The following is a 57,363-nucleotide window of genomic DNA, read 5'->3' as shown; positions in this document are numbered from 1 at the left end:
CTGGGACGGTGATCGGCCGGTCGTCGAGCAACCGCGCGCCGGGAATCCATAACTTGTCCGGTCCCGCCCGCATCAAGGTCTGTGGAAGACCGAGATCCGGGAGAATTCATGAAACGACGCAGCACCTTCGCCTGTTTGGCCGGGACGGTCGCCCTGACCGCGGCGGCCTTCGTACCGACAGCTCACGCCGCGCCGCAGTCCGCGACCGAGGCCTGCACCGTGGGGCTCGGGGCGGTCGACGCCGCCGGGGCCCAGACCTCGACCGGCGTGACCGCCGGCACGCCGCCGACGATGAAAGGGCCGACAGCGGTCGACGAGCCCGTCTTCCCGCCCGGCGAGGTTCGGCTCAGCTCGACCTGGGAGACCGAACCCAACGTCGCCGGCTTCGACCGGTCCGGCTACGTCGTGCGGGGCGATGTGCTGTACCGCTACTTCTACAACTTCGGTTACGGCGACCCCATTGTCTCGCGGATCGGCGGCGGCTGGTCGAACTTCACCGCGTTCGAGGTCGCCCACTTCGAGGACCCGAAGACCAAGGTCTCGCACTTCATGGCGTACGGGCTGCGCAGCGACGGCACGCTGTTCCGCTGGAACGGCGGGTTCGGCAGGGCCGCCCAGTCGGCGCCCGGTTTCTCGTCGGTGAAGTCGATGGCGCTGATCAGCAAGACGGCGACGTACGACACCTTCCTCGCGAACACCCGCGGCGGTGCCCTCTACACGATCCGGATCCCGATCACGTCACCGCTGAAGCCGATCGTGACGCGGGTGCGGACGAGCACCTGGCAAGGTTTCGAGGCGCTGGTCGCGGACAAGTGCGGCAACTACGGAACGCTGCTGCTCGGCATCGACAAGGACACCAAGAGCGGCTACTTGTACGCCGTCGGCCACGCGAACGGCACGGCCACGGTGATCAACGCCCTCGGCAAGGTCAACGGGACCATGCCGGATTCCCCCTACTACCGCTGGGGTGTCGTCTTCTACCTCGACCCGCTCAACGGCGACTGAGATGAAGCGTCTGATCGCCGCAACGGCCGTGGCGGCCGTGGTTGCTGCGATGGTGACGGCGCCGGCCGCCCACGCGGCGCCGTCGGCGTCCTGCTCGTTGCAGCCGGGGTCCGTGCTCGCCAGTGGCGCGCAGAACAACGGTGGGATCACGGTCGGCTGGCCGCCGCAGAACGTCGGGCAGCCCGGTCCGATCTTCGGTGTCTTCAAGCCGGGACAGGTTCAGCTCAGTACGTCGTTCACGAGTGAGGCGTACAGCTGGGGCGCCACGAACCACGGCTGGGTGGTGCAAGGCGATTCGCTGTACTACCGCGAGTACACCATCGACATCATGAACGAGATCCTTCCCGACGGGCCGGCCGAGAATCAGCCGGTTGGCGCCGGCTGGTCGAACTACAAGGCGGTCGAGGTCTCCGAGTACGCCAACCGGACGACGATGTACGGGCTGCGCGCCGACGGCACGCTGTTCCGGTGGAGCGCCGACCGCTGGCTGTTCAAGAAGACCGGGTCCGCGCCAGGGTTCGCCGCGGTGCAGTCGATGGCGTTGATCAGCAAGACGTCGACGTACGACACCTTCCTGGCGAACACGCGGGGCGGTGCGCTCTACACGATCCGGATCCCGACCACGTCGCCGATGAAGCCGATCGTGAAACCGGTTCGGACGAGGACCTGGCAGGGCTTCGAGAAGCTGGTCGCGAGCAAGTGCGGCAACTACGGCACACTCCTGGTCGGCATCGACAAGGACACCCGGACGGCACACTGGTACGCCGTTGGTCATGCCAACGGCACTGCCACCGTGATCAACCACCTGAGCGCCTCCGGACCGAGCTTCGGCGACCCGGTCTACTTCCGCTGGGGCGGAAACCCCGGGATCGACCCCCTCAACGGCGACTGAGGATTTCGGTCAGGATCGTCAGGGCTCGGTGCAGGTCGGACGTCGACGGTGTCGCGTACCCGATCACGAGCCCTGGCGGTCCCGGCACGCTCCGGCGGTATTCGGACAGCGGCGCGACCACGACGCCGGCCTCGCGCGCCGCGGCCGCGATCCGTAGATCGTCGGCGTCGTCGGGCAGGAGCAGCGTGATGTGCAGCCCTGCGTCCTGGCCGACGACCTGACCGTACGGCGACAGCACCGCGCAGGTGTGGGTACGCCGGTCCGCGTACAGCCGGCGCCCGCGGCGTACGGCCTGGTCGAGGTACCCGTCGCGGAGCATGGCGAGCATCGCGGCCTGCATCGGCCAGCCGGGCCAGTCGCCCGAGTTCTCCCGGAACGTGGCGAGCCGATCGACCATCGCCTCGGACGCGACCAGCCAGCCGAGACGGAGCGCGGGGCTCAGCGTCTTCGACAGCGTCCCGAGGTGGACGACCCGCTCCAGGTCCAGCTGCGCGAGCGCGGGCAGCGGCGCGACGTCGTACCGGAACTCGCTGTCGTAGTCGTCCTCGATCAGCAGGCTCCCGGTGCGGCGTGCCCAGCGGACCAGTTCGTTGCGGCGGGCAACTGGCAGCCGGCCGCCGAGCGGGTACTGGTGCGACGGCGTCACGTAGACGGCGGCAGCGTCCGTCAGTGCGTCGACCCGCAGGCCGTCCTCGTCGACCGGGACGTCGACGATCTCGAGCCGGTGATCGCGGGCGGCGACGACCGCGTTCAGGTAGCCGGGGTCCTCGATGGCGATCCGGTCGCCGGGTTGCCGTGTGACCGTGAGCAGCAGCCGCAACCCGTGGACGGTGCCGTTCGTGACGAGCACGTTCTCCGGGCCGCAGGCGATGCCGCGGACCCGGGCGACGTGGTCCGCGAGGGCCGCCCGCAGCGCGGGAAGCCCGGCTGCGTCGTCGTACCCGCCCGGCGGTGACTGGGTGGACACCTCACGCCATGCCCTGCGCCAGCCCGGATCGGGTGTCGGGGCGATGTACGGGATGCCAGGACGCAACGTCAGGAGCTTCGCGTCGGCATCCGGCCGGTGCTGCGTACGGCGTCGTACGGCGGGTTGCAACGGGACGACGTCGGTGACGAAGGTGCCCGCGCCGGTCCGCCCCTCGATCCAGCCCTCGGCGTGCAGCTGGTCGTACGCCGCCTGCGTCACGGACCGCGAGACGCCGAGCTCCCGCGCCAGGTCGCGCGTCGACGGCAGCCGATGACCGGCCTGGAGCCGACCGTCCAGCACCGCCGCCCGGAACTGCTCCGCGAGCTGTAGGTGCAACGGCAGTCCGGCGTCCCGGTCGATCGTCAGCGGCAGCGAAGTCTGCACCTCATTAGGATCGCAGTATGACGATGACCGCGGAGGACGTGTCTCGGTTCGAGGGATCCAGGCGCCGGCTCGAGGCCATCGCGTACCGTCTGCTCGGCTCGGCGAGCGAGGCCGAGGACGCCGTCCAGGAGACGTTCCTGCGCTGGCAGGCCACGGACATCGCCCGGATCGAGGTCCCCGAGGCGTGGCTGACGAAGGTGCTCACCAACCTCTGCCTCAACCAGCTCGCCTCCGCCCGCGCGCGGCGCGAGACGTACGTCGGCCAGTGGCTGCCCGAGCCGCTGCTCGACGGCGACCCCATGCTCGGCCCGGCGGACACCGCGGAGCAGCGCGAGTCGGTGTCGTACGCCGTACTCACGCTGATGGAGCGCCTGTCGCCGAGCGAGCGGGCGGTCTACGTCCTGCGGGAGGCGTTCGACTACCCGCACCGGGAGATCGCCGAGATCCTCGAGATCAGCGAATCCTCCAGCCAGCAGGTCTTCCGCCGGGCCAAGCAGCACCTAGCGGACGGCCGGGCGCGGACCGAGGTCGACGAGGCCACGGCGCGGCGGATCGTGGACGAGTTCCTCGCCGCGGCGATCAGCGGCCAGACCGATTCGATCGTGCGGCTGCTGACCGCCGACGCCGTCTCGGTCGGCGACGGCGGCGGCAAGGTCCCGGCCCGGACCACCGCGGTCGAGGGCGCGCTCGCGGTCGCCCGCTTCCTGCGCGGCCTGTTCAAACCGTCCGAGGCGAAGCGCGTCTACGTCGGCGGTACGGCGGACATCTACGCCTGGCCGGCCAACAGCGAACCCGCGCTCGTGGTGGTCGCGAACGGCGAGGTCATCGGTGTCATGTGCCTCGAGGTCGGCGCCGACGGTGTGACCGCCGTACGCACCCAGGCGAACCCGGACAAGCTGGCCCGCGCGACCGAGCTGTTCGCCGCCTCCGATCACGGGGAACCGCTGACGACGATCCTGTGACCTGCTTCACATCGCTGACCTGTCATGAAACGCAGGCCTACCCGGTTCAAGGGTGGACACCGCATCAGACAGGAGTACGAAGATGAAGCACCGCATCGTAGTTCTCGGCGCCGGGTACTCCGGAGCCGTCGCCGCCGGCCGTCTCGCTGCCCGGCTGCACCGCGACGAGGTCAGCATCACGGTCGTGAACGCCGAGACCGACTTCGTCGAGCGGGTCCGGATGCACGAGGTGGCCACCGGCCGGGACCTCAAACTGCGTCCGTTCGAGCAGATCTACGCCGGGACCGGGATCGAAATGAAGTTCGCGAAGGTCACCGGGGTGGACGTCGACCGCAAGACGGTCGCGCTCGACTCGGCTGAGCTGGATTCGGAGGGGCTGGAGTACGACACCCTCGTGTACGCGCTCGGCAGCCGCTGGAACCCGCAGGGCGTTCCGGGTGTCGCGGAGCACGCCTACGAGATCGCGAGTCGTCCCGGTGCGCTTCGGCTGCGTGAGCGCCTGGCGACCTTGACCGCCGGACAGACCGTGACGGTTGTCGGCGGAGGCCTCACCGGCGTCGAGTTCGTGACCGAGCTGGCCGAGACGCGGCCGGATCTCGACGTCGCGTTCGCCGTCCGCGGTGAGCTGGGCGACTGGTTGTCGCCCAAGGGACGCCGGCACCTCCGGAAGGTCGTCGACCGGCTCGGCATCACCGTGCACGAGAAGGCCGCGGTGACGCGCGTCGACGCGGACCATCTGACGACGGCCGACGGCAGTGCGATCCCGGCCGCGGTGACGGTGTGGACGGCCGGGTTCGCCGTACACCCGATCGTCGAGGCGACCGCGCTGGAGGTCAGTGACACCGGGCGGATCGTGGTCGACGCGAACATGCGGTCGGTCTCGCACCCGGACGTCTACGCGATCGGCGACGCGGCGTACGCGATGGGCTCGAAGAACAAGCCGCTGCGGATGTCCTGCGCCTCGGGCCAGCCGATGGCGTGGCAAGCCGCCGACTCGATCGTGACCCGGTTGACCGGTGCCAAGTTCCAGGACGCGCCGCTGTTCTACTTCAACCAGTGCATCTCGCTGGGGCGCAAGGACGGGCTCGTCCAGTACGTCACCACCGACGACCGCGCCGTCAACGCCGCCCTGACCGGCCGGGTGGCGGCCATCTACAAGGAGCTGATCTGCAAGGGCGCCGCCTGGGGTGTGGAGAAGCCGACGATGGGCCTGCCGACCCGCAAGCACCACCTCATCGCCCAGGAGGTCCCATTGGTCCGAGTGGACTAGGTGATTCGTCGCGGAATGGCCCGTGCCGCCAGTCCACTCGCGGGTGAACCTAGTGACATGACCACTACGCCGTTGCAGCCGACCGCCCGGACCTCGTTGCGTCGCTCGAAGGAACGTGCCGCCACCGAGCGGCAGACGCTGTACGACGTACTGCTCGACGGCATGTTCTGTCACCTCGGCGTCGTGGTCGACGGCGATCCGCTCGTCCTGCCGACGGCGTACGGCGTGGATCTGGACCGTGGACCGGACGGGGAGCTGTACCTGCACGGCTCGGTCGCGGCCAGGAGCGTCGTCGCGGCCCCGCAACAGACCGTGTGCGTGACCGTCACGCACACCGACGGCCTGGTGCTGGCCCGGTCCGCGTTCCACCACTCGGTCAACTACCGGTCCGCGGTCATCTTCGGCGTACCGCGGCTGATCACCGATCCGGACGAGAAGCTGCACGCTCTGAACCGGATCGTCGACCACCTCGTCCCCGGCCGGTCGGCCGCCGTCCGCCCGCCGAACCGCAAGGAGCTGGCGAAGACGTCGGTCCTGGCACTCTCCCTCACCGAGGCCTCGGTGAAGACCCGCTCCGGACCCGCCAACGACGACGAGGAGGACCTCGACCTGCCCTACTGGACAGGCGTAGTCCCCCTCCAAGTCGTCGCCGGCGCCCCGGAGAACAACCCCGACTGCGACCTGCTGGTCCCCGCCCACGTCCGCACCCGCGCAAACATCCTGGGCGCACCGGCTTAGGCGACTGTGCCCTTGTTGTAGCTGGACTGGGCCCAGAAGTAGCCGACCACCGCGATCGCCAGGCACCATCCGCCGGCGAGCCAGCTGCTGCTGCTGTCCATCGGCGTACCCAGCAGGAGATGGCGCAGGCTGTCGATGATCGGGGTGAACGGCTGGTACTCGGCGAACCAGCGGATGCCGCTCGGCATCGCCTCCAGCGGGATGAACGTGTTGCTCAGGAACGGCAGCAGCAGGCTGATCGGCAGGACGACGTTGCTCGCGCCCTCCGGCGTCTTACTGGTCAGCCCCAGCGCGATCGCGAACCAGGTCAGGCCGATGGTCAGTCCGATCAGCAGCAGGGCCGCCAGCAGCCAGTCCCCCACCGACGCGTTCGGACGGAACCCGATCAGGACCGCGAAGCCGACCACCAGGGCCAGGCTGACGATCGTCACGATCACGTTGCCCAGCACGTGTCCGGTGAGCACGGCCGGCCGGAAGATCGCCATCGTCCGGAACCGGGAGACGATCCCCTCCGACATGTCCATGCAGACCGCGACCGCGGGCGACATCGTCCCGGACGCGATCGACATCAGCAGGATGCCCGGGGTCAGGAAGTCGATGTAGTCGAAGCCTCCCGCGCCGCCGCCGAGCCCAGCCGAGAAGGTGTCGCCGAAGACCAGACCGAACAGCAGGATCATGATCACCGGCATCCCGAGGGCACCGAGCGACAGGCCGGGATACCGCTGGGCGTGCCGCAGGTTCCGGCGCAGCATCGTGCCGATGTCGGCCATCGGACGGATCGTCGTGGTGGTCGTGGTGGTGGTACTCATGCGGACACCTCTTCGGACTTGGGCTGACCGGTGACGGCGAAGAACACGTCGTCGAGGTCGGGAGTGTGGACAGTCAGTTCGTCGACCTCGAGCGAGGCGTCGTCGATGGTGGCCAGCAGGTCGCGCAGCGCGTGCACGCTGCCGTCGTTCGGCACCTGCAGGACCAGTGCTTCGTGGTTCGGTACGGCGGTCGGCAGCACCCGGCCCGCGAGCGTGAACTCCTCGGGCGAGGTGAACCGCAGCCGGATGTGCCCGCCCGGGGCGAGCCGCTTGAGTTCTTCCGCCGTACCCTGGGCGACCAGGCGCCCGTGGTCGAGGACGGCGATCCGGTCGGCGAGCTGATCGGCCTCCTCCAGGTACTGCGTGGTGAGCAGGACCGTGACGCCGCCGGCGACCAGTTCGCGGATCAGCGTCCACATGCCGTGCCGGCTGCGCGGGTCGAGACCGGTGGTCGGCTCGTCCAGGAAGATGATCCGCGGCCGGCCGACCAGCGTCATGGCCAGGTCGAGCCGGCGCTTCATACCGCCCGAGTACGTCGACGCGAGCTTCTTGCCGGCCTCCGCCAGGTCGAACTGCTCGAGCAGTTCGTCCGCCCGGCGACGGGCCTCCTGCTTGCCGAGGTGGTGCAGATCGGCCATCAGGATGAGGTTCTCGCGGCCGGTCATCAGGCCGTCGACCGCGGAGAACTGACCGGTGACGCCGATCGCGGCACGCACCGCCTCGGGCGACTGGTGCAGGTCGTGGCCGGCCACCCGGATCTCGCCGGCGTCGGCGGCGACCAGCGTGGACAGGATGTGGACCGCGGTGGTCTTGCCGGCGCCGTTCGGGCCGAGCAGGGAGAAGATGGTGCCTTCGGCAACGTTCAGGTCGATGCCGTCGAGCACGAGTTTCTCGCCGTAGGACTTACGCAGTCCGCGGACGTCGATCGCTGCTGACATGAGGGATCCTTGGGGTTTTCGGGCAGGGTGAACCTGACCCGGGGTGGTTGACGGGTCTGCTGAGGAGGATGTGGGCGTGCCTCACCGGCCGAGCGGCCGGCTGCGGGCGCCCGGTCGTGGTGCGGGGTTCAGTTAGATGTCGAGGTCCTCGACCGCGGGCTGATCGGCGGCCTCCTCGACGAGTTGGTAGAGGTCGTCCGGGATCAGGGCGCGGAGTTCCTCGACCGTGTCCACGACGTGCAGGGTGGCTTCGCCCTGCGCCATGCTCCAGGACTGGTCGGTGCTCCAGTTGCCGACCCAGGAACGCCACCCGGTGAGGTAGCGCTCGTCGTCGGCGTTCTGCTTGATCTGGCTGCGGCGGTCCGCGTGCAGGACGAACTTCCCGGTCCGGCTGCGGTAGACCTTGAAGGCCTCGTACCCGGAACTGCTCGACCGGCCGCCTTCCGCGAGCAGTACGCCGGAGAACCGCTGCTTGCGGCCGGTGCCCCGGCCCACCCGCACGGTGATCTCCTCGTACCCCTCGAACCGGCCTTCCTCCATCTCGACGTACTTGCGCAGTGCGATCGAGATCGCCGAGGACAGGTTCCCGGCCAGCTCCTGGGCCCGCTTGTACAGCGGCAGGTCGTCGTCGGACACGTAGATCGTCTTGTTCGGCATCTCTTGTCTCCTCCTACGTAGAACTATACGCACATGTGTGCGCAGATGTCTACGTATAGCTCTACGTAGAAGTGGAGACGGCCGCGACGGAGTCCGTCGCGGCCGTCTCGGGGTGGCTGACTACCTGGGTGAGTACAGCCAGGGGTGCTCGAGGTCGAAGAACGCCGGCGGGCCGGAAGCGAGACTGTTCATCTCGTCCATCTCCGCCTGCAGTTCCGATGGCACCTCTTTCCGCTCGCCTTCGCGGGCCTCGGCCTCGGAGGTGAAGTACATCGCCATCGTGTACTCGCCGCCGCCGTACATGGCGACCTCACTCCCGAGGACATCGGGGCGGAACGCGGCCCATTCGTCCCGGTGCTGACCCATCAGCTCACGCGCGCGCTCCGGGTCGCTGCCGGCGCCCTGCATCACCTGGACGAAACCGGCGGCGTCCGGGTCGCCGTGCGTGTCGATCACCACGTCCTCCGTGTCGTGGAAGGTGGCTCCGTCGCTGAGCAGCGACGAGAACTCGTGCCACCACTTGTCCTGCGCCGGGCTGTCGCTGTTCCGCCGCGCCGCGTCGGCGGAGTCGAAACGAGCCAGCGCGATGAACTTGCCGTCCGAGGTGACTCCGGCCGTGGTCCCCAGCCAGCCGGACGCCTCGGGCGCCAGTTCCTCCATCCACCGATCCATCGCCGCATGCGCCTGCTCGGCGTCGGTGACCTGCCCCTGAATGACCTGAACGAACATGTGAGACCCTCCCCGTCTCTCAGGCCGCTAGTCGGCATTTCGAAAGTACGCCTGCCTGCCGCGCCCGGGCCAGCATCAGCAGACTCGCGAGCACACCGGTGGCCCCGAGCGTCACCAGGCGTACGTCGCCCTTCCACAGACCGAACACGAACCAGCAGGCCAGCTCCCCGAACACCAGCCGCCAGGTACCGACCGAGATCCCTGTGGGCCGATCGGTCCGGTACGCCGTCCACAACGACGGCGTCACCTGAACGATCGAGGCCGCGGCGAGCAGCGAACCCAGGCCGATCCGCCCGCCAACCACGGCGGCCAGCACCAGCAGAACGGTCCATCCCGCGATCCACCCGATGGCGCGGCGGTTCAGCACACCACGCCGTACCAGCAGGACCGAGACAGTGCCGGCCAGTACGGCTGCGGCCGTCGACGGGAGGCTCGCGGTCCAGTAGCCCGACGCCATGAAGTAGCCGAACCAGGCCGCGTTGTTGATGCTCGTCAGCGTCGCCCAGGACCAGGAGACGCCTGCCGTGTCACCGGTCCGGCGGAGCTTGAGGATCTGCGGGAGGTACTGCGGGATGCCGAAGCAGGCGGCGGCGATGGGCAGGAAGTCGAGCATGGCGCAAGATTACTGCTGAAACCGGGACGGATTCTTGCAACTTCATGCTCTGCGACGGGAGCTGCGGATAGGATTTTTGCCGTGGATGCCATTGATCGCAAAATCCTTGCTGTGCTCCAGGAAGACGGCCGGCTGACGGTCACCGAACTCGCGCAGCGGGTAGGGCTGAGTGCTGCGCCGTGTCATCGGCGGTTGCGGGAGCTCGAGCGGGCCGGGGTCATCCGTGGGTACCGCGCGGTGGTCGACGGGGCGGCGGTCGGGCACGGGTTCGAGGTACTGCTCTCGGTGACGATGGACCGGGAGGAATCGGTCGCCGGCTTCGAGGCCGGGCTGGCCGAGATCGCCGAGGTGGTGCAGGCGGAACGACTGTTCGGGGAGCCGGATTACTTCGTCAGGGTGGTCACCGCGGACATCGCCGCGTTCCAGAAACTGCGCGACGAGCGGCTGGCGCGACTCCCCGGCGTACAGCGCCTGACATCCACCATCGTCATGAAGAAGGTCGTGGACAACCGCCCGCTCCCGACTTGAACAGTGTGGAAACAGACCGCCTCAAACCTGACTTATCCACAGATTTGAGCGAGTTTCCGTCGCTTTCAGTGGAGAAGTGCACTTCCACCTGGGGATAACTTCGCCGAATCGGTGTGCACAACTGGGGATACGGATGTGGATAACTTGGTCAGACCCACTGGGTGGAGACGACGAAGCCGACTGCGATCAGGCCCATGCCGATCAGGAGGTTCCAGTTGTTGAGGTCCTTCATCACCGGGATGTCCTGGCCGGCCACGTAGAAGACGACCAGCCAGGCGAGTCCGAGCAGCCAGCAGGCCAGCATCAGCGGCGCGACCCACACGCGACTGCTGGTACGTGGCTTCTTCGGGGTCTTCTCGGCCTTGACCTTCTCGGTCTTCTTCTTGTTGCGACTGCTCGACTCGGGCACGACTGAACTCCTTGTAAGGACGCATAAGCTGACCGCAGCAGGACCATGTTTCGGGTCCGGTCCGGGTTAGCGTAGTGCAGAGAGCAATATGGAGATCACGGGTGCGTAGGTTGAGGCGGATTTCGCTGTGGCGCGCGGGTGCGCCGCTGGCGTTGCTGTGCGCCGGACTGCTGTTCGCGACCAGCGCCACCAACGCCCGGGGCACCGACCTCAGGCCCAGCCGTAACACTACGCTCGCGGGCCTCGTGGAGGAACAGAGCCGGCGCAGCGCCAGCCTGGTCCGGCAGCACGCGGCGCTCACCCAGGACATCGAGAAGCTCCAGGCGCAGCAGGGCTCGATCGACCCGGTGCTGTCCAAGCAGCTCAAGGACCTGTCCGACGCGGTCGGCACGACGCCGGTCACCGGGCCGGGGCTGACCGTGACGCTGAAGGACGCGCCGTCCCAGGTCGTCAAGGACAACCCGGATGTCGACGCCGACTGGCTGGTGATCCACCAGCAGGACATCCAGGCGGTGGTGAACGCGCTCTGGGCGGGCGGCGCGGACGCGATCTCGATCCAGAACCACCGGGTCATCTCCACCACCGGGATCAAGTGCGTCGGCAACTCCGTCGTACTGCACGGCGTTCCGTACCTCCCGCCGTACAAGATCAGCGCGATCGGGGACCGGCGGAAGCTGCAGAAGGCGCTCGACGACTCGCAGTACATCGAGAACCTGCAGGACTACGTGGTGAAGTTCCAGCTCGGGTACGACGTGAAGAACGAGTCGTCGATCGCGATGCCGGCCTACGAGGGCACCCTGGACCTGCAGAGCGCGACGGTTCCGGGCTTCCCGCGGACTCCCTCGACAAGCCCGACCGCCAGCGGGCGATAATAGACCGCATGCCGCGGATCCTTGTCGTCGACAACTACGACTCCTTCGTCTACAACCTGGTGCAGTACCTGCAGCAACTGCAGGCCGACACCACCGTCCTGCGCAACGACGAGGTCACCCCCGACGAGGCCGCTGAGTACGACGGCGTTCTGCTCTCCCCCGGCCCCGGTACGCCGGAAGAGGCCGGCGCCTGTGTCGACATCGTGAAGGAGAAGGGCCGCGAGGTCCCGATCTTCGGGGTGTGCCTCGGCCTGCAGGCGATCGGCGTCGCGTACGGCGGGGTCGTCGGCCGCGCGGACGAGCTGCTGCACGGCAAGACCAGCCAGGTGTTCCACGAAGGCGCCGGCGTCCTGTCCGGGCTCCCGTCGCCGTTCACCGCGACCCGGTACCACTCGCTGGCGATCGCGCAGGACACCGTGCCGGACGAGCTCCAGGTGACCGCGCGGACCGAGGCCGGTGTGATCATGGCGGCCCGGCACCGGGACTTCCCGGTCGAGGGCGTGCAGTTCCACCCGGAGTCGGTGCTGACCGAGGGCGGCCACCGGATGCTCGCGAACTGGCTCGAGATCTGCGGCGACGCGGACGCGGTCGCCCGCTCGGTCGGGTTGGCGCCGGTCGTCAACTGACCCGTAGAACGGAAGAACCCCCGGAGCGAGTGCTCCGGGGGTTCTGTCGTCTCAGCCGCCTGGGATCGTGATCGGCGGTGTCGTCGGGTCGCTCGACGGAGTTTCCGACGGCGTCGTCGAGGACGGCGGCGGGGTCGGCTGCTCCTGGTGGTTGTTGATCGTCAGCGTGATCAGCGTGCCCTTCGGCGCCTTGGTGCCGCCCTTCACGCTCTGCTCGAGAACGGTCTGGTCCGGCGCGTCCGGGTTGTCGGCCGAGGCGTACCCGACCCGGAAGCCGAGGTCCTTCAGCGTCTTCGTCGCGTCGTCCTGGGTCTGCGTGACGACGTTCGGTACGTCGACGTTCACGACGCCGTTGGACACGGTCAGAGTGAACTCGGTCCCGGACGCGTACGAGCCGTTCGGGTCCGGGCTGATCGCGATCACGGTGCCCTTCTTCTGATCGCTGTCCGCTTCCTTGACGTCGTCGTTGACCTTGAACTTGCCGCTGGACTCCTTGAGCGCCTGCTTCGCCTTCGACTCCGTCATACCGATCACGTTCGGCACCGGGAACGCGCTCCGGCCGGACGAGAACACGACGGTGACGGTCGAGCCCTGCTCGGCCTCGGTGCCCGGCGCCGGGGTCTGCCGGATGGCGGAGCCGCGGCCGACCGTGTCGCTGGCCTCCGACGGTCCCTGCGCGAACTTCAGGCCCTGCGCCGACAGCAACGCCGTCGCGTCAGCGACGGACTTGCCGCTGACATCCGGTACGGCGACCTTGGCCGGCGGTGTGGCCGTCGTACCGCCGCCGCCGGCCTTGTTGTCGTTGTTCATGTTCGAGAACAGCGCGTACGCGCCGACCGCGACCGCGACGATCGCGAGGCCGAGCAGGAAGTAGGCCAGGCCGCGGTTGCGGCGGGACCGCGCGTCCTGCGCCTCGTCCAGGTCGTCGTCGCCGGGCGGCAGCAGGTCGTTCGCCGAGGTCTGGTGGTACTGCTGGGTCGCGGCCGTCGGCGCCACCGCGGTGGGCGCCATCGACCGGGTCTCCGCGACCGCCGCCATCGGCGCGGTCACCTGCTGGCCGGCCAGCACCCGGTGGATGTCGGCGCGCATCTCCGACGCGCTCTGGTACCGCTCCTCGCGGCTCTTCGCCAGCGCCTTCAGGACGACCGCGTCGACCTCCGGCGGGATGTCCGGGTCGAACGAGGACGGCGGCAGCGGCTGCTCCCGAACGTGCTGGTAGGCCACGGACACCGGCGACTCGCCGACGAACGGCGGGCGCCCGGTGAGCAGTTCGTACAGCAGGCATCCGGTCGAGTACAGGTCGGAACGGGCGTCCACGGTCTCACCGCGGGCCTGTTCCGGGGACAGGTACTGCGCGGTGCCGATCACCGCCGCGGTCTGGGTCATCGTGGACGACGTGTCGGCGACCGCGCGGGCGATGCCGAAGTCCATCACCTTGACCTGGCCCTGCGGGGTCAGCATCACGTTTCCGGGCTTGATGTCGCGGTGCACGATGCCGGCCCGGTGGCTGTAGTCGAGGGCCTCGAGGACGCCGGAGGTGATCTCCAGGGCCCGCTCGGGCATGATCTTGCGGCCTTCGCGGATCAGGTCCCGCAGCGTCTTACCGGTCACCAGTTCCATCACGATGTACGGAATGGTGACGCCGGAGCCGTTCGGGTCCGGCTCCTCGCCGGTGTCGTACACGGAGACGATCGTCGGGTGGTTCAGCGACGCGGCCGACTGGGCCTCGCGCCGGAACCGCGCCTGGAAGGTCGCGTCGCTGGCCAGGTCGACCCGCAGCCGTTTGATCGCGACCGACCGGCCGAGTCGGTTGTCCACGCCTCTGCGCACCTCGGCCATGCCGCCGCGGCCGAGCGGTTCGCCTTCTTCGTACCGGCCGCCGACGAGACGTGCCTGCGATGTCATGACCTCAGCCTTCCAACCTGTCCGGAAACACTCAACTTGCCCACGGTAGCGGCAGCCACACGCAGATCCCCGTTGGAAAGACGCTCTGTCATCGCATCATTCCGTATGGTGCTCATCGGCCGTTCATTGGCCCAGCACCGCCTCCATCACCTTCTTGGCGATCGGCGCCGCCAAGGTTCCGCCCGCGATGTCGTTGCGGGGGATGTTCGCGTCCTCGATCAGCACCGCCACGGCCACCTTCGGGTCGTTGGCCGGCGCGAACGCGGTGAACCACGCGAACGGCGGCCGCTCCTTCGAGGTCTGCGCCGTACCCGTCTTGCCGGCCACCTGGACGCCGGAGATCCGGCCCGGCTTGCCGGTGCCGTTGTTGACGACGTCGACCATCATCGCGGTCAGCTGCGCGGCGACCTGCGGGGTGACCGCCTGGTGCAGCGACTCCGGCTTGGTCTCCGACACCGTCTTCAGGTCCGGGGTCTTCACGTTCTGGACCAGGTACGGCTTCATCACCTCGCCCTTGTTCGCGATCCCGGCCGCCACCATCGCCATCTGCAGCGGGGTGGCGCGGACGTCGAACTGGCCGATCGCGGACTGCGCGGTCTGCGGCTCGTTCGGGTCGCCGGGGAACTGGCTGGTGGCGACGGCGGGCAGCTCGGTCAGCGGCTTGGCGCCGAAGCCGAACTTCGCGGCCTGCTCGTTCAGCGCGTCCGCGCCGAGGGCCATGCCGACGGTGCCGAACGCGGTGTTGCACGAGTAACGCAACGCGATCGTCAGGGTCGCGTTGTTGCTGCCGCCGCAGTTCTTGCCGTCCTCGTTCACCAGCGGGACGGTGGTCTGCGGGAGCGGCAGCTCGGCCGGCGAGGCCACCTTGGTCTCCGGCGTGTACTTGCCGCTGGACAGCGCGGCCGCCGCGGTGACCAGCTTGAACGTCGATCCGGGCGGGTACAGCTCCTGCACGGCGCGGTTCGACAAGGGCTTGCTCTTGTCGGCGTTCAGGCTCTTCCAGGCCGCGCCGACCTTCTCGGTGTCGTGCGAGGCGAGCTGGTTCGGGTCGTAGGACGGCCGGCTTGCCATCGCCAGGATCCGCCCGGTCTTCGGCTCGATCGCGACCACCGCACCGGTCTTTCCGGCCAGGCCGTCGTACGCCGCCTGCTGGGCCGCGGCATTCAGGGTCAGGGTCACGCTGCCGCCCTGCTGCGGGCGGTTGCTGATCACGTCGATGATTCGGCGGAAGGCCATCGACGGATCGGAGCCGTTCAGCTCGGCGTTCATCGTCAGCTCGATGCCGCCGCGGCCGAACAGGTACGAGTAGAACCCGGTCACCGGTGCGTACACCTTGCCGTTGGCGTAGGTCCGCTGGTACTTGAACCGGTCGTCGGACTCCTTGCTCTGCGCGACCGGTGTACTGCCGATCAGGATCGGTCCGCGGTTCACCGAGAACTGCGAGTCGCGGACCCGGTTGTTGTCGTTGCGGCCGTTGATCTCGTTCGCCCGGAAGGCCTGCAGGTACGTCGAGTTCGCCATCAGCGCGAGCATCAGGATGATCGCCGCCACGGCGAGTCGCCGGATCGCTGAGTTCATGCCTTCTGCACCGCCATCGCGATCGTTTCGTCGGAAACCGGAGCGGCCGGGGTCTGCGGCCGCCGGGCCTGGTCGCTGATCCGCAGCAGCAGCGCGATGATCGCCCAGTTGGCGACCAGCGACGTACCGCCGAGCGCCATGAACGGCGTGGCCAGACCGGTCAGCGGGATCAGGCCGGTGACGCCGCCGACGATCACGAACACCTGCAGCGCGAACGACATCGCCAGACCGGTCGCGATCAGCTTGCCGAAGATGTCCCGGCAGCCGAGCGCGGTCCGCAGGCCGCGCTCGATGATCAGGGTGTAGACCAGCAGGATCGCGATCAGCCCGGTCAGCCCGAGCTCCTCGGCGAACGACGAGATGATCATGTCGCTCTGCGCGTAGAGCGTGGCCTCGGGGTGCCCCTGGCCGAGACCGCGACCGAGGATGCCGCCCCAGGACTGGCCCATCAGCCCGAGCTTCACCTGGCCGCCGTCGATCGCCCACGGATCCAGCCAGTCGGTGACGCGGCGGTGCACGTGCCCGAACGTCGTGTACGCGAAGAACGCACCGCCGGCGAACAACAGGCCACCGATGATCAGCCAGCCGGCCCGCTCGGTGGACACGTACAGCAGGAACAGGAACAGGCCGAAGAACAGCAGTGACGAACCGAGGTCGCTCTCGAAGACCAGGACGCCCAGGCTGACCACCCAGGCGATCCCGATCGGGCCGAGGTCGCGGGCCCGCGGCAGGTCGAGTCCGAGGAAGCGGTGCCCGGCCAGCGTCAGGACGTCGCGTTTCACCACCAGGTAGCCGGCGAAGAACACGACCAGGCAGATCTTCGCGAACTCACCCGGCTGGAAGGACATCCCCGCCAGCCGGATCCAGATCCGGGCGCCGTTCAGGTTCACGCCGAGGCCGGGGATCAACGGCAGCACGAGCAGCACGAGACCGGCCAGGCCGGCGGTGTAGGTGAGCGCCTGCAGCCGGCGGTGATCTCTGATCAGGAGGATGACGACCAGGAACAGCACCACGCCGACCGCGGTCCAGGTGATCTGCTGCGGCGCCGCGGGCCCCTTCGGGACCCGTCCCCGCGCCTCGGCGACGATGGCCAGGCCGAGGTCGATCCGGTGGATCATCGCGACGCCGAGACCGTTCAGCAGCACCGCGCAGGGCAGCAGCACCGGGTCGGCGTACGGCGCCCGGTAGCGGAGCGCGAGGTGTGCGATCAGGGCGAGCAGCCCGATCCCGGCCGCGTAGTACCCGGTGCTGGCCGGTACGGCGTTCTGCACGGTGACGCCGATGTTCACGTACGCGGCGACCGAGACCGCGATCGCGATCACGAGCAGCAGCAACTCCACCCCACGCCGGGTCCGCGGGATGATCTGGATGACGGACGTGGACGCGATGCTCATCGGACCCCGTCGCAGTCGTCGGGGTCGACCGGCGTACTCGGCGACGCGGTACCGGTCGGGGCCGTCGACGGGGGCGCCGAGGACGCCGGCGGCTTCGAGACGGGCGTCGACACCGGCGGCTTCGAGACCGGCGTCGACGGTGCCGGCGTGGACGGCTTGGGGGTCGGTGTCGGCTTGGCGGCGCACTCGGCAGCGGTGTGCTGCAGCTCGGCGACGATCGAGCGGGCACCGGCCAGGTCGTCGGCCTGGATGTTGCTCTCGACCTGCTCCCGGCTGTACGTCGGCAGCTTGTCGACCTGCAACGTCTGGCGCTCGTACACCTTCGACAGCGACAGACCGGGCAGATCCGCCTCGATGCCCTTGAAGATCGCCACGTAGTCGCCGTCGGTGCCGACGTAGTACTGCTTCTGGGTCCAGCTGTACGCGAACCAGCCGCCGCCACCGATCAGGCCGAGCACGACGAGCAGTACGGCGATCCGCCGCAGCCACGCGAACCGCTTCGGCGGGCGCGGCGCGTACCGCAGTTCCTCCGGGTCGACCGCGCCGCCGTGACCACCGCCGCCGTGACCGTCACCACCGCTGGTGCGGATCGCGACCGTCGGCTCGCCGCGCCCGGTGCTGCCCTGGGCCAGCTCGGCGGCGGCTCCGACGAGCTGCGGCTGGACGCCACTCGCGGGCTCGGTCTCGACGACGTCCGCGACGAGGACGGTGACGTTGTCGTTCGAGCCCGCCTCGAGCGCGTGCGTGATCAGGTCGACGACGACCGAGTCCGGCGTACCGGAGGCCATCGAGGCGGCGATCACCTCGTCGCTCACGTAGTCGGGCAGGCCGTCGCTGCACAGCATCAACCGGTCGCCGGCCTGGACGTCGAGCATCTCCAGGTCCGGGTCGGAGTCGGGGCGGCCGTCGAGGACGCGCAGGATCAGGTTGCGGTGCGGGTGGGTGAAGGCCTCTTCCTGGGAGATCCGGCCCTCGTCGACCAGCGACTGCACGAAGGTGTGGTCGTGGCTCAGCTGGTACAGCTGGCCGTCCCGCAGCCGGTACGCGCGGGAGTCGCCCAGGTGCGCCAGGCCGAGCCGCTTGCCGTCGAACATCAGCGCGGTGACCGTCGACCCCATGCCCTCGCGCTCGGGGTCCTCCTCGACGAGCTCGGACAGGCGCTCGTTGGCCCGGTGCACCGCACCGGCCAGCGCCTCGATCATGTCCTCACCGCTGATCTCCGCGGTGTCCAGTCGCCGGATCACCTGGACCGCCGCCGCGCTGGCCACCTCACCGGCTGCCGCGCCGCCCATTCCGTCGGCGAGGAGCAGCAGGTGCGGACCGGCGTACGCCGAGTCCTCGTTGTTGCGGCGTACCCGTCCGACGTCGGAGAGGGTTGCGTAGTCGAGCGACAGGGTCATCGAGGCAGGCCTACTTCGCGATGTTCAGCGTCGTCCGGCCGATCCGGATCGAACCGCCGATCTCGGCCGGGACCGGGCGGGTGACCCGCTGGCCGTCCAGGTACGTGCCGTTGGTGGAGCCGAGATCCTCGACCCACCACTGGCCCTCGGACAGGAACAACCGGGCGTGCCGGGTGGAGGAGTAGTCGTCGTCGAGCCGGATCTGGCAGTCCGACCCGCGGCCGATGATCACCGGCTCTTCGCCGAGCGACGCACCGACCCCGGCCTGCGGACCGTCCGCGATCGTCACCGACGCGGGCAGGCCCTTGCGCTTCTTGACCGGCTTCGCGGCTTTCGGCGTACGGGAGTTCTGCGGGACGGCGGCTGCCGCGGCCCGGCTGTCCACCTTCGCGCCGAACAGGTCGGACCTGATCACGGACAGCACCGCGAGGACGAACATCCACAACAGGGCCAGGAACCCCAGTTTGATCAGGGTCAGGGTCAGTTCCGACATGGAAGGTCAGTCACCACCCGCTGCTCGGCGGCTGGGCCATCGGCTCGTCCGCGAGACGCAGCGTCATGGTGGTGTTGCCGATCCGGACCGTCGAGCCGTCCACCAGCTCGGCCTCGGTGGTCCGGCGGCCGTTCACCAGCGTGCCGTTGGTGGAGCCGAGGTCGACCATCACGACCCGGATACCGCCCGGGCCCTCCGGCATCAGCCGGATCTCGGCGTGCCGCCGGGAGACGCCCGGGTCGTTGATCTGGATGTCCGCATCGGTGCCGCGGCCGAGCACCACGCCGGGCGGGTTCACCGGGCGCCGGCGGCCGTTCACCTCGAGCATCACCTGCGGGTGCCCGCGGCGCGGCGCCTGCTGCTGCGGCGGCGGGGGCTGCTGGAACTGCTGCGGTGGCGGCGGCGGGGTCTGCACGACCGGCTCGTTCGGCGGCACGTAGGGCTCCTGCTGGTAGGGCTGGGGCTCGTAGGACGGGCGCCGCTGGGGCGTCCCGACCGTGGCGCTGACCACCCGGAACTTACCGGTCGGGAGATCATCCTGCTGGACCAGCTCGATGTCGATGGGCCCGGAGAACGTGTACCGCTGGATGTCGGCGTGGTCCCGCAGCTCGTTGGCGAGCTCGTGGTTCAGGGTCCGGCCGTAGGCGTTCAGCCGCTCGAAGTCGTCCGGACCCAGCTCGATCGTGAAGCTGTTCGGCACCAGCCGGCGGTCCCGGGACAGGATCCGCGCGGTGTTGTCGATCTCACGCTTGAGAGCGGCGGCCAGTTCGATCGGCTCGACGTCACCCTTGAAAGCGCGCGCGAAGACACCGCTCACAATGCCTTCCAGGCGTCGCTCGAAGCGCTGTAGCGGTCGCACGCCTCCTCCTCCACGGTCGGTACGCCAACAGATGTCCACCGGTCAGGCGGACACACCGGGTACGACGATCGATCGTATCGGGAGGTTCGACCGAACCCGCAATGTGAAGCACCGGCAGAACCCGTGCTACTGTTCCTTCTCGTCGCCAAGAGATGTATCAGGCGGCTGCGCGCGGGTGGCGGAATAGGCAGACGCGCACGGTTCAGGTCCGTGTGCCCGAAAGGGCGTGGGGGTTCAACTCCCCCCTCGCGCACAACGAAGTCCCGGTCGAATCGGCCGGGACTTTTGCGTTGCCCGGGAACTTTTCGTCCTTTCGGATGATCCTGCCGGGCAGAAAATGGCCCGACCCGCACCTGGGGCCGCTCAGCCGATCAGCTGACGGGGGCGGTCCACCGTCAGGGTGACGCGGTCGGACAGGTCCCGATGGCAAGGTTCCTCGCATGGAGGAAGCGCTGGAGTTGGTGGGGCTCACCAAGGTGTTCGGTGAGCAGCGGGCGGTGGACGATCTCAGCCTGACGGTGCCGGCCGGGTCGTTCTTCGGGGTGCTGGGGCCGAACGGGGCCGGGAAGACGACGTCGTTGTCGATGGCGGTCGGCCTGTTGCGGCCGGACGGGGGTACGGCGCGGATCTTCGGGGTGGATGTCTGGCGGGACCCGACGCGGGCCAAGGCGCTGGTGGGGGTGCTGCCGGACGGCCTCGGGATGCCGGAGCGCCTCACCGGGCGGGAGGTGCTGACGTACCTCGGTCTGTTGCGCGGGCTGCCCGAGGACGAGGTCGCGCGGCGGGCCGCCGAGCTGCTGGAGGTGCTCGAGCTCGACCACGAGGACGACAAGCAGGTGATCGGCTACTCGACCGGTATGCGGAAGAAGCTCGGGCTCGCGGTGGCGCTGCTGCACGCGCCCCGGCTGCTTGTACTGGACGAGCCGTTCGAGGCCGTCGATCCGGTGTCGGCGGCGACCATCCGGACCATCCTGCACCGGTTCATCGCGGGCGGCGGGTCGGTGGTGATGTCGAGCCACGTGATGGCGCTGGTCGAGCAGTTGTGTGACCGGGTCGCGGTGGTCGCGGACGGGAAGGTCGTTGCCGCGGGCACCGTTGCGGAGGTGCAGGCCGGCGGCAGTCTGGAGGACGCGTTCGTGTCGCTGGTCGGTGCGTCGACCCGTGGCGCCGAGGGGCTGACGTGGCTCTCGCACTGACCTACGCGACGTCGCGCACCCTGGTCCGGATGCGGCTGGCCGCGTTCCGGCACGGGCTGGACGACCAGTTCCGGCGGTCGTGGATCGTCACGGGCGGGTTCGTCGGGCTGGCGCTCGCGGGCGGCACGCTCTGGCTCGCGGGGCGGGGCGATCACGACGTACTGGCCGTCGTACTCGGGGTCTGGATGCTGGGCTGGGTGGTCGGGCCGCTGTTTGCGGGTGGCGGCGACGAGACGCTGAAGCCTGAGTACTTCACGATGCTGCCGCTACCGCCGCGCACGCTTTCAGCTGGTCTGCTGGTGGCTGCACTGGCCGGTGTGGCACCTGTCATCAGCCTGATCGCGTTGCTCAGCCTGGTCGTCGTGAGCGGAGACGTCGCCGCTGCCCTTGTTGCGGTGCCTGCACTGTTGCTGCAGCTGCTCTGCTTCCTCCTGGCGTCCCGGCTCGCTGTAGCGGTGTACGGCGTACTCCTGCAGGTGCGGGCCGGTGCGGTGATCGCAGCGCTGGTCAACGCGTTCATCCTGGCGTTCACCGCACAGGGGTGGGCGCTGATCGTCGCGTTCGTGTCCACCGACGTACAGGGCGCATTCGCGACCGGTGCGCGGATCGCCCCGTCAGGGTGGGGTCTGGTCGCGGTGGAGGCCGCTGGTCGCGGCGAGTGGCTCGAAGTCCTTGCTGCGTTGGCAGGGCTTGTGGTGCTCGCCGCAGTGATGCTCCTGGCCTGGAGTGCCTTGCTGGTACGGCGCACCACTGGCAGTCGGACCGGTGGGACGGTGAGGAGGCAACTGTCTGCGAGGAGCGGGGCGGGTGCTGCGGGAGCCAAGGAGCTCCGGTCGTGGACACGCGACCTGCTGTACGGCCACCGCGCTGTGTTCGCCGTCGCCTACGGGTTGTTCTTCTGCCTGATGCCGTTGGCGATCGGGATGAAGTCGATGCTGCCCTGGGCGGGTCCGGCCGCTGTGGTGATGGCGGGCTCGATGACCGCGAACCTGTATGGCGCGGACGGTACGGCGTTCTGGACAACCCTGATGACACCGGGCTCAAGCCGTGCGGACGTGCGGGCGCGCCAGCGCGCGTTCCTGCTGGTCTTCGGTCCATCGACGCTGCTGATCACCCTGCTGCTCACCTGGTGGTCCGGCGACACCAGGGCCTGGCCACTGGTGCTGAGCGTGCTGCCCGCGCTGCTCGGTGGTGCAGCGGGTCTGGTGGTCGCCTGCTCGGTGTACGCCGCCGTACCGACGACTGATGCGCACAAGCGGTCCGGGAACCCGCTCAACTCGGGTGAGAACGAGGGCGAGACCATGGGCATCGTCTACGTGATGCTCGTGCTGGTCGCGGCGACCTGTGCCCCGGCACTGATCCTGGCGCTCTACACAGGCTGGTGGGGCGTGCCGGTCGGCGTACTGTCCGGCGTGCTCGCGTGGTGGTACTTCGGTCGCATGGCGGCCCGTCGTCTCGACGCACGGGGTCCTGAGCTCCTCACCTTGCTCAGGCATGGGCGATCGCCCGCGGAGCAGGCCAAGAAGACCGCGGGGTTCGATGCGCTCCCCAAGTGGCGGCGTACGTTGGCCGGGTTCTGCCTCGGGTTCGGGGCGATCCCGTTGTTCCCGCAGGCCGTCGTACCGGCGATCTTCAAGCTCACCGGCAATCACGACACCAAGTCATGGTTCCTGGCCCTCTACCAGGACGGCCCGTGGCAATGGGTCGTGATCGTGCTGATGGCCGCACTCGGGTTGTCGATGTACGCCTACGGCGGGCTTACCTACTACTACGCGAAGAAGCGCGCTCCGGATGGGTCGGTCGCGGTAGTCGCAGGGTAGGCGCGCCGCGATGTCTGGCCGTCGGGGCCACGGTGCGGTGGTTGCGGAGCATCCAGATCGCGACGGCGGCCGCGGCGATCAGGCCGGCGATGCCGGCGTAGTCGGTCAAGCTCATCATTGCGTCTCTTCTCCAGGGCGGTGGTACTGGGCGGCTGGCGAGTTCCGCGGGCTTCTGACCGGAAAGTGACGGAGTCTCAGCGAGTCTGTGATGACACAGACCAGACATGGCTCAGTTGTGCCAATGGGAAAGTGCTCGCTTCCCGATCGAGAAGCCTGGTTAGGTGGTTCCCGGAGGTGGGGTGGATGCAGGAAGGCTCGTTGCTCGACGCGCGCGAGGAGCAGACCTACCGGCTGCTGGTCGGCCTGTCCGCCGCGCGGGCAGGCGAGCTCGCCGAGGTGGCCGAACTGCCGCAGCCGGAGGCCGACGAAGTGCTGCAGCGGTTGCAGGCCAAGGGCCTCGTCACGGCGCAGCCGGCCGACGATCCGGTGTTCCGGCCGTTGCCGCCGGACGTCGCCTTCGGTACGACGCTGCTGCGCCGCCAGGAGTCGCTCGAGGCCGCCCGCAAGACGGTGAGCGCGCTCAGCGAGGAGTTCCGGGCCAGTGTGAGCCGGCGGGACGCGCACCACCTGGTCGAGGTGATCGTCGGCGCGGCCACGCTCCGCGAACGCCTGCGCGACCTGCAGAACGCGGCCCGCGAGGAGATCCTCTGGTTCTGCCGCGCGAACCCGCTGGCGATGCAGGGCGCCGAGAACACCGAGGAGTACGGCGCCTTGTCCCGCGGCGTCCGGTACCGCGCCATCTACGAGCGCGCCCTGATCGAGACACCCGGTGAGCTGGACTCGATCGCCGAAGGCGTCAGCTGGGGCGAGGAAGCGCGGGTGGTGCCGACGCTGCCGGTCCGGATCGCGATCGTGGACCGGTCGACGGCTATCTGCCCGCTGGTCCGTGACGACGAGCAGAGCATCGGTGAGCCGTCGGCTGCGATCATCAGCCGCGGCCAGCTCCTGGACGCGCTGCTGGCGCTCTTCGAGAGCTACTGGGAACTGGCGACGCCAGTACGCCTGCAATCCGATGAGCCGGAGGAGTCCGAGGGTCTTGACGACTCCGAGCGGCTCCTGCTCTCCCTGCTAGTAGGCGGCGTACCGGACAAGTCCATCGCCAACCAACTAGGCATCAGCCGCCGAACCGTCCAACGCCGCCTAGACCGCCTGATGGCCCTAGCCGGAGTAGACACCCGCACAGGCCTAGCCTTCCAAGCCGCGAAACGCGAGTGGCTCTAACCCGTTACGTCCGAAGAACTGAGGGCCCGGACCCCCAGTTCTTCGGACGTAAGCGATCTACTTGATGCCGTAGGCGCGGATCACTGTTTGGGTGATCTTTGAGCCGTTCGGGGCTTTGGCTGCGACCTTCAGGGAGACCGTGTCGTGGGCGTTCGGGACGACGGCCAGGTAGTGGCCGAGGGCACCGATGACCACGAGGCGCTTCCAGGTCTTGCCCTCGTCGAAGGATGCCCACGCCTGCAGGGAGGACGCACGGGGTGACTCGAAGCCGACCACGTGCGTGCGGGCGCTCACCCGGCCGGTCAGGTCGACCGGGACCGTGTAGGCGACCTGCTGCAGGGCGAGCGGCGTTGCCTTGTCGTCCGCCTGCTTGGCCGAGCGGAACTCCCAGGAGGTCTCAGTACGCGTCCCCCAGTTCCACTCGCCTTCCTTGTCGATGCGCTCGGTGGACAGGTCGAGCTTGTACGTCGCGTTGTCGCTGGAGGTGATCACGTCCTCCCACGCGTCCGGAAGCTCGGCCACGACCTGACCGTTGCGGGACAGCGTCGCCGAGTCCTTCGTGGCCTCACCGATCGTGTAGTGCCCGCCCGCGTCCACGAACGACGGGATGCGGAGCGAGAGCCGGTCACCGGTGCGCGTGGACTGGATGCCGGGCGCAGCCGCGGGCCGTACGACCGGACCGAACCAGGTCTCGTCCGACGAACCGTTCCGGTAGCTACGCGGTACGGACGTCATACCGCTGCCCAGCGGGTTCATGGTGTCCCACGTGTACAGGTGGGAGACCCGGTGCTGCCAGAGCGAGTCGCCCGACGTCACCCACTCCTCCCGGACCTTCGGCGTCTCGACGAACCGCTGGGAGTCGTTCCACGAGTACTCCTGCCACGGACGCCACCCGAACCGCTGCTCCTTGGCCCAGTTGAACCCGCCGTTGTCGGCGTACCGCGTGGTGATGCGGGCGCTGTTCGCCCCCGTCACCTTGTAGACGATCTGCGCCGGGATGAACCCGGTCGAGACCTGCTGTACGTCGTACAGGTACGGGCTGGACGTGGTGAGCGTGAGGTCGATCGTCGCCTTGCCGCGCCGTACCCGGTCGACGAGCTTCTGACCGTCCTTGAACGTGGTCACCATCGCGGGGATCGGCTCCCGGTCACCGACCGGTCGCCAGACCGTCCACGCACCCCAGTCGGCCGGCCGGACCAGGATGACCGCCGCCGCGCCGGCTGCCGCGGCCGCCTTGATCTGCTCGTCCTCGTCATCGGAGTCGAGCACCACCAGGGCGCCCTTCGCGTCCTCCAGCGAGGTCACGAGCCGGAAGCGCTTCTTGCCTTCGTACGACGGGGACCGGTGCAGCAGGTTGATGTCGAGCGGACCGGACACACCGGGGATCGACGCCTGCACCAGCGGTGCGACCAGCTGCCAGCGGGACGAGAACTCGAAGCTGCCGTCCTTGACCGGCTTGGTCGGGGTCACGTTGACCTGCTGGACCGTGCTGAAGTGCATGACGCCGTGGCTGATCGACCGTCCGTTGCCGTACTCCCGGTGCACGTAGTAGCTCAGCACCGCCTGTTGCTCCGACGGCTTCGGTGTCTCGATCTTGATCGGGACCGCCTTCCGCGCGTCGATGACGATCTCGCTGTCCTTGCTCACCACGATGTTCGGGTCGGTGAACAGGCTGACCTGCTCGTTCTGCGGATCGTTGTTCTCCACCAGCGAGTGCAGGAGATAGGTGCCCTCCTCGACCTCGGCGGTGTACGTCGCACCGTTCGGGATCCACGCCAGTACGTCGGAGCGCGAGTTGTCGCCGAACAGCGAGATCACCGGGACGCCGGTGGGCTGACCGTCCAGCCCGACCGCACGCAGCGTGACCTTGTGCTTCGGGCCGGCCCGGAGCGCGCCGACCGCGGTGTGGGTGACGACACCGTCGGGGCCGGTGGCAACGATCCAGCCGCTGTACTGGCCGCGGCCGAGCTTGGCCGGGTCCAGTGTCAGCGGTACGTCTGCGGTGCCGTTGGCCGGGACCGTCACGGTCGCCGGCAGGCCGAAGCCGTCGGTCTCCGGCTGCTTGTCGTCGAGGTTCGTCACCTGGACGGACAGGTTCAGCGTGACCGGGCTGCCGGAGTCGTTCCGGTAGGTGATGGTCCGGGTGCCCGCCTCCGCGGTCTGGACGCCGAAGTCCGCGACGCCGCTGGCGGTCACCTTCTGCGCGACGGCGCGGGTGAGGTCGACCCGGCCCGCACCTTGCTGATAAACGGTCTGCTGGGCCTGGGTCTTCGCGGTGCTGACCAGCGCGTTCTTCAGCTGGTCGGCCTTCCAGTCCGGGTGCTGCTGCGCCAGCAGGGCCGCCGCGCCGGCGACGTGGGGCGTCGCCATCGACGTACCGGAGGCGGCGGTGTAGAGCTCGTCCACCGGGTCGCCCATGACGGTGCCGGTCGCGCGGGCGGCGATGATGCCGACGCCGGGGGCGGTGATCTCCGGCTTCAGGCCCGCGTCACCGAGCCGCGGTCCGCGACTGGAGAAGTCGGCGAGCTTGTCCTCGCGGTCCACGGCGCCGACCGTCAGTGCGGACGCCGCGGCGCCTGGCGTACCGACGGTCTCGTCCTGGCCCTCGTTGCCGGCCGCAACCACGAACAGGGTGCCGGTCTGCGCGGTGATGTCGTTGACCGCCTGGCTGAGCGGGTCAGTGCCGTCGGTAGCCTCGCCGCCGAGGCTCATGTTCACGACCTTCGCCCCCTCGGACGCGGCCCACTCCATCCCGGCGATGATCCAGGAGTCGTAGCCGTACCCGTCGTCGCCGAGCACCTTGCCGACCAGCAGGTCCGCCTTCGGTGCGACGCCCTTCCGGGTGCCACCGGCGCCCGCGCCGGTCCCGGCGATGGTCGCCGCGACATGCGTGCCGTGGCCGAAGTGGTCCTCGGTGCCGGTCGGGCTGCCGGAGAAGTCCTGGCTCTCCTTGACCTTTCCGTCCAGATCCGGGTGCGTCGCGTCGACGCCAGTGTCCAGTACGGCGACCTGCACGCCGGAGCCCTCGTACCCGGCCTTCCAGGCGTCCGGCGCGCCGATCTGCGGGACGCTCTTGTCGAGCACCGGACGGACCTTGCCGTCCAGCCAGATCTTCGTCACGCCACTGTTCAGCGAGCGCGCGCCGGCGCCCGGGTTCAGCGATTTCCACAGCTCCGGCAGTTCGTCCTTCGCTGCGGTGAGGGCGCGACCGCCGATCGACGGCAGCTGTCGCGTCGTCGTCGTACCGGCGAGGTTCTGCGCGGACCGGGCGCCGGGGGTGTCCTTGACGATCAGCGGGAGGCTCGCGGCCTCGCCGTACCCGTCGGCGATCAGTTCGTCGACGTCGAACAGGTCCACGTCCAGGACCCCGCTCGCGACGAACGGTACGGCGTCGCTCGGCAGGACGCGGAGTCCGCCGTCGGCCTCGATCGTGTGGAACGAGACGCCTTCGCGGCCGGCCGCCGGGCGGACCGTGGCGGCCTTCTTGCCGGCGCCGGCGTCGGTCAGTTCGACGACGTCACCGGTGATCAGCGTGACCGAGGACGCCTTGATCGTGGTGGATCCGGTGGGAGGGGCGGCGGCGGACGGGATCACCGTCGCCGCGCCGAGAGCAAGTACCGCCGCTGTGGTGAGCGCGACGGCACGTCGGGGGGAGGACATAGGCGGCATTCTCCTTCGAGAGGTTTGGGGCAGGCACACCTCTTCTTCCGACCGAGTTTGCAATCAGGTCACAGGAATCCGCCCTGTCCATCACTGCCGTCCCTGCGACATGGCGCAACCACGCCAGGCCCGGCACCATCTGAGACATGAGCGCGAAGGCGGTACGCAGGTGGGGATGGCTCGGGACCTTCGTGATCGGCGGCGGGCTGTACCTCGCCGTCCTGGCGGTGCTGACCGACACCGGGAACCCGAACCTGTTCCCGACGATGATCCTGCTCGGCGCGCTCGTCGTCCCGCTGACCTTCGTGACGTTCGCCGCCGGGCGGTCCGGGCGCTGGCTGATCGACGGGCCGACGCTGGGCGGTTGCCTGCTGTTCGGCGGGGTGGTCGGGGTCGTCGTCGCGGGTCTGCTCGAGTACGACGCGATGCGGCGGCTCGGGACGCTGCCGATGGTCGGGGTGGGGCTGATCGAGGAGGCGGCCAAGCTCGTCGTACCGGCGATCCTCGTGGTGTTCTTCGGGCACCGGTACCGGACGTCGATCGGGCGCGGGATCGTCATCGGGGTCGCGGTCGGTACCGGGTTCGCCGTCCTGGAGACGATGGGCTACGCGTTCGTCGCGCTGCTGCAGTCCAACGGGAACGTCGGCGCGGCCGAGCAGACCCTGTTCATCCGCGGACTTCTCTCCCCGGCCGGTCACGCTGCCTGGACCGGCCTGACCTGCTGGGGTCTGTGGCGGTTCGTACTCGAGCCGACGGGCAAGCGGTTCGCCGGCTTCCTCGGCATGTACGCGCTGGCCGTCGCTCTGCACTCCACCTGGGACGGCATCGGCGGCCGCATCACGTACGCCGTCGTCGGAGCGATCTCGATCGGCCTGCTCCTCTACGGCCTCAAGCGCGCGCAGCGGTCGGACACGGTCGCAGTCCCGGTGTGATCAGACTCTGGTCCAGGTCGGGCCGTCGGTGGTGTCCGTGACCTGAACGCCCAGCTCGGTCAGCTCCGCACGGAGCGCGTCGGCGCGGGCCCAGTCGCGCGCGACCCGAGCCGCCTCGCGGTCCGCGACCAACTGCTCGACGGCGGCCTCGTCGACGTTCGACTGGTCGCCGGTCTGCTCGAGGTCGGTGCCGAATGGCAGCCCGAGTACGGCGGCACACGCGGCGACAACCGCTCGCTGACCCGCTTCGGACAGCGTCTGATCCCGCAGCGAGTCCTGCAGCAACGCGAGCACGCGCGGCGTGTTCAGGTCCGAGCTGATCGCGTCGTCGATCTGAGCGATCACCGCGACGGCCGCGGCATCGTTACCGGCCGCCGCGCGGGCCTCGTCCGCGGTGGTCACCAGCGGGAGTTCGCCGAGTGCCGACGTACGGCGGACCAGCCGGCGCAGCGTGGACTGGGCGCTGTCGAGTCCGGCGAGGGTGAACTCGAGCTGAGCACGGTAATGACCGCCGAGCAGGAAGAGCCGGTACGCGAGCGGATGGAAGCCCTGCTTCGCCAGATCGCTGACGGTCAAGATGTGACCCGAAGACTTCGAGATCTTCGCCGACCCGAGCTGCAGGAACTCGTTGTGCAGCCAGAACTTCACCCACGGCTGCCCGTCACCGAGGTACGCCTCGCTCTGCGCGATCTCGTTGACGTGGTGCAGTTGCCGGTGGTCCACGCCACCGGTGTGGATGTCGAAGTGCTCACCGAGCAGCAGCATGCTCATCACCGAGCACTCCAGATGCCAGCCCGGCGCTCCCCAGCCCCACGGCGAGTCCCACCGCATCGCCCGCAACTGCCCCGGCGCCTCCGCCCGCCACAGCGCGAAGTCGGTCTTGGCCCGCCGGCCGGGGACCTCCTCGACGCGGGCGCCCTCGAGCTGACCGCTCACGTCGATCAGCCCGAGCTGTCCGTACGTGGGGTCCTTCGACGTGTCGAAGTACAGCCCGGACTCGATCTCGTACGTGAAGCCGCGCTCGACCAGGCGTTCGGCGAACGCGATCATCTGCTCGACGTACTGCGTGGCGCGCGGATAGTGGTGGGCGGGCAGGATGTTCAGCGAGGTCAGGTCCGTGAAGAACGCCTCGGTGTACATCGCCGCGATCTCCTCGACCGACCGGCGTTCCCGGGCCGCCGCGACCTCGAGCTTGTCCTCGCCGAGCTCGGCCTCCGCGACCGCGTGGCCGACGTCGGTGATGTTGATGACGTGCTCGACCCGCAGACCCTTCCAGAGCAGGGCCCGCCGCAAGGTGTCCGCGAACGTGTACGCGCGCAGGTTGCCGATGTGCGCGTAGCTGTAGACCGTCGGCCCACAGCTGTACAGCCGCACGATGCCGTCCGTGGCCGGCGTGAAGTCCTCCACGCGGCGTCCGAGCGAGTTGAAGAGCCGCAAGGTCACTCGCTGGATGCTACCGGTCTGGGGAGTGAGATGGCGCCCGCGAGGCATGGACAACGCGTGCTGGAATGAGTACGGTCCGTAAACGGCGTCCGCACCACGCCGACCTCGACGGTGAGGTGCTGCCCGCCAGTAGCGCCTCGCTGGTGCGTGGGCAGAGCAGGCTGCGGCTGTGCGTCTCGGCTTGATGGGGGCCCATTCACCCAGGTGGGGTGGTGAACGGCACTCACTCGTTCATCGCCCCACCGGTTCAACTCTTCACCTGCAGTTTGTTAGGTGGCCCGGCAAGCGGGGCAGACTGACGTGCGTCCGGTCCCCAACCGCCCCTGGGAGTAGCCGTGTCCCGACTCTTGCGTCCGGCGCTGCTCGTCACCGCCGTACTGGCCCTGCTCGGTTTCGGTATCACGCCGTCCAGCGCCGCCACCTCGATCACGGTCGCCACGGCGATCGGCCGCCAAGACGGTTCGACCGCTTCGGTCACCGGGTACGTCGTCGGCCAGCCGACCGCGACCACCACGGTTGTCCGCAGCAACTTCCCGAACGACTACGCGCTGGCGCTCGCCGACTCGGCGTCCCAGACCAGTACGTCGTCGATGCTCTACGTGCAGATCCCGACCGCGTTCCGCGCGTCGTACGGACTGCAGAGCAACCCGAGCCTGCTCGGCAAGCAGATCACCGTCACCGGCACGCTGACGGCGTACTTCTCGCATCCCGGCCTGAAGAACGCGACCGCCTTCACCGGCGGTGGCGGGACGGACCCGGGGCCGGATCCGGGTGACTACTACGCCGGCGCCGAGGGCAAGACCGGCGCGGCGCTGAAGTCCGCGCTGCACACGATCATCTCGAGCCAGACCAAGCTCAGCTACGACCAGGTCTGGGACGCGCTGAAGGTCACCGACCAGGACCCGAGCAACAGCAGCAACGTCATCGAGATCTACTCCGGCCGCTCGATCAGCAAGACCCTCAACGGCGGCGACGCCGACGACTGGAACCGCGAGCACGTCTGGGCCAAGTCGCACGGCGACTTCGGCACCGCGACCGGCCCGGGTACCGACATCCACCACCTCCGCCCCGAGGACGTGACGGTGAACTCGGCCCGCGGCAACCTCGACTTCGACAACGGCGGTACGGCGGTCGCCCAGTGCTCCGGCTGTACGGCGGACTCGGACTCGTTCGCGCCCCGGGCAGCGGTTCGCGGTGACGTGGCCCGGATGATCTTCTACATGGCCGTGCGCTACGAGGGCGACGACGGGTTCGCGAACCTCGAGCTGAACAACTCGGTCGGCAACGGCACCGCGCCGTACATCGGCAAGCTCACGGTGCTGAAGGCCTGGGCCGCGGCCGATCCGCCGGACGCGTTCGAGAAGAACCGCAACGAGGTCATCTACAGCCAGTTCCAGCACAACCGGAACCCGTTCATCGACCACCCGGAGTGGATCGCGTCGATCTGGCCGTAAGGGTCAGCGGTTCTGCTGCACGTCGTGTTTGGTGCCGAGGGCGGGCCGGTGTTCTCCGGTCCGCCCTCCGGTGGTCGTGAGCTGCGCCTGGGGCCTGACCGGTGCGGCGATGCCGGAGAGTGCGGTGGCGGTGCCGAGCCGGGTCTGGACCCAGTCCTGGAAGCCTGGGTCGGTGACGTGGATCCGGAAGTCGGTCCGGGTCAGCAGGCCGCGGGAGATCAGCGCCATGGACGCGTCGTCGAGGTCCCAGCGATCCGGGCCCGCGGTCCGGGACGGGATGGGCACCCCGTGGGAACCGTGCGCCGCGGTCTTCGCGAGCAACGCCATCTCGTGGTTCGAGCAGTTGGTCCAGGCAGCGGCGTACAGCGCCTGGGACCGCGTGTTCAGCCGGGAGGCCGCGGTCGTGGCGATCTCGGTGGTGATGGTGTTCTCGCCGGGCTGAACGAGCTCGAGGGCCGCGCCGGCCAGTGTCCGCAACCTGCTCGGGTGACCTTGTGCGTCCGCCGCCAGTTTGTCCAGAGCACCCGGATCGCATTGGATCCCGGACTTGGCCAGTGGCCGGACGAGTGCCTTCTGCATCTCGTCCGCGTTCAGCGGCTCCAGCTCGCGGACGTCGAGCTTCAGTTCGGTCTCGGTTCCGGAGCGGCCACCTGACGCCGACAGCAGCCGGGACTCCATCTGGTTGCCGCCCGCGGCGATCAGGAACGCCGGCTTCCGGTTCTCGTGCAGGGTGGCCGACAGCCCGGTCAGGGCGACCAGGTCGTCGCGCGACGCGGCGTCGAGGTTGTCGACCATCAGCACGATCGGCTCGCGCCGTGGCCCGGCCATCTTGCCGAGCTGCTCGCCGAGCTCGCTCAAGGTGCGGCCGACCGAGTCCTTCGTGACGCCTTCCCAGGCCTTGTGGACGCCGATCTTCGGTCCGGGCGCGAGGCCGGCCCGGATCTGCGCGGTGTTCATCGAGTTCTTGGTCCGGACCGCCATCCGGTTCAGGATCTCTTTCAGTTCCTTGACCTGGCCGGCCGGGTACCGCCGCTTGAAGGTGTCCATCTCGTCCTGGACGGCGCGAATGATCCTGGCCTCCACCGACTCGCGGCGGGAGGCGCTGAACCGGATCGTGATCCAGCCTTCCCGGTCGGCCAGCGCCTTGGTCCGGTTGAGCTCCTGGCTGGTGCCGATGCCGGGAGGTCCGGTGAACAGCACCGTGGTCCCGATCGGGAGTCGCTGGTCCAGCGAGATCGCCCGGCCGTGTTTGTCCTTGCGGTCGATCGGCTCGACGAGCTGATCGGACGTGCCGAACACCTTGTTGACCGCGGCCCGGTCCCCGGCCAGGTGGACCGGCGCCAGGGTGGCGGCCGGACGGCCGACTTCCGGTCCCTGGGCCGCTGCCGGTGTCTGGTCGAGGTGCTGGTTGAGCCAGTCCCGGAACCCCTTGTCGGGGATCGTCACGAGTTGGCCGTCGTGCTCCCGGAGCATTCCGCGGGCGACCAGTTCCTGGCGCGCCTTGTCGACCTGCTGCCACTGGTCCGACAGCTCCGGACGGGTCTCGGCCGGCATGTACAGGCCGTTCGTTCCCTGCGCCGCGACCTTGGCGAGGAGATCCTTCTGGGCGTGCGTGGTCTCCGGCTGGTTCCACCTGCTCTGGTAGCTGTGTTCCGAGTCCGTCCAGACCTTGACGGTCGCCGCTTCGGCAGCCGCCGCCGTGATCCCGCGCTCCGGGTCCCGCATCGCCACAGCGGCCAGCGCGAACTTCCGCAACTGGCTCGGGTTGCCGTTCGCGGCGCGGACCAGCGTCTCGATACCGGCGTACTCGTACGGGATCTCCGCGTCGTCGAGCGGCTCGGTCAGCGACGCGGCCAGGTCCGCGTCGGACAGCGGCTCGAGATCGCGGACACTGAACTGGTTGGTGATCGTGGTCGCGATACCGGACATCCGGCGGGACGCGTGCATCAGCGAACTCGTCGACTTCGTGCCGCCGGCGATCACCAGCCAGACGGGGCGATCCATTTCCTCGAGATGGATCGCGAGGTCGTTCACGCCCGCCTGGTCGAGCTCCGACGCCGCGTCGATCTTGTCGATCAGCAGCAGGATCGGCTCGCGCTCGTGGCCGGCGATCCGGCCGAGCTGGTCGGCGAAGTCGTTCAGCGTGGTGCCGAGCTTGTCGTGCGCGGTGGTGTCCTTCTCGTGCTTGCCGACGAACTCGACCGGTACGGGGCCGCCGCCGAGCCGCGCCTCCCACCCCCACCGGGTGTTGCGACCGCTCGCGGTCAGGTCGCGAACCGTCTTGCTGAGGTCGCGGACCTGGCGCTTGCCGAACCTGTCCCGCAGGTCGTCGAGCTTCTGCCGGAACGCGGTGGTCAGGTGGTGCTCGAGCGGAATGTTCTCGGACGCGGTCACCCGGATCGTGGTCCAGCCGTGGACCTCGGCCAGATCTTCGACCCGGTTGAGTTCGGTGGTCTTGCCCATACCGGGCGCGCCCTGGAAGAGGATCGCCTTGCTCTCCGGCAGTACGCCGCTCAACGAGAGCGGTGTCCCGAGCTGGTCCCTGCGCGTGATGAAGTACGCCGGGTGCCCGTCTGCTCCGAAGACCTGGCTCATGGTGACAGCGTGCGGACCGTAGCCGTCGCCGACACGGTCGGTGAGTTACTTACCGGTTAACAGTCGGCTCCCGGAAGTTGAACCACGGGCTCGTGACAACCGGTCTACACACCGCGACCCGATCGCGCACACCTGAGCCGAAATGCTTGGAAGCGGCCTGTACCGCTGTCACCCTCAGTGCATGAGAATCGGACGAGTGCTCGCGGCGCTACTCGCCGTACCCCTGACCGGCCTGCTGCCGGTCGGTTCTGCGCAGGCCGACCCGGATCCGAACCTGACGATCTCTCAGGTCGTCCTGGACCGTACCTCGGTCGCGGTCTCCGGGCTGAATACCTACCCGATCAACGTCACCGTCAAGGGCGGCTACTCCGGCGAGGACACCAGCGTCGTACTGAACGTCCTCCTGAAGCGCACCGGCGGCACCGGACCGCGGGACAGCATCGTGTCCGCCGATCTGAAGCTCACCGCCGGAACGACCCAGAACGGTACCTGGACCGGCCGGCTCAACGTCGCGTCCACCGCGAACGGCACGTTCAAGGTCACCGGTGTGATGACCGGTCCGTACGGCGCTCCGGACCCGGGCACCCCGGTCGACCCGACGCCGTACTCGGGCCAGACGATCACGGTGAAGGGCACGAACATTCCGAAGATCACCGCGTCGGTGAATCCGAAGGTGGTGCCGTGGGACAAGCCGTACTCGATCACCTGGGCGGTCACGAACACCGCGACCGGCAAGCCGTACGGCACCCAGATCCCGATCGGCCTCGGTGTCGACACGCCGTGCGCCGAGGGCGGCAGCCCGATGTACAAGACCGGGACGAACGGCCTGATCACCAAGTCGTACACCGCGTACGACGGCGGCGCGATGAACTGTGCGCACATCTACGCCGACCCGTACTACATCGTCGGCCAGTGGCTGTTCGTCGCGCACCCGGCGATCGTGTCGGCGGTCCCGTCGAAGACCAGCGCGCCGGTCGGGACCGTTGTCCCGGTCAACGGTTCGGTCTACCGCGTGGGTAGTTGCTCTGTGCATCTACAGCGGCTGTACGGCGCCTCGCAGTGGCGGACCGTCAGCTCGGCGTCGGTGCGGCAGTCCGGCCGGTTCACGGTCAACGCGCAACCGTCGTACAAGGGCCTGATTCCGTACCGGGCCTACTTCCCGACCTGCTACAACATCGTCGCGGGCGTCAGCAAGACGTTCTACATCCGAGGAACCTGATGAAGCGAAACCGAGTTCTCGCTGCGCTGCTCGCGGCACCGTTGCTGCTGGCCTTCTTCCCGGCCGCGGCCCAGGCGGCCCCCGATCCCGACCTCAAGATCGACTCGATCACGCTGAACAAGACCAGCGTCGCCGTCAGCGGGCTCAACACCGCGCCGGTGACGGTGACGGTCAAGGGCGTCTTCGACACCGGCTCGTCGACCGACGAGAAGGTCCCGGTGAACGTGCTCCTCGAACGGACCGGCGGCACCGGCCGGCAGCGGTACCTGTGGTCCACGAACCTGGCCCGCAACACGGCGGCCGGCACCTGGAGCGGACCGCTGAACGTCCCGTCGACCGCGAACGGCACGTTCAAGGTGACCGGCGTGATGACCGGCCCGTTCTTCCCGGGCAGCGGGAGCATGACGGACCCGACGCCGTACTCCGGTCCGTCGCTCGCGGTCACCGGGACGCACCAGCCGAAGATCACCGCGTCGGTGTCCCCGAAGGTGGTGCCGTTCGGCTCCGGGTTCAAGATCACCTGGGCGGTGACCGACGCACAGACCGGCAAGCCGTACGGCAGCAAGGTCCGCGTCGTCCTCGGCACCGACAACATCTGCGCCGAGAACTTCGGTCCCGGCTACACGCACCTGACCAACACCAGCGGCGTGGTCACCAAGTCCTACGCGGCGTCGGACGCCGAATGGGTCAACTGCCTCATCCTGCCCGGAAACCCGGCGTCGATCGACGGTCAGGGACTCGTTGTCGCGCGGCCCGGCATTGTGTCCGCGACACCGTCGAAGACCAGCGCACCGGTCGGCACGATCGTGCCGGTGAACGGCGTCGTCGCAGGAGCACCGTCCGCGTGCAAGGTGTACCTGCAGCGGCTGTACGGCGCGACGCAGTGGAAGACCGTCAGTCCCGCGGGCAACATCCGGTCCTACAGCGGAAAGTTCACGCTCAATGCGCAGCCGGCGTACAAGGGCCTGATCCCGTACCGCGTCTACTTCCCGAAGTGCTACAACTACCAGGCCGGCGTCAGCAAGGCCTTCTACATCAAGGGAACGTGACCCGTGCGACGCGTGCTGGCCGCCCTGCTCGCGGCACCTCTGATGGCCTCACCGCTGGTTGCGCAGGCCGCACCGGATCCTGAGCTGCACATCGAGTCCGTGACCCTGAACAAGACCAGCGTCGCCGTCAGCGGACTGAACACGGCCCCGATCATGGTGACGGTCAAGGGAAAGTACGACGCCGACGAGAACACCCCGGTGAACGTGATCCTCGAACGTACCGGCGGCTCCGGTCAGCTGTCGCAGATGTTGTCCACCAACCTGGTCCGCAACGAGGCGGCGGGCACCTGGAGCGGACCGCTGAACGTCCCGTCGACGGCGAACGGCACGTTCAAGGTCATCGGGCTGGTCACGGGGCCGTTCTTCCCGCCCAGCCCGCCGATCTACGACGTGACGCCGTACGCCGGCCCGTCCATCGCGGTGACCGGGACGCACCAGCCCAGGATCACCGCCGTGGTCACGCCGAAGGTGGTGCCGTTCAACCAGCCGTACTCGATCAAGTGGGCAGTCAGCGACGCGCAGACCGGCAAGCCCTACGGCACCCGGCTCCGGGTGTTCCTCGGCACGAACAGCAGTTGCGTCGAGTACTTCGGTCCGCGCTCCACGAACCTGACCGACACCAACGGCGTCGTGACGAAGGCGTACCCAGGTGTGTCGATGGCACCCATCACCTGCCTGCTGCTCCCGGGCACTCCGGACGCGATCGGGTGGCTCTCGTTCGTCCCGGCCCGTCCGGGCATCGTGTCCGCGGCGCCGGCGAAGTCGAGCGCACCGGTCGGCACGCTCGTTCCGGTCAACGGGGCTGTCCAGGGCGCGCCCTACAGCTGCCCCGTGCACCTCCAGCGGCTGTACGGCGCCACTCAATGGCGGACTGTCAGTTCCGCGACGGTGCGGCAGTCCGGCCGGTTCACGGTCAACGCGCAACCGGCGTACAAGGGGACCATCCCGTACCGGGTCTCGTTCCCCAAGTGCCGCAACTGGCAGGCCGGCGTCAGCAAGGCGTTCTCGATCCGCGGGACCTGAGCCTTTGGGGCGGGTGGGTTAGGCTTACTTAGGTTGACCTAACCAGGACGTGTCTCCCGGCCCCACGCCTACTGCGCGGCACTCGGCGGGCACCTCGCCGAACGGGAGCGAAGGGAACGATGAAACCACATCGACCCCTCCGCTCCCGCTCGCCGAGGCACTCCGCCGAGCACCTGCTCGCGACGGCGTGGGACCGGGAGACACGCCCAGCCCGCCCGAGAGGACCGTGGTCGCGTGACCAGCCCCGCACCCCGCCGCAATCGCGTCTGCAAGCGCGCCGTCGTCGTGAGGACCGAGCGGATCACCCCGCACATGATCCGGGTCGTGCTCAGCTCCGACGACTTCGCCGACAACGGCTTCACCGACCACTACGTGAAGCTGCTGTTCTGCAAGGACGGCGTCGAGTACCCGGAGCCGCTGGACATGGGCGTGGTGCGGGAGACGTACCCGGCCGAGCAGTGGCCGACCATGCGGACCTACACCGTCCGCAGCTGGGACGAGGCGACGCGGGAGCTGACCATCGACTTCGTCCACCACGGTGACGAGGGCGTCGCGGGTCCGTGGGCGGCGGCCGCGCAACCGGGTGACGTGCTGTGGTTCAACGGCCCCGGCGGTGCGTACTCGCCGGACGAGGCGGCCGACTGGCACCTGCTCGTGGGTGACGAGAGCGCACTGCCGGCCATCGGCGCCGCGGTCGAGCAGCTGCCGCCGGGTGCGCGCGCGACGGTTCTGGTCGAGGTGGCGGACGAGACCGAGGAGCAGAAGTTCGGCGGTTCGGGCGAGGCCGACGTGCGGTGGTTCCACCGTGCGACCGCTGACGGTGAGCGCGGCGACGGACTGGTCGCGGCCGTCGAGGCCCTCGACTTCCCGGACGGTACGCCGCACGTGTTCGTGCACGGCGAGGCCGGATTCGTCTTCCGGATCCGCAAGAACCTCTTCCAGGACCGTGGCCTCGGCCGGGACCGCGTTTCGCTGTCCGGCTACTGGCGACTCGGCAAGAACGAGGACGGCTGGCAGGCGGAGAAGGCCGAAACCGCCCGCCAGGAACGCTCCTAGAGTCCTCGGATGTAGAACACCCGGCTGATCCCCGCGAGGTAGCGGTTGCACTTCGGGAAGTAGACGCGGTACGGGATCAGACCCTTGTACGCCGGTTGCGCGGACACCGTGAAGCGTCCGCTCTGCCGCGTCTTCGCGGTACTGACACCGCGCCACTGCGAGGCGCCGTACAGCCGCTGCAGGACGACCGGGCAGAAGGCGGCCGGGCCGAGCACGCTGCCGTTGACCGGAACGATGGTGCCGACTGCGGCGCTCGCCTTGGACGGCGCGGCCGACACGACGCCGGGCCGGATGACGGCGAGTCCGAGACCGGCGATGTCGAGTGGGTTGCTCTTGATCCGCAGGCAGTTGATCCACTCGGCATTGCTGGACGGGTACGAGTGGGTGATCAGACCGCCGGTCGTCGTCAGCACGTTGACGCCGCCGGCTTCCTCGGCGCACTGGTTGTCGACGCCGAGCATGGCCCGGACGCGGGAGCCGTACGGCTTACCGGTCGTCCGGTCGGTGATCGCCCACGTGATCGTGTAGTTCGGGCCGAACGGCACCACCGGCGGCGTCACCTTCGCGGTGATCTTCGGCTGATGGGTGCCGGTGATGGTCAGCGTCGGGCCGTCGACCGGAGTCGGGTCGGGCAGCATCCCACCGAACTGCCAGGTGAGGTACGGGCCGTACGAGACGCCGTACACCTTGTAGGTCCCGTTCGCGGTGGACGGGATGTGCACCGGGCCGGACCAGACGCCGTTCTGCACGGTGCCGGACGTCCTCGGCAGGTCCGTCGAGAGCATCTCGGTCATCGGGCCGGTGCCACTCATCCGCTTGATGTAGACGAGCAGTACCAGGTCGTTGTCGTCCGGATTGGTCGTGTCGTACTTCGCCGCGACGGTCAGCTTCACCGGGACGGTGTTGAGTCCCGAGACCGCGATCGTCGTTCGGTCAGCCGTGACGCTGGTGACCGTCAATTTGGGATCCACCGCAGCGTCGGCTGCCGTGATCCCAGTCCCCACCACTACCGACGCCAGCAGCGCCGCAACCACTCTGTGCCCCCACATATCAGCAGGGTGACACCCGGCAACGTACCTGCCTAGACCTCAACCACCACGGCGCTCGGTCAGTACGTCGATCAGCGTGCCGGCCTGGTTGGTGGGGAGGACCCAGTCCTCGCCGTTCGCCTGCAGAATCACGGCCGGGCCCTGGCTGGCGACCGCATGAGTGACGGCGATCGGGAACTTCAGCCGCTCCGAACCGGAGAGCGAGAACTCGTACGTGCCGGTGATCGCGGTCAGCGGATACGTGCGGAACTGATGGTCAGCGCGCGGCACCGGGTGCGACTGGACGGTGACCGAGTCCGCCCCGACAAGGACAGCGGCGAGCGGGATGCCACGGAGCCGGAAGACCAGTTCGTACGGCGTACCTGCGAGCTCGGGCACGAACGGGACCAGCAGCGCACGGTCGGCCGCCCGCGCCAGCGCCAGCCCGCCGATGATCCCGAGGATCAGCCCGGGCAGCGCGAGAATCGCCGGCCACCACACCCCGACCGCCAACGGGAACAGCGTCACCATCAGCCCGGTGAGACCGCCGAACAAACCGGCAACCCCCAGCCACCACCGCGGCTGATACCGATGCCGCCGCCGCAGCACGAACCCGATCACCAGCATCGCGAGCGGCACGACACACCCGATCCACGCCGCCACCGGCCCGGTCACCGCGATCAACGCGACCACCACCAGCAGGACAAGAGGAATCCCCAAGTACGTCGCCGCCACGATCCGCTGCACCCGCTGATGCCTGCTCTCCACGGGAAAACCCAAGCACATCTCTCGCGAACCACCTACTGTGCCGAGGGTGATCGAGATTCCCGCGAAGCTTGTCCGGAATCACAAGGAGAGTGCGCCCGACTGGCTGGCCGGGCTGCCCGGGGCGGTCGAGCGGTACGTCGACGAGTGGCAGCTGACCGTTTCCGGCGACCCGTTGAGCGGCGAGGCTTCGCTGATCCTCCCCGTCGTACGGCGGGACGGGACCGCGGCGATGCTCAAGCTGCAGAGCGTCAACGACGAGTCCGAGAGCGAGGCGCTCGCGCTGCGGACCTGGAACCACGACGACGTCGTCGAGGTGTACGAGGACGACCCGGAGACGTCGACGCTGCTGCTGGAACGCCTCGAGCCACGGACCCTCGACGATCTGCCGGACGACGTCGAGGCGACCCGGATCCTCGCCGAGCTGCTGACCCACCTGATGGCCGTCCCCGCCCCGCCCGGCATCCGCCACCTCTCCGACATCGCCGCCGGGATGATCGAGGACGCACCGCGGCTGATCCCTCGCCTGTCCGATCCGGCCGAGCAAGCGCTGGCCTGGCGGTTCGTGGCGCAGGTGACCGAGCTGCTGCCGGAACCCGGCGACCGACTCCTGCACTGGGACCTGCACTACTACAACGTGATGGCTGCCAAGCGGCAGCCGTGGTTGGTGATCGACCCGAAGCCGCTGGCCGGCGACCCAGCCTTCGAACTCATGCCGGCGGTGTGGAACCGCTGGGACGACCTGGTGGCGACCGGCGACCTCTCGCAAGCGATCCGCGACCGGTTCGACCTCATGCTCGAGGTGACCGGTATCGACCGGGATCGCGCGCTCGGCTGGACGGCGGGGCGGATCCTGCAGAACGTGCTGTGGTTCACCGCCGACGGCGATACCCGGATCGAGGACGAGCTCGCGGCGGTGTCCGCGGCCCTCTTCGTGTGATTACATGATTACGTGACTACTCCGACGCTGTACGAGTGGGCCGGCGGGCACGAGGCGCTGCGCCGGCTGACCGAGGTGTTCTACCACCAGGTGCTCGAGGACCCGATCCTCGCACCCGTCTTCGCGCACATGAGCGAGAACCACCGCGAGCACGTGGCGATCTGGCTCGGCGAGGTGTTCCGCGGCCACAGCCGCTACACCGACGAGCTCGGCGGCTACCCGGCGATGCTGTCGCACCACCTGAATCTGCAGCTGACCGAGGAACAGCGGTCCCGCTGGGCCGCCCTGATCGCGAGCAGCGCCGATCCCGCCGGCCTCCCGGACGACCCCGAGTTCCGGTCCGCGTTCGTCGCGTACGTCGAGTGGGGCACGCGGATCGCGCTGGCGAACTCCCAGCCCGGTGCGACCCCGCCGCCGAAGGCCCCCGTTCCGCACTGGGGCTGGGGCGAGGCGCCGCCGTACCAGCCCTGAGGTCAGTTCCGCGCCGCCCAGGTCCGGCGGACGTGACGGACGACGAGCAGGACGACAAGTGCGAGGGCGGCGAGGCCCGTGACGAGCCCGACGACGAGCGACACCACGAGCGCGCTGCCCAGCGCCCCGGCCACGATCCCCGCCAGGGCGCCCACCAGAACGGCGACGATCACGCTGACGAGCAGTGCGATGCTCGACAGGTACTGCGTGGCCGGGACCCGCGTCCGCCGGGCGCCGTACGTCCGCATCACTCCGGCGATGTCCTCCCCGTGCCCGGTGACGAAGTACTTCTCGAGCTCGGGTGCGATGTCCAGGTAGCCGCGCCGGAGCCGGTTCATCCCGGCCACCACCTCGACGTCCTCGGCGTTGAGCTGGACGAGCCGGATCACCGTCGCGATCCCGATGATCACCAGCACCGGGATGATCAGCAGCGCGAAGACCCGGAAGCCGGCCCCGAAGTCGGTGCTGTCCGCTACCAGCGCGAGGGCGACGACCGCCGCCGATACCACCGTGACGAACCAGCTGGCGCGGCTGAAGCTCTCACTCCACGCAAGGCTTCGGGTGGCCAGCAGGCTCCAGTGCTCCGTGGACAGGATCTGTGCGCGCACACCAGGCGGAGTGGGCTCGTCGGCCTTCGTGGTCTCCTCGTCGGGCATATCAGCCTCCTCGCGGTCCGTCGGGTCAGTCTTGCGGACGGCAGGGGCTTCGGCGAACTAGAGGTTGGGTAGAGTCCCGGTTCACGTTGTGTCTGCCAGCGGGGATGCGAGGGTTTACCTGTGACCGCTCAGCTCGAATACCCCGACATCCAGGATTCTGACGCGCTGCTGTCCGTGCAGGGCCTCTGGAAAGTGTTCGGACCGAAGGCCCAGCGGGTCCCCCACCGGCCGGAGCTTGCGGCGCTCGACCGGGCGGACCTGTACGCGAGGACCGGCTGTACGGCGGCCGTTCGCGATCTGAGCTTCGACGTCGCACCCGGTGAGGTGTTCGTCGTGATGGGGTTGTCCGGTTCGGGCAAGTCCACGCTGGTCCGGTGCCTGACGCGGCTGATCGAGCCGACCGCGGGGCGACTGGTGTTCGAGGGCGAGGACCTGCGCGCGGCCGACGAGAAGCGGCTGCGCGCGCTGCGACGGAGCAAGTTCTCGATGGTGTTCCAGCACTTCGGGCTGCTCCCGCACCGCAAGGTGATCGACAACGTGTCGTACGGCCTGGAGATCCGCGGCGAGAGCAAACCGGACCGGCGGCGCCGTGCCCTGGAGGTCATCGACCTGGTCGGCCTGGCCGGCAACGAGCACCTGTACCCCGAGCAGCTGTCCGGCGGCATGCAGCAGCGGGTCGGCCTGGCGCGGGCGCTCGCCAACGACCCCGACGTACTGCTCTTCGACGAGCCGTTCTCCGCGCTCGACCCGCTGATCCGGCGCGAGATGCAGACCGAGGTGGTGCGGCTGCACCGCGAGGTCGGCAAGACGATGGTGTTCATCACCCACGACCTGTCCGAGGCCCTGAAGCTGGGCGACCGGATCCTGCTGATGCGGGACGGCGCCGCGGTCCAGCTCGGCACCGGCGACGAGCTGGTCGGGGCGCCGGCCGACGACTACGTGCGCGAGTTCGTCCGCGACGTCCAGCGGGCCGACGTACTCACGCTCCGCTGGATCGCCCGGCGGCCGCGCGACGGCGAGCCGCTGGACGGACCCGAGCTCGGTCCGGACGTCCTGGTCCGCGAGGCGACCCGCCTCGTGCTGGAGGCCGACCGGCCGGTCAAGGTCGTCTCGGACGGCACGCTGCTCGGTGTGATCGGTGACGAGGAGATCCTCGCCGTCGTCGCGGACAACTGATGGCCGCCATCACGAGTGACCTGGAAGTCGAGGTACGCCGGCCTCGGCGCAGCGTGGTCGTCGGCGTACTGCTCGTCGTCTGGGTTGCGGCGTACTTCGTCCTGCGCGGGATCGACACGCTCGTCCTCGGCGGGCAGGAGACCACCTCGCTGCACCGCTGGCTGACCGATCACCGCGACGACATCGGCCAGGGCAACGCGTTCTTCGACGCGATCCGGATCGTCGTCGACCACTTCGTCGTCCTGCTGCAGAACGTCATCTCGCAGCCGTCGTTCGACCGTCCGGTCCCGGTGATCGGGTGGCTCGGGGTCGTCGCGATCTCGGCGTACTGCGCGTGGGCGTTCGGCAACTGGAAGGTCGCCGTACTGACCGCCGCGGGGCTCGGCTTCGTCGGGTTGCAGGGGTTGTGGCAGGAGAGCATGGACACGCTCGCGCTGACCGTCGCGGCCGTGCTGCTGTCGTTGCTGGTCGCGATCCCGCTCGGCATCTGGGCCGGCCTGTCGAACCGGGCGTTCCGGGTCGCGACGCTGGCGCTCGACCTGATGCAGACGCTGCCCACGTTCGTGTACCTCGCGCCGCTGACGTTGTTCTTCGCGATCGGCCCGGCCGCGGCGACGATCGCCACCTTGATCTACGCGGCGCCGCCCGCGGTCCGGCTGACCGCGCACGCGATCCGCTCGGTGCCGCCGGAGAGTGTCGAGGCGGCGCGCTCGCTCGGCTCGACCCGGGGCCAGACCTTGCTGAAGGTCCTGCTGCCGATGTCCCGGTCGACCGTTGTCGTCGGCATCAACCAGACCATCATGGCCGCGCTGTCGATGGTGACCGTGGCCGCGCTGATCGACGCGCCCGGCCTCGGCCAGACCGTGCTGAAGGCGCTGCAGACGCTCGACGTCGGCGTCGCGTTCAACGCCGGACTCGCGATCGTGGTGATCGCGATCGTCCTCGACCGCGTGACGACCGCGGCGGGCGACCGGCCGTGGCGTACGGCGAGCGTGCGGCGCAAGGTGCTCCTCGGCGCGGGCGGCGTGGCGGTGCTCGTCGCGGTCTGGTTCTCGCGCACGTACGTGTGGGCGGCCGAGTTCCCCTCGGACGTGAACGTGGGTTCGCGGATCGCCGTCGTCGCGTCCGACGTGACGGCCTGGGTGCAGGACGTGTTCGGCGGGTTCACGTACGGCGTGCGGGACGCGGTCACCATCGGTCTGCTGAACCCGCTCGAAGGGCTCCTGACCGGGTCGCCCTGGTGGCTCGTCAGCGCGGTCGTGGTCGCGTTGGCTTTCCTGCTCGGTGGCTGGCGCGGCGCCGTACCCGCCGCGGTGTGCCTCGTGTTGCTGGTGGCAACCGGCGTGTGGCAGGACAGCATGGTCACGCTGGCGTCGACGTTGCTCGCGACGGTTGTGGTCGTGGCCGTCGGGCTCGCGCTCGGTGTGTGGGCCGGGCGGAACCACCGGGTCGACACCTGGATCCGGCCGGTGCTGGACGCGGGCCAGACGATGCCGCCGTTCGTGTACCTGGTGCCGTTCCTGGCGTTGTTCGGGACCAGCCGGTTCACCGCGATCGCGGCCGCGGTGGTGTTCGCCGTACCGGTGACCACCAAGATCGTTGCGGACGGCATCAAGGCGGTGCCGGTCGCGACCGTGGAGGCGGCGAACTCGGTCGGTTCGAGCGCCTGGCAGGTGATCAGCAAGGTGCAGCTGCCGGTGGCGCGGCGGGCGATCACGCTCGCGGTGAACCAGGGGCTGATCTACGTCCTGTCGATGGTGGTCGTCGGCGGACTGGTCGGCGCGGGCGCGCTGGGGTACGACGTGGCCGCCGGCTTCGCGCAGAGCGAGCTGTACGGCAAGGGGCTGGCCGCCGGGCTCGCTATCGTCCTGCTGGGCGTCATGCTCGACCGCATCACGCAGGCGGCTGCCCGCCGTACTCAGAATTTCCAGGGTTTCCAAGGTAGAGGAGACAAGCGGTGAAGAAGCTCCGGTACGCCGGTGTGCTGACGGCGGTCGCGCTAGCGGTCGCAGGGTGCGGCGGCGAGAAGGTCGGCTCACAGCCGCAGCCGAGCGCCGGTAAGGAGTGCGGCACCTTCAACCTGACCGTGAGCCCGTGGGTCGGGTACGAGGCGAACGCGGCCGTGGTCGCGTACGTCGCGACGAAGGACCTCGGCTGCAAGGTGGTGAAGAAGAACCTCAAGGAGGAGATCGCCTGGCAGGGGTTCGCCACCGGCGAGGTGGACGTGAACCTGGAGAACTGGGGCCACGAGGACCTGAAGAAGAAGTACATCGAGACCGACAAGGTCGCGGTCGAGGCCGGGTCCACCGGGGTCAAGGGCGTGATCGGCTGGTACGTGCCGCCGTGGATGGCCGCCAAGTACCCGGACATCACCGACTACAAGAACCTGAACAAGTACGCCGCGCTGTTCAAGACGTCGGAGTCCGGCGGCAAGGGGCAGCTGCTCGACGGCGACCCGTCGTACGTGACGAACGACGAGGCGCTGGTGAAGAACCTGGCGCTGAACTACAAGGTCGTGCAGAGCGGCAGCGAGACCGCGCTGATCCAGGCGTTCCGCGACGCGGAGAAGAACAAGCGACCGCTGCTCGCGTACTTCTACGAGCCGCAGTGGTTCTTCAACGAGATCAAGCTCGTGAAGGTCAACCTGCCCGCGTACAAGGCCGGCTGCGACGCGGTCCCGGCGAAGATCGCCTGCGACTACCCGCCGTACGACCTCGACAAAATCGTCTCGAAGAAGTTCGCCGACTCCGGCAGCCCCGCCTACGACCTGGTCAAGAACTTCCAGTGGACCAACGAAGACCAGAACGCGGTCGCCCGCATGATCGCCGTAGACAAACTAACCCCCGACCAGGCCGCCGAAAAGTGGGTCAAATCCAACGAATCCAAGGTCAACACCTGGCTCGGCAAGAAGTAAAAGAAGAGATTTAGAGTGGTGGCTGGCTTCGGTGGTCGACTGGAAGTTTGTCTGACCTCCGAAGCCAGCTTTCCGGAACATAACGGCCGCTGGGTGCAAGCTTCTTTTCGCACAGCGGGCCGGAACCGCCAGCCTCGTACGACGGCCGGAGCGAGGTTGGGGAGGATTTTCTGCCCGATTTGGCACACAATCCTCCCCAGGTCGGTCGTTCATCCCGATCCAGGCCGGCCAGAGGCACCAAGTGGGCCACGGCCCGGCCGAAGCCTCCTCTGCTTCTTCTCTTTGGGCCTTTCCTCAGTTTCTTGCTCTGGACTTGATCCGCTCTATGTCGAAGCGTTCGGCGGGTGGTAGAGGTGCGCCTAGTTGTTCGCGTAGGGCTGCTGCTTTGGATAGGAGGGTGAGGGCGGGGGGATCTGAGGCGCCGGCCAGGCCTTCTAGGGCTAGGGCTATTGCGCGTTGGTCGCCTATTTGGTGGGCGAGGGTTAGGCCGCGTTGGTGGAGGGTGCGGGCTGTCGTGTAGTCGCCGCGTTGTTCGGCGATGAAGCCGAGTTGGTTGGTGATGAACGCGATGCCGGGTGTGCCGCCGATCTGGGTCAGCCAGTCGAGCCATTTCGTGAAGTACCGTTCGGCGTCGTCGAGCCGGCCCTGGCGTCGCGCGGACAGCCCGAGGCCGACCTCGGCGTACTCCTCGGCGGACTTGTTCGACTGCTCGACCGCCAACTGCCGGGCCTGTTCATGCAGCTCGTCCGCACGCGCGAGGTCACCGGTCAGCAAAGCGATCCGGCCCAACCCGGCGGTCCGGAACGACACCTCCGTCCACAGCCCGAGATCCTCCGCGTGCTGGATCGCGTCCTCCAGGTACGCCGTGGCGGTCGGATAGTCCCCACTGATCTCCGCGGCCACGATCAGCGCGTATGTCGCCTGCAGCCGGCCCCAGTCGTCGTCGAGCGCGTCGAAGAGGTCGAGGCTGCGCAGACTGTCGCGGCGCATCGCTGCGAGATCCGCGCGCACGATATTCAGCTGGGCCCGGGTGCTGAGCGCCGCTGCGAGACCCCACTGATCGCCGCGTTCGGTGAACGCCTCGATCGCCCGGTCGATCCGGGGGAACAGCACGGTCGCGTCGCCGTACGCCCAACGGGTCATGGTCAGGAACCAGAGCGCATGTGGGTCGTCCCCGACAGCCCGCAGCGCCTCCTCGCCGGCCGCCGCGACATCGGTGCCCTGAGCATCGGTCGCCGACATACCTGCCAGCCAGACCATCGCCTGCGCACGGAGCTCCGGCTGTTGATCGGGCAGCGCGAGAGCGGCGGCAAGCGTACGACGTGCTTCGCCGTGCCGCCCGCGCAGATACCAGTACCAAGCGAGCGCCGTCGCGAGCTCCAGCGACAGCGGGGCGGCCCGGAAGTTCGCCGCCTCCAGATCCAGCCGTCGGAGCCACTCCCGCTGGCCGGGTCCGTGCAGGTCGGCCTTCCGCGCAAGGGCAAGGTAGTAGTCGGCATGCCTGTGAATGAGGCCTGCCTGTTCGCTGGCCTCGACGAGCTTCTCGAGGCTGTACGCCGCCACCGACTCGAGCAGGCGGTACCGTCCGGCTGTAGCCACCACGAGCGACTTGTCGACAAGCGTCAGCAGGAGGTGCTCGGGCAGCTCGCTCACCTGGGTCGCCGCCTCCAGCGAGAACGAGCCGACGTGGACCGCGAGCCTCCGGAGCATCCGGCGCTCCTCCTCGTCCAGCAGGTCCCAGCTCCAGTCGATCGTCGCCCGCAGCGTCCGCTGCCGCTCCGGCCCGCCCTTGACACCGGACAGCAGCCGGAAGCGGTCGTCCAGCCGCTCCGCGAGTCCCTGGACACCTAGCGCGCGGACCCGGGTCGCAGCCAGCTCCAGGGCGAGCGGGATGCCGTCGAGCCGCTCGCAGATCGCGGTGACGTCGTCGGTGACGCCTGACCGGGCCTGGAAGAGCTCTACTGAGGCTGCTGCGGTCAGAGGCGGTACGTCGAGTACTCGCTCGCCGGTGAGCCCCAGCGGCTCCCGGCTGGTTGCGAGTACACGTAGACCGGGAGCTGCTGCGAGCAACCGGCGTACCAGGTCTGCCAGGTCCAGGTGCTCGCAGTTGTCGAGGATGAGCAGGAGCTGCCTCGTGCTGAGTGAATCGAGCAGCCGCGGGAGGAGGTCGCTCGACTCGTCGCGGAGGCCCAGTGCCGTGGCTAGTGCGTCCAGTACGTCGCCTTGCCGTAGCGGAGCGAGTTCCACCAGGTAGGCGTTGGGCGAGCCGAGTTCGAGCGCCAGCCGGGTCTTCCCGACGCCACCGGGGCCGACCAGGGTGACCAGCCGGTTGGCAGCCAGCTGCTGTTGTGCCTCGGCCAGCGTCTCGTCGCGACCGATCAGCTCGTTCAGCGGCGCCGGGAGCGTTGTCGCGCGGCGGAGGGCCGGGTCGTGGCGCAGGATCGCCTGGTGCAGCTCGGCCAGCGCAGGGCTGACGTCGGCGCCGAGCTCCTCGGCCAACGCGTCGCGGAGTTCGGCGTACTTCTCCAGCGCCTCATGCTGCCGACCGGCGCGGTAGAGAGCCTTCAGGTGTACCGCGTGCAGACGCTCGTCGAGCGGCCGCTGCTGGAGCAGTGCGGTTGTCCACTGGAGTACGTCGTCGCCGTGCTCGATCGCCGTCAGGTACAGGTCTTCCAGGTGCTCCCGGGCCGGACGGGCGAACTCGTGGTCGGGTACGTCGGCGTACGGCTGCCCGCGCCACAGTTCGAGCGCGTCGCTCAGCCGGCCGGTCCGCACGTACTGCTCGAAGATGTTGCTGTCGACAACCTCCGCGGTCAGCGTGTACCCGGCCGGTCCGTGCTGCACCAGGCTGCGCGCACCGGGCTCCGCGCGTTCCAGTGCGGTGCGCAGCTGGGACACACGGGCCTGCAGTGTGCCGGTCGCGTTGCGGGGCGGACGGGTACCCCACAGCTCGTCGATCAACCGGTCCGCGCTGACCGGCCGGCCCTGGTTCGCCAGCAGGTCGAGGAGCAGGGTCCGGACCTTCGTGTCCGGTACGGCGACCGGTACGCCGGTGTCCGTCCGCACGAGCAGCGGACCGAGCACCCCGAAGTACATACCCGTAGTAAACCCGTAGCGCGTTCTTCGAGCATCGGCCGTATGAGTTCACGTGAAGCAGTGACAGTGATCGGGCTCGGCTCGATGGGGTCCACGATGGCCCGAACGTTCGTCACCGCGGGCCATCCGACCACGGTCTGGAACCGGACGCCGGGCAAGGCGGACGGGCTGGGGGCGGTACCGGCGGCGACCGCGGCCGAGGCGGTGGCCGCGAGCAAGGTGGTGGTGATCAGCCAAGTCGACTACGCGGCGATGTTCGAGTCGCTCGCCGAAGCGGACCTGCACGGGCGGGTCCTGTTCAACCTCAGCTCGGACAGCCCGGAGCGGTTGCGGCAGGCGACCGAGTGGGTGGCGGAGCGCGGCGGGACGCTGGTGACCGGCGGCATCATGGTGCCGCCACCGGGCATCGGGCAGCCCGGTTCGTACGTGTTCTACGCCGGACCGGCGGACGCGGTCGCCGCGCACCAGGCGACGCTGGAGGTGCTGGGCCGGGCCGACCACGTCGGCACCGACCCCGGGCAGGCGATGCTCTACTACCAGGCCATGCTGAACATCTTCTGGACCACGTTGATCAGCTACTTCTACTCGGCGAGCCTGGTCGGCAGCGCCGAACAGTTGCGCCCGTACGCCGCGACGATGCTGAAGGACCTGACCGAGGACGGTTCGATGGGCTTCCTGCGCATCATGACCGCGGCGCTCGAATCCGGTGAACATCCCGGTGCCGAGAACAACCTGCACATGCAGGCCGTCGGCTCCGAGCACATGGTGCAGGCGTTCACCGAGGCCGGCCTCGACGTGACGGTGCCGGGTGCCGTGGCCGCGCTGTTCGCCCGCGCCGACGCCGCCGGGTACGGCGCGGACGGCCTGAGCGCCCTGGTCGAAATGGTCAAGAAGGCCGGCTAGCCAGCGTGCACTGACCGTCCACGCAGTCCCGCTGGAGTCTGCCGCGGGAGATCGTTTCGATCAGGCCGATGACCCAGCACGTCGGGCAGCCACGGAAGGCCAGGAGGGTCACGGGAAGGAGTAGGAGACTGACCGGGCCGACCGTCGGCAGCAGCGCGAAGGCTGCGATGAGGCTGCCGAAGCCGATGACGCCGCGGATCAGGTGCCGGGGCAATGAGGTGCTGGCGAAGGTCATGCGGGAGCTCCCAGGGATTCGCGGACGGTGCTGCGGGCGCGGTGCAGACGGGACTTCATGGCCGGGACCGTTAGGCCGAGGGCCTTGGCCACCATCGGGCCGCTGTAGCCCTGGACGTCACGGAGGATCAGGACGCTGCGCTGGTCCGCAGGCAGTTGCGCGATAGCCGCGGCAACTGCCTGCGCTTCCAGCTGGCGCAGCGCCTCGTCCTCCGCCGACGGTGGCGTCTCCGGTGCCATGGGCTGGTCCCGCAGTACGGCGCGTGCTCGGCGGAGGCACTCGTTGCGGATGATGCGGAACATCCACGACGTGAGGGCGCTCGTCGCGCGGAGCATGCCGATCTTCCGGTACAGGATGATCAGGGCCTCCTGCGCCGCGTCCTCGGCGTCCTCCGGCGTCGCGCACAGCGTCCGGGCGAACCGCCGTACGGTCGGATGCGAGTCGGCGACGAGCGCGGTGAGGGCGTCGACGTCGCCGTGCTGGGCGGCGCGGATCAGCTGTTCGTCGAGGTCAGCCACGGGCCCTCCGGCGCAGGACGACCACGCTGCAGGTGCCCAGCAACAGGACCGCGACGGCCGCGGCGACGATGATCCAGGTCATGAGGTGCTCCTTCATCGGGGTGCGATTTCGGGAGTAAGAGGCACCGGGCGGGCGAAAGGATTCAGGCTGAAGCGGGCTTGAGCTTGTTCACACGGGCCGGGGGCAACTATCACGATCTTCACGGGCAACGCCGATGACACGCCGGATTTCGGACAAAACCGGGTAAGTTCACTCCTATGATCATCGTGACAGCTGCACTGAAGGGCGGGGTCGGGAAGACAACCACGTCGGTGTACTTGGCCGCGCTGGCATCTTCCAACCGTCGCACAGCCACTCTGATCGACGCCGATCCGCAGGGTAGCGCCGCGGACTGGATCGCGGAGTCCGAGGACGACCACCTGGATCGGATCGAGATCGCCGAGGCGCCGACCGAGCGCCTCCTGAGCAAGGCGGTGGACAAGGTCCCGCCGGAGGGTATCGGCATCGTCGACATGCCGCCGTCCCACGAACGGATGCTCAACAAGGCGCTCGAACGGGCCCGGATCGTGATCCTGCCGACGCGCGTCGGCGGCGTCGAGACGCCCCGGGTCAAGGCGGTGCTGGAGCTGGTTCCCGACCACATCCCGGTCGGCCTGGTGATCTGCTCGGCGCGGACCTACACCCGCTCGTACCAGGAAGCCATGCAGCAGTACGCCCAGGAGAACATCCCGGTCTGGGGCACCATCCCCGAGCGGGTCTCCATCACCGCCGGTCCGACCGGACCGCTCGCGGCCGACGGCCTCGAGTCCTACAAGAAGGTCTGGCGCAAGATCCTCGCCGCGGCCAGGAGCTAACTGCGTTCCAGGGGTGGCTCGCCGCGGACGTACGAACGGATGACCGTGGCGGCCGCCCCTCGCGCCCAGTCGTCGAAGGTGTGGGAGCGGAGCATCAGCCGGCAGTCCCCGGCCGCGCCGAACGCGTGCTCCGCGAACGCGCGCCGCATCCGGTCCTCGTACAGGTCGTACTCCGCGACGCCCTCGCCGGCGATCATCACCAGCTCCGGCCCGACCAGGTTCACCATCGCGGCCAGGGCCGCGCCGATGACCTCGCCGGCCCGGTCGAACGCCTCGCGGGCGTGATCGTCGCCCTCGTGCGCCAACTTGATCGCACCGGCCAGATCCAGGTCCGCGCGCCCGGTGGTCTCTCGGGTTCGGGTCAGGATCGCGTCCGACGACGCCACGGTCTCCACACACCCGCGCCGGCCGCAGGTACACACCAGGTCGCCCGGCGCGAGCGGCAGGTGGCCGAGCTCGCCCGAGACGCCGTACGCGCCGGACACCACCTCGCCGTTGATGTAGAGCCCGCACCCGATACCGGAGCCGATCGTCACGACCGCGAACGAGTCAGCGTTGACGCCGGCCCCGAACCAGTGCTCGGCCACGGTCAGCGCGCGGACGTCGTTCGTCACCACGATCGGGACGCGGACCCGTTTGCCGAGCAGTTCCGCGACCGGGACGCCGCGCCAGCCCATCAGCGGCGAGTCCCGGACCACGCCGTGCGACGCGTCGACATCGCCCGACACCGCGATCCCGATCCCGGCGAGCGGACCGGCCACCGCCGTACCGGACTTGAGCGCGGCGATCAGCGCCTTCACGTGTCCGGCGAGTTGCTCGATCACCGCCTCGGGGTCGGTGCTGTCCAGCTCCTCGTGCCGCACGTTGAGGATGCCCGCCGTGAAGTCGGTCGTGACCCCGATCAGGCTGGTCGGCGTGACCTTGACCCCGATCACCGAGACGCTGCTCGGTACGACGGTCAGCGGGCTCACCGGCCGCCCGATCCCGAGCTGGCCGTCGCCATCGGCCGGGGCCGACTGGTCGGTGACGAACCCGGTCTCGATCAGCGGCGCGACCGCCTTCGTCACGGCCGCCTGCGACAGCCCGGTCCGGCGCGCGATCTCCACCCGCGGGATCGGCCCCTGGGTCAGGATCTTGGTCAGCACCTCGACTCCCGCTGGAGTGGCCAACGGGAGAGGACGATGAGGACGCAGCGGCACGAGAACAACTTAGAGGACGTCTGGGCTCTCTGCTGCGAGTGTTGGTGAGGCGAGTGCCCAGCGGATGGTTCGGGTCAGTCCGTCGCCGGCCGCCCGTACAACGGTCTGCTCGGCCAACGGGAGGTACGGGAGCCGTAGCGGCAGCCTGGTCCACCACGGGAGCAGACCGACCGCAGCTGCCGTCAGTACGCCGTACGCGGGTCGTGCAGCCCACGGCACGGGCGGGTGCACCAGCATGAAGCGGGCGGCCTGGCGTGCTTCCGTCGTACCACGGAGCTCGGGCTGGTACTGCTTCAGCAGGTCGTGCAGCTCGGCCACCGTGGTCGGCGGGTCGATCACACCGAGCTTGCCGGCTACGAGCGCCGCGTCCTCGACGTACTGGTCCTGCTCCGCCGCGGTGAGCGGATGCGCGCCGTACCGCTGGTGTGCCGCGAGGAAGCTGTCCACCTCGGCCACATGCACCCACTTCAGCAGGTGCGGGTCCGACGCCCGGTACTTCACGCCGTCCGGACTGGTCCCGCGGACGCGCTCGTGCACGGACCTGACGTGTTCGATCGCCGCCTCGGCGTCCGGGATCGCGCCGTACGTCGTGATCGCCAGGAAGTAGCTCGTACGCCGCAAGCGCCCCCACGGATCGCCCCGGTACCCGGAGTGCGCGGCCACGGCAGCCATCGCCAGCGGGTGCAGCGACTGCAGCAGCAACGCCCGCAAGCCCCCAGCGAACATCGACGCGTCCCCGTGCACCCGCCGGATCGGGCTGTCCGGGGCGAACCAGCGCGGACCGGGTGTCTTGTGCACCCGGTCGCGCTCAGCGTGCGGGTCCGGGCCCGCGACCTTCGTCAAAATCATCCGCGCGAGCCCGTCGCGCACCGGGTTCAGCTGGCTGCCTGCCACACCACCACTAGACCACGTCGACGAAAATCGGGTTGGTGTACAGCCAGGTATCGAGCCACGGATCGCCGTCGTTGTCCGGGTGCTGAATCGGCCCCGCCGGGTCGATTGCACTGCCCAGATACCCAACCCCGTTCCGCCGGCCGTCGCTCCCCCGCACCCGCAGGTAGTGCGATCGCTCTGCCCGCCCCAGCGGAATGCGGAGCTCATAGGTGCCCTTGCGGTTCCGGACATCCACCTGCTCGACCACTCTGGTGTCCGGAGCCTTCCAGGTGTCTTTAGCCGTGACCGGACCGGTCACCGCGCCACGGATGACGTCCACGTGTGCCAGCTTCGGCAGCAGACCGTGGTAGTTCGGCCGGGACGCACTGGTCACTCTGACGCGCAGCTCGAGCCGCTGCGACCTGTGGACCCGCAGCCGCCCGCCAAGGGTCACGGACTGCTTTGAACCCACAGGTGCCAGCCGTACGTCGATACCGTCCACAAGCTGCCCGTGGTCCACCCAAACGCGTCCTGCCCGCAGCGCAGCCATCACCTCGAGGTACCCGTACCTGGTGACGCCGACATGGGTCCTGCTGAACTGACCGGGCCAGAAGTCGCTGCCCGGCTGCGGTACGCCGGAGTCCGTCGGCGACGGCTTCCACCCGAGGCTGTCGAAGTTCTGCCCCGTCGGGAACTCCCCGTCCTTCCAGGTGTCCCAGATGGTCCGGTGGTTGTCGCTGTTGGACGTGATCGAGAACAACCGGCCCTCCGCGAGCATGCTGTCCCACAGCCCGCCAACGGTCGCGGTCGCCCAGTCGAAGCCGCCGTACGTCCGGTACGCGTCAGCCGGGTAGCCGGCGTAGCTGCCGCTGCCTGGTGCGTTGACGTACTCACCGCGCTGCGCCCGCGTCGCCCCGCGGTACGCGACCCACGCCGGGTCTGCGTCCCCCTGGGAACCAGGGGCGCCTTCCATCCCGATACAGACACCGCTGTCCCGCCAGGCGCGCAGCTCGTGCGGTGCGTCGATGCCGAGACGCAGCGGGTGGTTGGCCAGCACCAGTACGTCGTCGACGTACCGCGCCTGCTTCTGCGCCGCCAACCACTGCAGGGCCCTGACGGCGTGCAGTTCGTTGTCCGGTGTGTCGGCGGAGCGGCCCGTCAGCTTGCCGTCGTACTCGCGCTCGAACTGCTGGAGCAGGGCGACGTTGTTGGCACCGGGGGCCACGAGGACAGTGCCGTGCTCCGCGGCGGGGATGTACCACTCGAGCCCCTGGAAGATCAGCATCCGCGGGTTCTCCGTGCGAGCCTTCAGGACCTCGGCGTTCTCGGCCGCCGCACCCTTGTCGGCATGGCCGAAGTTGCTGTGCTCGGTGAACGCCATCCAGTCCAGCCCGTACTGCGCACCGCGCTGCGCGAGCTGGCTGAAGTCGTACTTCGCGTCGTGGCTGTACCTGCTGTGGACGTGATGGTCCCCGACCAGATAGACGAGCTCAGGATCGCCGTCCGGGTACGCCGTACTCGCAGCCGCCTCCTGCGTCGTCACAGCGGCCGCCGCGAACCCCGCCCCGAGCAGCCCGGCCCCGCGCATCAGCGTCCGCCGCGACACCCCCTGCGGATCCAGCTCCTGATCCGGAATCGCCGGATCGGCCCACTCCGGCACCTGTTGCGTCACCATGACGCGCAACCTTGCTGGTCCTGACAAACCAGGTCAAGGCTGTGAGTGACTCCTGGGTGAATGTTCGGCTTCGAGGAGGGAGTAGAGCAGCGAGTCGCGCCAGGCGCCGTTGGTGAAGACGTGGTCGCGCAGATGGCCCTCGTAGGTGAAGCCGAGGCGCTTGACGACCGCGATCGACGCCTCGTTCTCGGGGCCGATCGCGGCCGTGACCCGGTGCGTGCCGAGCGTGCCGAAGGCGAACTCCAGCAGCACCCGGGCCGCGTCCGTCGCGTACCCGTGCCCCCAGTGGTCCGCGCCGATCGCGTAGCCGAGCTTGGCGGTCCACGACCCGCTCGGCGCGATCCGGCCGAACCCGATCACGCGATCGTCGTCCGGCCGGGTCACGGCGAGCATGTAGTCGGGACGGTTCTCCTGCGCGGCCCGCGCCACCATCGCGGCCAGGCTCTGCTCGGCCTTGGCGCGGTCGTAGCTGTCGAACGCCATCCAGGTGGTGACCCGGTCGTCGCCGGCGATCGCCAGGTAGTCGTCGAGGTCGGTTGTCCGGAATTCACGCAAGACGGTCAGGGTCCCGTGGAGCGGTTCCATCCGGGCAGGCTACCGGGGGTAGGTCTGCATCGGGGTCCGGGTGAAGGTCTCGATTTCCTCCTGGAGCTCCCGGGCGTCGTCGGCGCGACCGGACTGCCGCAGGGCCTGGTGGACCCGGCGGGCCGAGTGCACCACGCCGTTGATCCGGCGCTCGGTCGGCAGCGTCAGCACCGGGGCCAGCGCGTCCGCCGCGCCGTCCAGCTCACCGCTCGCGATCCGGGTGATCGCCATCGCGGCGTGGCTGCCGGCGGCGTCGCCGAAGGCCCACTCCGGGTGGTTCTGGTCGGTGTACGCGTCGACGGCCTGGCTCGAGTACCGCTGGGCCTGGTCGACCTCACCGGGCAGCTGAGCGAGCGCGTCCGCGGCGTAGTACAGCTGGCGGTTGCGGCCGAACGTGCACAGCCCGCCCATGTCGTCCAGGTCGTCATTGTGCACCGAGTTCCACGCCTCTTCGGCGCGCTCCAGCGCGGCCCGGGTGGCCTCCGGGTTGCCGAGCGCGGCCCAGGCGCGGGCCTCGCTGACCGGCAGCCAGACGCTGGTGGTGCTGTTGGCCTGCTCGGCGTACCCGGCGCCGAGCTGCGCGTACCGCACCGAGTCGTGCGGGTTGCCTGCCCAGTAGGAGACCAGGGACTGCAGGCCGCGCACCCAGGCGCGCAGGCCGTGGTGGTCGGCGTTGTCGGCACACATGAACGCGGTCCGTGCCTGGGTCAGCGCGGCG

General features: G+C 69.0%; 52 protein-coding genes and 1 tRNA gene (2 of these 53 cut by a window edge). 26 read left to right on the top strand and 27 right to left on the bottom strand.

Annotated features, from left to right (window positions below; all coding sequences use genetic code 11):
• The 3 genes in view from E0H92_RS01660 to E0H92_RS01650 are tightly spaced (at most 56 nt apart) and all read left to right on the top strand, a layout consistent with a single transcriptional unit that may run on beyond the window.
• Positions 1-52 carry the 3' portion of a glycoside hydrolase family 43 protein gene (locus tag E0H92_RS01660; RefSeq protein ID WP_131495156.1) on the top strand. It extends 818 nt beyond the left edge of the window, so only the last 52 of its 870 coding nucleotides appear in the window; the start codon falls outside the window, past its left edge; its stop codon occupies positions 50-52.
• A gap of 56 nt (positions 53-108) precedes the next feature.
• Positions 109-1,005, top strand: a complete 897-nt coding sequence (locus E0H92_RS01655; protein ID WP_238173267.1) for a hypothetical protein — start codon at positions 109-111, stop codon at positions 1,003-1,005.
• 1 nt (position 1,006) lies between these two features.
• Entirely contained in the window at positions 1,007-1,897 is an 891-nt protein-coding gene (locus E0H92_RS01650) for a hypothetical protein (RefSeq protein ID WP_131495155.1), read from the top strand.
• On the opposite strand, the gene pdxR is transcribed toward E0H92_RS01650, so the two are convergent.
• Entirely contained in the window at positions 1,884-3,248 is a 1,365-nt protein-coding gene (gene pdxR / locus E0H92_RS01645; protein WP_131466978.1) for a MocR-like pyridoxine biosynthesis transcription factor PdxR, read from the bottom strand. The genes E0H92_RS01650 and pdxR overlap by 14 nt on opposite strands.
• Positions 3,249-3,265: 17 nt before the next feature.
• Between pdxR and sigJ the strand changes: the two genes are divergently transcribed.
• From sigJ to E0H92_RS01630, 3 genes are all read left to right on the top strand, one after another.
• On the top strand, positions 3,266-4,210 hold the full coding sequence (gene sigJ, locus E0H92_RS01640) for an RNA polymerase sigma factor SigJ (protein WP_131495154.1): 945 nt from the start codon (positions 3,266-3,268) through the stop codon (positions 4,208-4,210).
• An 82-nt stretch (positions 4,211-4,292) separates the two neighbouring features.
• Entirely contained in the window at positions 4,293-5,480 is a 1,188-nt protein-coding gene (locus E0H92_RS01635) for an NAD(P)/FAD-dependent oxidoreductase (protein ID WP_131495153.1), read from the top strand.
• Positions 5,481-5,537: 57 nt separating this feature from the next.
• Positions 5,538-6,218: a pyridoxamine 5'-phosphate oxidase family protein gene (locus tag E0H92_RS01630; protein ID WP_131495152.1), complete on the top strand. Its 681-nt coding sequence runs from the start codon at positions 5,538-5,540 to the stop codon at positions 6,216-6,218.
• Here E0H92_RS01630 and E0H92_RS01625 read toward each other — a convergent pair.
• From E0H92_RS01625 to E0H92_RS01605, 5 genes are all read right to left on the bottom strand, one after another.
• Entirely contained in the window at positions 6,215-7,027 is an 813-nt protein-coding gene (locus E0H92_RS01625; RefSeq protein ID WP_131495151.1) for an ABC transporter permease, read from the bottom strand. The genes E0H92_RS01630 and E0H92_RS01625 overlap by 4 nt on opposite strands.
• The gene (locus tag E0H92_RS01620; RefSeq protein ID WP_131466973.1) at positions 7,024-7,965 is read right to left on the bottom strand and encodes an ATP-binding cassette domain-containing protein; all 942 of its coding nucleotides are present in this window, start codon (positions 7,963-7,965) and stop codon (positions 7,024-7,026) included. The genes E0H92_RS01625 and E0H92_RS01620 overlap by 4 nt, the downstream gene beginning before the upstream one ends.
• A gap of 132 nt (positions 7,966-8,097) precedes the next feature.
• A complete protein-coding gene (locus E0H92_RS01615) occupies positions 8,098-8,622 on the bottom strand; it encodes an EXLDI protein (protein ID WP_131495150.1) in 525 nt (174 codons plus the stop codon).
• Positions 8,623-8,742: 120 nt separating this feature from the next.
• Positions 8,743-9,351 (bottom strand): hypothetical protein, encoded by a 609-nt coding sequence (locus E0H92_RS01610; protein ID WP_131466971.1) that lies wholly within the window; start codon positions 9,349-9,351, stop codon positions 8,743-8,745.
• Positions 9,352-9,370: 19 nt separating this feature from the next.
• Positions 9,371-9,964 carry a PQ-loop domain-containing transporter gene (locus tag E0H92_RS01605; RefSeq protein ID WP_131495149.1) on the bottom strand — a complete coding sequence of 198 codons (594 nt, stop codon included), beginning with the start codon at positions 9,962-9,964 and terminating at the stop codon, positions 9,371-9,373.
• Between the two features lie 81 nt (positions 9,965-10,045).
• On the opposite strand from E0H92_RS01605, the gene E0H92_RS01600 reads away from it, so the two are divergent.
• Positions 10,046-10,492, top strand: coding sequence for an Lrp/AsnC family transcriptional regulator (locus E0H92_RS01600; protein WP_131284624.1), 447 nt, complete (start codon positions 10,046-10,048; stop codon positions 10,490-10,492).
• Between the two features lie 148 nt (positions 10,493-10,640).
• On the opposite strand, the gene E0H92_RS01595 is transcribed toward E0H92_RS01600, so the two are convergent.
• Positions 10,641-10,901 carry a cell division protein CrgA gene (locus E0H92_RS01595; RefSeq protein WP_131284626.1) on the bottom strand — a complete coding sequence of 87 codons (261 nt, stop codon included), beginning with the start codon at positions 10,899-10,901 and terminating at the stop codon, positions 10,641-10,643.
• A 101-nt stretch (positions 10,902-11,002) separates the two neighbouring features.
• Here E0H92_RS01595 and E0H92_RS01590 point away from each other — a divergent pair, with 101 nt between their 5' ends.
• Together E0H92_RS01590 and E0H92_RS01585 are read left to right on the top strand one after the other, a co-directional pair.
• Entirely contained in the window at positions 11,003-11,773 is a 771-nt protein-coding gene (locus E0H92_RS01590; RefSeq protein ID WP_131466968.1) for a DUF881 domain-containing protein, read from the top strand.
• Between the two features lie 8 nt (positions 11,774-11,781).
• Positions 11,782-12,399 (top strand): aminodeoxychorismate/anthranilate synthase component II, encoded by a 618-nt coding sequence (locus E0H92_RS01585; protein WP_131495148.1) that lies wholly within the window; start codon positions 11,782-11,784, stop codon positions 12,397-12,399.
• Between the two features lie 51 nt (positions 12,400-12,450).
• On the opposite strand, the gene pknB is transcribed toward E0H92_RS01585, so the two are convergent.
• The 6 genes from pknB to E0H92_RS01555 form a co-directional block, all read right to left on the bottom strand.
• Complete coding sequence (gene pknB, locus E0H92_RS01580; RefSeq protein ID WP_131495147.1) at positions 12,451-14,304, bottom strand: Stk1 family PASTA domain-containing Ser/Thr kinase; 1,854 nt, start codon at positions 14,302-14,304, stop codon at positions 12,451-12,453.
• 123 nt (positions 14,305-14,427) lie between these two features.
• Positions 14,428-15,882, bottom strand: a complete 1,455-nt coding sequence (locus E0H92_RS01575; protein WP_131466965.1) for a peptidoglycan D,D-transpeptidase FtsI family protein — start codon at positions 15,880-15,882, stop codon at positions 14,428-14,430.
• Positions 15,879-17,276 carry an FtsW/RodA/SpoVE family cell cycle protein gene (locus E0H92_RS01570; RefSeq protein WP_131496406.1) on the bottom strand — a complete coding sequence of 466 codons (1,398 nt, stop codon included), beginning with the start codon at positions 17,274-17,276 and terminating at the stop codon, positions 15,879-15,881. The genes E0H92_RS01575 and E0H92_RS01570 overlap by 4 nt, the downstream gene beginning before the upstream one ends.
• Positions 17,273-18,676: a PP2C family protein-serine/threonine phosphatase gene (locus tag E0H92_RS01565; RefSeq protein ID WP_131495146.1), complete on the bottom strand. Its 1,404-nt coding sequence runs from the start codon at positions 18,674-18,676 to the stop codon at positions 17,273-17,275. The genes E0H92_RS01570 and E0H92_RS01565 overlap by 4 nt, the downstream gene beginning before the upstream one ends.
• Positions 18,677-18,686: 10 nt before the next feature.
• A complete protein-coding gene (locus E0H92_RS01560; protein WP_131466963.1) occupies positions 18,687-19,169 on the bottom strand; it encodes an FHA domain-containing protein FhaB/FipA in 483 nt (160 codons plus the stop codon).
• A gap of 10 nt (positions 19,170-19,179) precedes the next feature.
• The gene (locus tag E0H92_RS01555; RefSeq protein ID WP_131466962.1) at positions 19,180-20,028 is read right to left on the bottom strand and encodes an FhaA domain-containing protein; all 849 of its coding nucleotides are present in this window, start codon (positions 20,026-20,028) and stop codon (positions 19,180-19,182) included.
• Between the two features lie 169 nt (positions 20,029-20,197).
• Here E0H92_RS01555 and E0H92_RS01550 point away from each other — a divergent pair.
• The 4 genes from E0H92_RS01550 (at position 20,198) to E0H92_RS01535 (ending at position 24,325) form a co-directional block, all read left to right on the top strand.
• A tRNA-Leu gene (locus E0H92_RS01550) sits at positions 20,198-20,281 on the top strand.
• A 187-nt stretch (positions 20,282-20,468) separates the two neighbouring features.
• Entirely contained in the window at positions 20,469-21,224 is a 756-nt protein-coding gene (locus tag E0H92_RS01545) for an ABC transporter ATP-binding protein (RefSeq protein ID WP_131466961.1), read from the top strand.
• Positions 21,209-23,044 (top strand): hypothetical protein, encoded by a 1,836-nt coding sequence (locus tag E0H92_RS01540; protein WP_131495145.1) that lies wholly within the window; start codon positions 21,209-21,211, stop codon positions 23,042-23,044. The genes E0H92_RS01545 and E0H92_RS01540 overlap by 16 nt, the downstream gene beginning before the upstream one ends.
• A 303-nt stretch (positions 23,045-23,347) precedes the next feature.
• A complete protein-coding gene (locus E0H92_RS01535; protein ID WP_131466959.1) occupies positions 23,348-24,325 on the top strand; it encodes a helix-turn-helix domain-containing protein in 978 nt (325 codons plus the stop codon).
• Between the two features lie 57 nt (positions 24,326-24,382).
• On the opposite strand, the gene E0H92_RS01530 is transcribed toward E0H92_RS01535, so the two are convergent.
• The gene (locus E0H92_RS01530; RefSeq protein ID WP_238173266.1) at positions 24,383-27,985 is read right to left on the bottom strand and encodes a S8 family serine peptidase; all 3,603 of its coding nucleotides are present in this window, start codon (positions 27,983-27,985) and stop codon (positions 24,383-24,385) included.
• Between the two features lie 146 nt (positions 27,986-28,131).
• Here E0H92_RS01530 and E0H92_RS01525 point away from each other — a divergent pair, with 146 nt between their 5' ends.
• Positions 28,132-28,917, top strand: a complete 786-nt coding sequence (locus E0H92_RS01525; RefSeq protein ID WP_131466957.1) for a PrsW family intramembrane metalloprotease — start codon at positions 28,132-28,134, stop codon at positions 28,915-28,917.
• Here E0H92_RS01525 and cysS read toward each other — a convergent pair whose 3' ends face one another.
• On the bottom strand, positions 28,918-30,360 hold the full coding sequence (gene cysS, locus E0H92_RS01520) for a cysteine--tRNA ligase (protein WP_202873489.1): 1,443 nt from the start codon (positions 30,358-30,360) through the stop codon (positions 28,918-28,920).
• Between the two features lie 335 nt (positions 30,361-30,695).
• On the opposite strand from cysS, the gene E0H92_RS01515 reads away from it, so the two are divergent.
• Positions 30,696-31,814, top strand: coding sequence for an endonuclease (locus E0H92_RS01515; protein WP_238173265.1), 1,119 nt, complete (start codon positions 30,696-30,698; stop codon positions 31,812-31,814).
• Between the two features lie 3 nt (positions 31,815-31,817).
• Here E0H92_RS01515 and E0H92_RS01510 read toward each other — a convergent pair whose 3' ends face one another.
• The gene (locus E0H92_RS01510; RefSeq protein WP_131466955.1) at positions 31,818-34,409 is read right to left on the bottom strand and encodes an AAA family ATPase; all 2,592 of its coding nucleotides are present in this window, start codon (positions 34,407-34,409) and stop codon (positions 31,818-31,820) included.
• A 181-nt stretch (positions 34,410-34,590) separates the two neighbouring features.
• Here E0H92_RS01510 and E0H92_RS01505 point away from each other — a divergent pair, with 181 nt between their 5' ends.
• The 4 genes from E0H92_RS01505 to E0H92_RS01490 all read left to right on the top strand — a co-directional run bounded on the left by E0H92_RS01505 (position 34,591) and on the right by E0H92_RS01490 (position 38,756).
• Positions 34,591-35,628 carry a hypothetical protein gene (locus E0H92_RS01505; protein WP_131495142.1) on the top strand — a complete coding sequence of 346 codons (1,038 nt, stop codon included), beginning with the start codon at positions 34,591-34,593 and terminating at the stop codon, positions 35,626-35,628.
• A complete protein-coding gene (locus E0H92_RS01500) occupies positions 35,628-36,677 on the top strand; it encodes a hypothetical protein (protein ID WP_131495141.1) in 1,050 nt (349 codons plus the stop codon). The genes E0H92_RS01505 and E0H92_RS01500 overlap by 1 nt, the downstream gene beginning before the upstream one ends.
• A gap of 3 nt (positions 36,678-36,680) precedes the next feature.
• A complete protein-coding gene (locus tag E0H92_RS01495) occupies positions 36,681-37,700 on the top strand; it encodes a hypothetical protein (RefSeq protein ID WP_131495140.1) in 1,020 nt (339 codons plus the stop codon).
• 234 nt (positions 37,701-37,934) lie between these two features.
• Positions 37,935-38,756: a siderophore-interacting protein gene (locus tag E0H92_RS01490; RefSeq protein WP_131495139.1), complete on the top strand. Its 822-nt coding sequence runs from the start codon at positions 37,935-37,937 to the stop codon at positions 38,754-38,756.
• On the opposite strand, the gene E0H92_RS01485 is transcribed toward E0H92_RS01490, so the two are convergent.
• The gene (locus tag E0H92_RS01485) at positions 38,753-39,715 is read right to left on the bottom strand and encodes a hypothetical protein (RefSeq protein ID WP_131495138.1); all 963 of its coding nucleotides are present in this window, start codon (positions 39,713-39,715) and stop codon (positions 38,753-38,755) included. The two genes, E0H92_RS01490 and E0H92_RS01485, sit on opposite strands and share 4 nt — an antisense overlap.
• 129 nt (positions 39,716-39,844) lie before the next feature.
• A complete protein-coding gene (locus tag E0H92_RS01480; protein WP_131495137.1) occupies positions 39,845-40,552 on the bottom strand; it encodes a hypothetical protein in 708 nt (235 codons plus the stop codon).
• Between the two features lie 16 nt (positions 40,553-40,568).
• Here E0H92_RS01480 and E0H92_RS01475 point away from each other — a divergent pair, with 16 nt between their 5' ends.
• On the top strand, positions 40,569-41,489 hold the full coding sequence (locus E0H92_RS01475; RefSeq protein ID WP_420843811.1) for an aminoglycoside phosphotransferase family protein: 921 nt from the start codon (positions 40,569-40,571) through the stop codon (positions 41,487-41,489).
• A 12-nt stretch (positions 41,490-41,501) separates the two neighbouring features.
• Positions 41,502-41,960: a group II truncated hemoglobin gene (locus tag E0H92_RS01470; RefSeq protein ID WP_131495135.1), complete on the top strand. Its 459-nt coding sequence runs from the start codon at positions 41,502-41,504 to the stop codon at positions 41,958-41,960.
• Positions 41,961-41,962: 2 nt separating this feature from the next.
• On the opposite strand, the gene E0H92_RS01465 is transcribed toward E0H92_RS01470, so the two are convergent.
• The gene (locus E0H92_RS01465) at positions 41,963-42,616 is read right to left on the bottom strand and encodes a hypothetical protein (protein WP_131495134.1); all 654 of its coding nucleotides are present in this window, start codon (positions 42,614-42,616) and stop codon (positions 41,963-41,965) included.
• Between the two features lie 120 nt (positions 42,617-42,736).
• On the opposite strand from E0H92_RS01465, the gene E0H92_RS01460 reads away from it, so the two are divergent.
• Genes E0H92_RS01460 through E0H92_RS01450 form a run of 3 tightly spaced genes read left to right on the top strand, consistent with a single transcriptional unit; the run spans position 42,737 to position 46,706 of the window.
• Positions 42,737-43,792 (top strand): quaternary amine ABC transporter ATP-binding protein, encoded by a 1,056-nt coding sequence (locus E0H92_RS01460; protein ID WP_131495133.1) that lies wholly within the window; start codon positions 42,737-42,739, stop codon positions 43,790-43,792.
• A complete protein-coding gene (locus tag E0H92_RS01455; RefSeq protein ID WP_131495132.1) occupies positions 43,792-45,753 on the top strand; it encodes an ABC transporter permease in 1,962 nt (653 codons plus the stop codon). Before E0H92_RS01460 ends, E0H92_RS01455 begins: the two co-directional genes overlap by 1 nt.
• Positions 45,750-46,706 carry an ABC transporter substrate-binding protein gene (locus E0H92_RS01450; RefSeq protein ID WP_131466944.1) on the top strand — a complete coding sequence of 319 codons (957 nt, stop codon included), beginning with the start codon at positions 45,750-45,752 and terminating at the stop codon, positions 46,704-46,706. Before E0H92_RS01455 ends, E0H92_RS01450 begins: the two co-directional genes overlap by 4 nt.
• 294 nt (positions 46,707-47,000) lie before the next feature.
• Here the strand turns inward: E0H92_RS01450 and E0H92_RS01445 are convergent, their stop codons facing one another.
• A complete protein-coding gene (locus E0H92_RS01445) occupies positions 47,001-49,802 on the bottom strand; it encodes an AfsR/SARP family transcriptional regulator (protein ID WP_131495131.1) in 2,802 nt (933 codons plus the stop codon).
• A 42-nt stretch (positions 49,803-49,844) separates the two neighbouring features.
• Here E0H92_RS01445 and E0H92_RS01440 point away from each other — a divergent pair, with 42 nt between their 5' ends.
• Positions 49,845-50,705, top strand: coding sequence for an imine reductase family protein (locus tag E0H92_RS01440; RefSeq protein WP_131495130.1), 861 nt, complete (start codon positions 49,845-49,847; stop codon positions 50,703-50,705).
• Here E0H92_RS01440 and E0H92_RS01435 read toward each other — a convergent pair.
• Positions 50,689-50,940, bottom strand: coding sequence for a hypothetical protein (locus E0H92_RS01435; RefSeq protein ID WP_131495129.1), 252 nt, complete (start codon positions 50,938-50,940; stop codon positions 50,689-50,691). The genes E0H92_RS01440 and E0H92_RS01435 overlap by 17 nt on opposite strands.
• On the bottom strand, positions 50,937-51,458 hold the full coding sequence (locus tag E0H92_RS01430; RefSeq protein ID WP_131495128.1) for an RNA polymerase sigma factor: 522 nt from the start codon (positions 51,456-51,458) through the stop codon (positions 50,937-50,939). Before E0H92_RS01430 ends, E0H92_RS01435 begins: the two co-directional genes overlap by 4 nt.
• 258 nt (positions 51,459-51,716) lie before the next feature.
• Between E0H92_RS01430 and E0H92_RS01425 the strand changes: the two genes are divergently transcribed.
• A complete protein-coding gene (locus E0H92_RS01425) occupies positions 51,717-52,313 on the top strand; it encodes a ParA family protein (RefSeq protein ID WP_131495127.1) in 597 nt (198 codons plus the stop codon).
• Here E0H92_RS01425 and E0H92_RS01420 read toward each other — a convergent pair.
• The 5 genes from E0H92_RS01420 to E0H92_RS01400 form a co-directional block, all read right to left on the bottom strand.
• Positions 52,310-53,458: an ROK family protein gene (locus tag E0H92_RS01420; RefSeq protein WP_238153318.1), complete on the bottom strand. Its 1,149-nt coding sequence runs from the start codon at positions 53,456-53,458 to the stop codon at positions 52,310-52,312. The genes E0H92_RS01425 and E0H92_RS01420 overlap by 4 nt on opposite strands.
• 63 nt (positions 53,459-53,521) lie before the next feature.
• Complete coding sequence (locus E0H92_RS01415; protein WP_238153317.1) at positions 53,522-54,406, bottom strand: oxygenase MpaB family protein; 885 nt, start codon at positions 54,404-54,406, stop codon at positions 53,522-53,524.
• A gap of 7 nt (positions 54,407-54,413) precedes the next feature.
• Positions 54,414-56,060, bottom strand: coding sequence for a PHP domain-containing protein (locus E0H92_RS01410; RefSeq protein WP_131495126.1), 1,647 nt, complete (start codon positions 56,058-56,060; stop codon positions 54,414-54,416).
• 33 nt (positions 56,061-56,093) lie between these two features.
• Complete coding sequence (locus E0H92_RS01405) at positions 56,094-56,645, bottom strand: GNAT family N-acetyltransferase (RefSeq protein WP_131495125.1); 552 nt, start codon at positions 56,643-56,645, stop codon at positions 56,094-56,096.
• A 9-nt stretch (positions 56,646-56,654) separates the two neighbouring features.
• Positions 56,655-57,363: the 3' portion of an NsdA family TPR-like regulatory protein gene (locus E0H92_RS01400; RefSeq protein WP_131495124.1), read on the bottom strand. The gene runs 587 nt beyond the window's last position; 709 of the gene's 1,296 nt are visible here — the last part of the coding sequence; its start codon lies beyond the right edge, outside the window; it ends in the stop codon at positions 56,655-56,657.

This window comes from Kribbella speibonae, from assembly GCF_004331375.1.
Lineage (GTDB): Bacteria > Actinomycetota > Actinomycetes > Propionibacteriales > Kribbellaceae > Kribbella > Kribbella sindirgiensis.
The sequence above is the reverse complement of the archived record's forward strand: the minus strand, read 5'-3'. Positions and strand labels throughout refer to the sequence as shown.

Coding starts and splice junctions, on each gene's coding strand:
- E0H92_RS01630 (WP_131495152.1), top strand. CDS start 5,538: ATGACCACTACGCCGTTGCAGCCGACCGCCCGGACCTCGTTGCGTCGC.
- E0H92_RS01620 (WP_131466973.1), bottom strand. CDS start 7,965: ATGTCAGCAGCGATCGACGTCCGCGGACTGCGTAAGTCCTACGGCGAG.
- E0H92_RS01610 (WP_131466971.1), bottom strand. CDS start 9,351: ATGTTCGTTCAGGTCATTCAGGGGCAGGTCACCGACGCCGAGCAGGCG.
- E0H92_RS01575 (WP_131466965.1), bottom strand. CDS start 15,882: ATGAACTCAGCGATCCGGCGACTCGCCGTGGCGGCGATCATCCTGATG.
- E0H92_RS01655 (WP_238173267.1), top strand. CDS start 109: ATGAAACGACGCAGCACCTTCGCCTGTTTGGCCGGGACGGTCGCCCTG.
- E0H92_RS01625 (WP_131495151.1), bottom strand. CDS start 7,027: ATGAGTACCACCACCACGACCACCACGACGATCCGTCCGATGGCCGAC.
- E0H92_RS01615 (WP_131495150.1), bottom strand. CDS start 8,622: ATGCCGAACAAGACGATCTACGTGTCCGACGACGACCTGCCGCTGTAC.
- E0H92_RS01565 (WP_131495146.1), bottom strand. CDS start 18,676: ATGACCCTGTCGCTCGACTACGCAACCCTCTCCGACGTCGGACGGGTA.
- E0H92_RS01410 (WP_131495126.1), bottom strand. CDS start 56,060: ATGGTGACGCAACAGGTGCCGGAGTGGGCCGATCCGGCGATTCCGGAT.
- E0H92_RS01605 (WP_131495149.1), bottom strand. CDS start 9,964: ATGCTCGACTTCCTGCCCATCGCCGCCGCCTGCTTCGGCATCCCGCAG.
- E0H92_RS01545 (WP_131466961.1), top strand. CDS start 20,469: ATGGAGGAAGCGCTGGAGTTGGTGGGGCTCACCAAGGTGTTCGGTGAG.
- E0H92_RS01405 (WP_131495125.1), bottom strand. CDS start 56,645: ATGGAACCGCTCCACGGGACCCTGACCGTCTTGCGTGAATTCCGGACA.
- E0H92_RS01465 (WP_131495134.1), bottom strand. CDS start 42,616: ATGCCCGACGAGGAGACCACGAAGGCCGACGAGCCCACTCCGCCTGGT.
- E0H92_RS01635 (WP_131495153.1), top strand. CDS start 4,293: ATGAAGCACCGCATCGTAGTTCTCGGCGCCGGGTACTCCGGAGCCGTC.
- E0H92_RS01500 (WP_131495141.1), top strand. CDS start 35,628: ATGAAGCGAAACCGAGTTCTCGCTGCGCTGCTCGCGGCACCGTTGCTG.
- E0H92_RS01435 (WP_131495129.1), bottom strand. CDS start 50,940: ATGACCTTCGCCAGCACCTCATTGCCCCGGCACCTGATCCGCGGCGTC.
- E0H92_RS01585 (WP_131495148.1), top strand. CDS start 11,782: ATGCCGCGGATCCTTGTCGTCGACAACTACGACTCCTTCGTCTACAAC.
- E0H92_RS01510 (WP_131466955.1), bottom strand. CDS start 34,409: ATGAGCCAGGTCTTCGGAGCAGACGGGCACCCGGCGTACTTCATCACG.
- E0H92_RS01505 (WP_131495142.1), top strand. CDS start 34,591: ATGAGAATCGGACGAGTGCTCGCGGCGCTACTCGCCGTACCCCTGACC.
- E0H92_RS01535 (WP_131466959.1), top strand. CDS start 23,348: ATGCAGGAAGGCTCGTTGCTCGACGCGCGCGAGGAGCAGACCTACCGG.
- E0H92_RS01560 (WP_131466963.1), bottom strand. CDS start 19,169: ATGTCGGAACTGACCCTGACCCTGATCAAACTGGGGTTCCTGGCCCTG.
- E0H92_RS01650 (WP_131495155.1), top strand. CDS start 1,007: ATGAAGCGTCTGATCGCCGCAACGGCCGTGGCGGCCGTGGTTGCTGCG.
- E0H92_RS01570 (WP_131496406.1), bottom strand. CDS start 17,276: ATGAGCATCGCGTCCACGTCCGTCATCCAGATCATCCCGCGGACCCGG.
- pknB (WP_131495147.1), bottom strand. CDS start 14,304: ATGACATCGCAGGCACGTCTCGTCGGCGGCCGGTACGAAGAAGGCGAA.
- E0H92_RS01530 (WP_238173266.1), bottom strand. CDS start 27,985: ATGTCCTCCCCCCGACGTGCCGTCGCGCTCACCACAGCGGCGGTACTT.
- E0H92_RS01425 (WP_131495127.1), top strand. CDS start 51,717: ATGATCATCGTGACAGCTGCACTGAAGGGCGGGGTCGGGAAGACAACC.
- sigJ (WP_131495154.1), top strand. CDS start 3,266: ATGACGATGACCGCGGAGGACGTGTCTCGGTTCGAGGGATCCAGGCGC.
- E0H92_RS01445 (WP_131495131.1), bottom strand. CDS start 49,802: ATGTACTTCGGGGTGCTCGGTCCGCTGCTCGTGCGGACGGACACCGGC.
- E0H92_RS01455 (WP_131495132.1), top strand. CDS start 43,792: ATGGCCGCCATCACGAGTGACCTGGAAGTCGAGGTACGCCGGCCTCGG.
- E0H92_RS01525 (WP_131466957.1), top strand. CDS start 28,132: ATGAGCGCGAAGGCGGTACGCAGGTGGGGATGGCTCGGGACCTTCGTG.
- E0H92_RS01440 (WP_131495130.1), top strand. CDS start 49,845: ATGAGTTCACGTGAAGCAGTGACAGTGATCGGGCTCGGCTCGATGGGG.